At 26.3% G+C, this 49856-nt stretch carries 47 protein-coding genes; 37 read left to right on the top strand and 10 right to left on the bottom strand.

The window, feature by feature from the left end; translation table 11 throughout:
* On the top strand, nucleotides 1-376 hold a 376-nt coding region (locus tag B0175_RS11230), incomplete at its 5' end, for a hypothetical protein (RefSeq protein ID WP_210004233.1).
* Nucleotides 377-417: 41 nt separating this feature from the next.
* On the top strand, nucleotides 418-693 hold the full coding sequence (locus B0175_RS02330; RefSeq protein ID WP_108527107.1) for a hypothetical protein: 276 nt from the start codon (nucleotides 418-420) through the stop codon (nucleotides 691-693).
* Between the two features lie 83 nt (nucleotides 694-776).
* Here B0175_RS02330 and B0175_RS02325 read toward each other — a convergent pair whose 3' ends face one another.
* Nucleotides 777-1214 carry a YchJ family protein gene (locus tag B0175_RS02325; RefSeq protein WP_108527106.1) on the bottom strand — a complete coding sequence of 146 codons (438 nt, stop codon included), beginning with the start codon at nucleotides 1212-1214 and terminating at the stop codon, nucleotides 777-779.
* A gap of 199 nt (nucleotides 1215-1413) precedes the next feature.
* Between B0175_RS02325 and B0175_RS02320 the strand changes: the two genes are divergently transcribed.
* Together B0175_RS02320 and B0175_RS02315 are read left to right on the top strand one after the other, a co-directional pair.
* Entirely contained in the window at nucleotides 1414-1704 is a 291-nt protein-coding gene (locus B0175_RS02320; protein WP_108527105.1) for a hypothetical protein, read from the top strand.
* A complete protein-coding gene (locus B0175_RS02315; RefSeq protein ID WP_108527104.1) occupies nucleotides 1691-4393 on the top strand; it encodes an AAA domain-containing protein in 2703 nt (900 codons plus the stop codon). Before B0175_RS02320 ends, B0175_RS02315 begins: the two co-directional genes overlap by 14 nt.
* A gap of 196 nt (nucleotides 4394-4589) precedes the next feature.
* On the opposite strand, the gene B0175_RS02310 is transcribed toward B0175_RS02315, so the two are convergent.
* Nucleotides 4590-6179 carry a type II toxin-antitoxin system HipA family toxin gene (locus B0175_RS02310; RefSeq protein WP_108527103.1) on the bottom strand — a complete coding sequence of 530 codons (1590 nt, stop codon included), beginning with the start codon at nucleotides 6177-6179 and terminating at the stop codon, nucleotides 4590-4592.
* A gap of 404 nt (nucleotides 6180-6583) precedes the next feature.
* On the opposite strand from B0175_RS02310, the gene hpf reads away from it, so the two are divergent.
* The 18 genes from hpf (at nucleotide 6584) to B0175_RS02220 (ending at nucleotide 26340) form a co-directional block, all read left to right on the top strand.
* A complete protein-coding gene (gene hpf, locus B0175_RS02305) occupies nucleotides 6584-7126 on the top strand; it encodes a ribosome hibernation-promoting factor, HPF/YfiA family (protein ID WP_108527102.1) in 543 nt (180 codons plus the stop codon).
* Nucleotides 7127-7210: 84 nt separating this feature from the next.
* Nucleotides 7211-8668 (top strand): ribosome biogenesis GTPase Der, encoded by a 1458-nt coding sequence (gene der, locus B0175_RS02300; RefSeq protein WP_012012870.1) that lies wholly within the window; start codon nucleotides 7211-7213, stop codon nucleotides 8666-8668.
* 26 nt (nucleotides 8669-8694) lie between these two features.
* On the top strand, nucleotides 8695-10269 hold the full coding sequence (locus tag B0175_RS02295) for a SulP family inorganic anion transporter (RefSeq protein WP_108527101.1): 1575 nt from the start codon (nucleotides 8695-8697) through the stop codon (nucleotides 10267-10269).
* Nucleotides 10266-10895, top strand: coding sequence for a uroporphyrinogen-III synthase (locus B0175_RS02290; protein ID WP_108527100.1), 630 nt, complete (start codon nucleotides 10266-10268; stop codon nucleotides 10893-10895). Before B0175_RS02295 ends, B0175_RS02290 begins: the two co-directional genes overlap by 4 nt.
* Before the next feature lie 239 nt (nucleotides 10896-11134).
* A complete protein-coding gene (gene purD / locus B0175_RS02285) occupies nucleotides 11135-12397 on the top strand; it encodes a phosphoribosylamine--glycine ligase (RefSeq protein ID WP_108527099.1) in 1263 nt (420 codons plus the stop codon).
* A 6-nt stretch (nucleotides 12398-12403) separates the two neighbouring features.
* On the top strand, nucleotides 12404-12841 hold the full coding sequence (locus tag B0175_RS02280; RefSeq protein ID WP_108527098.1) for an RDD family protein: 438 nt from the start codon (nucleotides 12404-12406) through the stop codon (nucleotides 12839-12841).
* The gene (locus B0175_RS02275) at nucleotides 12834-15014 is read left to right on the top strand and encodes an LPS-assembly protein LptD (protein WP_108527097.1); all 2181 of its coding nucleotides are present in this window, start codon (nucleotides 12834-12836) and stop codon (nucleotides 15012-15014) included. The genes B0175_RS02280 and B0175_RS02275 overlap by 8 nt, the downstream gene beginning before the upstream one ends.
* On the top strand, nucleotides 15014-15667 hold the full coding sequence (locus B0175_RS02270; protein ID WP_108527096.1) for a phosphoribosyltransferase: 654 nt from the start codon (nucleotides 15014-15016) through the stop codon (nucleotides 15665-15667). Before B0175_RS02275 ends, B0175_RS02270 begins: the two co-directional genes overlap by 1 nt.
* 6 nt (nucleotides 15668-15673) lie before the next feature.
* The gene (locus B0175_RS02265; RefSeq protein ID WP_108527095.1) at nucleotides 15674-17848 is read left to right on the top strand and encodes a polyribonucleotide nucleotidyltransferase; all 2175 of its coding nucleotides are present in this window, start codon (nucleotides 15674-15676) and stop codon (nucleotides 17846-17848) included.
* Between the two features lie 140 nt (nucleotides 17849-17988).
* Entirely contained in the window at nucleotides 17989-18357 is a 369-nt protein-coding gene (locus tag B0175_RS02260) for a response regulator (RefSeq protein ID WP_108527094.1), read from the top strand.
* Nucleotides 18358-18369: 12 nt separating this feature from the next.
* Complete coding sequence (locus B0175_RS02255) at nucleotides 18370-20430, top strand: chemotaxis protein CheA (protein WP_108527093.1); 2061 nt, start codon at nucleotides 18370-18372, stop codon at nucleotides 20428-20430.
* A gap of 5 nt (nucleotides 20431-20435) precedes the next feature.
* Nucleotides 20436-21278, top strand: a complete 843-nt coding sequence (locus B0175_RS02250) for a CheR family methyltransferase (RefSeq protein ID WP_108527092.1) — start codon at nucleotides 20436-20438, stop codon at nucleotides 21276-21278.
* On the top strand, nucleotides 21275-21964 hold the full coding sequence (locus tag B0175_RS02245; RefSeq protein ID WP_108527091.1) for a chemotaxis protein CheD: 690 nt from the start codon (nucleotides 21275-21277) through the stop codon (nucleotides 21962-21964). Before B0175_RS02250 ends, B0175_RS02245 begins: the two co-directional genes overlap by 4 nt.
* A 30-nt stretch (nucleotides 21965-21994) precedes the next feature.
* Entirely contained in the window at nucleotides 21995-23074 is a 1080-nt protein-coding gene (locus B0175_RS02240) for a protein-glutamate methylesterase/protein-glutamine glutaminase (protein ID WP_108527090.1), read from the top strand.
* A 1-nt stretch (nucleotide 23075) separates the two neighbouring features.
* Entirely contained in the window at nucleotides 23076-23669 is a 594-nt protein-coding gene (locus B0175_RS02235; RefSeq protein ID WP_108527089.1) for a flavodoxin family protein, read from the top strand.
* Nucleotides 23670-23678: 9 nt separating this feature from the next.
* Nucleotides 23679-24833 carry an MFS transporter gene (locus B0175_RS02230; protein WP_108527088.1) on the top strand — a complete coding sequence of 385 codons (1155 nt, stop codon included), beginning with the start codon at nucleotides 23679-23681 and terminating at the stop codon, nucleotides 24831-24833.
* Between the two features lie 108 nt (nucleotides 24834-24941).
* Nucleotides 24942-25994, top strand: a complete 1053-nt coding sequence (locus B0175_RS02225; RefSeq protein WP_108527087.1) for a tyrosine-type recombinase/integrase — start codon at nucleotides 24942-24944, stop codon at nucleotides 25992-25994.
* Between the two features lies 1 nt (nucleotide 25995).
* Nucleotides 25996-26340 (top strand): sirohydrochlorin chelatase, encoded by a 345-nt coding sequence (locus B0175_RS02220; RefSeq protein ID WP_108527086.1) that lies wholly within the window; start codon nucleotides 25996-25998, stop codon nucleotides 26338-26340.
* 5 nt (nucleotides 26341-26345) lie between these two features.
* Here B0175_RS02220 and B0175_RS02215 read toward each other — a convergent pair whose 3' ends face one another.
* From B0175_RS02215 to hemW, 5 genes are read right to left on the bottom strand one after another with little or no spacing between them, the layout of a single operon-like run.
* Complete coding sequence (locus B0175_RS02215; RefSeq protein WP_108527085.1) at nucleotides 26346-26624, bottom strand: hypothetical protein; 279 nt, start codon at nucleotides 26622-26624, stop codon at nucleotides 26346-26348.
* Nucleotides 26625-26640: 16 nt separating this feature from the next.
* Complete coding sequence (locus B0175_RS02210) at nucleotides 26641-27123, bottom strand: hypothetical protein (protein WP_108527084.1); 483 nt, start codon at nucleotides 27121-27123, stop codon at nucleotides 26641-26643.
* A 52-nt stretch (nucleotides 27124-27175) separates the two neighbouring features.
* Entirely contained in the window at nucleotides 27176-29146 is a 1971-nt protein-coding gene (locus B0175_RS02205) for a M3 family metallopeptidase (RefSeq protein ID WP_108527083.1), read from the bottom strand.
* 2 nt (nucleotides 29147-29148) lie between these two features.
* Nucleotides 29149-29982 carry a peptide chain release factor N(5)-glutamine methyltransferase gene (gene prmC / locus B0175_RS02200; RefSeq protein WP_108527082.1) on the bottom strand — a complete coding sequence of 278 codons (834 nt, stop codon included), beginning with the start codon at nucleotides 29980-29982 and terminating at the stop codon, nucleotides 29149-29151.
* 42 nt (nucleotides 29983-30024) lie between these two features.
* Entirely contained in the window at nucleotides 30025-31092 is a 1068-nt protein-coding gene (hemW, locus tag B0175_RS02195; RefSeq protein WP_108527081.1) for a radical SAM family heme chaperone HemW, read from the bottom strand.
* Between the two features lie 55 nt (nucleotides 31093-31147).
* Here hemW and B0175_RS02190 point away from each other — a divergent pair, with 55 nt between their 5' ends.
* Genes B0175_RS02190 through folP form a run of 5 tightly spaced genes read left to right on the top strand, consistent with a single transcriptional unit; the run spans nucleotide 31148 to nucleotide 35211 of the window.
* On the top strand, nucleotides 31148-31645 hold the full coding sequence (locus B0175_RS02190) for an RNA pyrophosphohydrolase (protein ID WP_004509399.1): 498 nt from the start codon (nucleotides 31148-31150) through the stop codon (nucleotides 31643-31645).
* A gap of 17 nt (nucleotides 31646-31662) precedes the next feature.
* On the top strand, nucleotides 31663-32874 hold the full coding sequence (locus tag B0175_RS02185; protein ID WP_108527080.1) for an aspartate kinase: 1212 nt from the start codon (nucleotides 31663-31665) through the stop codon (nucleotides 32872-32874).
* 2 nt (nucleotides 32875-32876) lie between these two features.
* The gene (locus tag B0175_RS02180) at nucleotides 32877-33428 is read left to right on the top strand and encodes a HobA family DNA replication regulator (RefSeq protein WP_108527079.1); all 552 of its coding nucleotides are present in this window, start codon (nucleotides 32877-32879) and stop codon (nucleotides 33426-33428) included.
* 2 nt (nucleotides 33429-33430) lie between these two features.
* Nucleotides 33431-34060 (top strand): DNA polymerase III subunit delta', encoded by a 630-nt coding sequence (locus B0175_RS02175; protein ID WP_014468771.1) that lies wholly within the window; start codon nucleotides 33431-33433, stop codon nucleotides 34058-34060.
* An 11-nt stretch (nucleotides 34061-34071) separates the two neighbouring features.
* On the top strand, nucleotides 34072-35211 hold the full coding sequence (gene folP, locus B0175_RS02170; protein ID WP_108527078.1) for a dihydropteroate synthase: 1140 nt from the start codon (nucleotides 34072-34074) through the stop codon (nucleotides 35209-35211).
* A 17-nt stretch (nucleotides 35212-35228) separates the two neighbouring features.
* Here the strand turns inward: folP and B0175_RS02165 are convergent, their stop codons facing one another.
* Nucleotides 35229-36059: a prephenate dehydrogenase gene (locus B0175_RS02165; RefSeq protein WP_210004230.1), complete on the bottom strand. Its 831-nt coding sequence runs from the start codon at nucleotides 36057-36059 to the stop codon at nucleotides 35229-35231.
* A 77-nt stretch (nucleotides 36060-36136) separates the two neighbouring features.
* Between B0175_RS02165 and bamA the strand changes: the two genes are divergently transcribed.
* From bamA to B0175_RS02135, 6 genes are read left to right on the top strand one after another with little or no spacing between them, the layout of a single operon-like run.
* On the top strand, nucleotides 36137-38413 hold the full coding sequence (gene bamA, locus B0175_RS02160; RefSeq protein ID WP_108527076.1) for an outer membrane protein assembly factor BamA: 2277 nt from the start codon (nucleotides 36137-36139) through the stop codon (nucleotides 38411-38413).
* Entirely contained in the window at nucleotides 38413-39486 is a 1074-nt protein-coding gene (locus B0175_RS02155) for a dehypoxanthine futalosine cyclase (RefSeq protein ID WP_108527075.1), read from the top strand. Before bamA ends, B0175_RS02155 begins: the two co-directional genes overlap by 1 nt.
* Before the next feature lie 57 nt (nucleotides 39487-39543).
* Complete coding sequence (locus B0175_RS02150; RefSeq protein WP_228156049.1) at nucleotides 39544-40782, top strand: M16 family metallopeptidase; 1239 nt, start codon at nucleotides 39544-39546, stop codon at nucleotides 40780-40782.
* A gap of 2 nt (nucleotides 40783-40784) precedes the next feature.
* A complete protein-coding gene (gene gltX, locus B0175_RS02145) occupies nucleotides 40785-42086 on the top strand; it encodes a glutamate--tRNA ligase (protein ID WP_108527073.1) in 1302 nt (433 codons plus the stop codon).
* Entirely contained in the window at nucleotides 42083-42355 is a 273-nt protein-coding gene (locus B0175_RS02140; protein ID WP_004509409.1) for a YggT family protein, read from the top strand. Before gltX ends, B0175_RS02140 begins: the two co-directional genes overlap by 4 nt.
* A gap of 9 nt (nucleotides 42356-42364) precedes the next feature.
* The gene (locus tag B0175_RS02135; RefSeq protein WP_108527072.1) at nucleotides 42365-44023 is read left to right on the top strand and encodes a lytic transglycosylase domain-containing protein; all 1659 of its coding nucleotides are present in this window, start codon (nucleotides 42365-42367) and stop codon (nucleotides 44021-44023) included.
* Here B0175_RS02135 and B0175_RS02130 read toward each other — a convergent pair.
* Nucleotides 43992-44486 (bottom strand): hypothetical protein, encoded by a 495-nt coding sequence (locus B0175_RS02130; protein ID WP_108527071.1) that lies wholly within the window; start codon nucleotides 44484-44486, stop codon nucleotides 43992-43994. The genes B0175_RS02135 and B0175_RS02130 overlap by 32 nt on opposite strands.
* Nucleotides 44487-44687: 201 nt before the next feature.
* Here B0175_RS02130 and B0175_RS02125 point away from each other — a divergent pair, with 201 nt between their 5' ends.
* Genes B0175_RS02125 through B0175_RS02110 form a run of 4 tightly spaced genes read left to right on the top strand, consistent with a single transcriptional unit; the run spans nucleotide 44688 to nucleotide 48694 of the window.
* Entirely contained in the window at nucleotides 44688-45530 is an 843-nt protein-coding gene (locus B0175_RS02125) for a class 1 fructose-bisphosphatase (protein ID WP_108527070.1), read from the top strand.
* On the top strand, nucleotides 45523-45729 hold the full coding sequence (locus B0175_RS02120; protein WP_108527069.1) for a hypothetical protein: 207 nt from the start codon (nucleotides 45523-45525) through the stop codon (nucleotides 45727-45729). Before B0175_RS02125 ends, B0175_RS02120 begins: the two co-directional genes overlap by 8 nt.
* Before the next feature lie 14 nt (nucleotides 45730-45743).
* Nucleotides 45744-47696 carry a methionine--tRNA ligase gene (gene metG, locus B0175_RS02115; protein ID WP_108527068.1) on the top strand — a complete coding sequence of 651 codons (1953 nt, stop codon included), beginning with the start codon at nucleotides 45744-45746 and terminating at the stop codon, nucleotides 47694-47696.
* Nucleotides 47696-48694 (top strand): peptidoglycan synthetase, encoded by a 999-nt coding sequence (locus tag B0175_RS02110; protein WP_108527067.1) that lies wholly within the window; start codon nucleotides 47696-47698, stop codon nucleotides 48692-48694. Before metG ends, B0175_RS02110 begins: the two co-directional genes overlap by 1 nt.
* A gap of 2 nt (nucleotides 48695-48696) precedes the next feature.
* Here the strand turns inward: B0175_RS02110 and B0175_RS02105 are convergent, their stop codons facing one another.
* The gene (locus tag B0175_RS02105; RefSeq protein ID WP_108527066.1) at nucleotides 48697-49353 is read right to left on the bottom strand and encodes a S24 family peptidase; all 657 of its coding nucleotides are present in this window, start codon (nucleotides 49351-49353) and stop codon (nucleotides 48697-48699) included.
* Between the last annotated feature and the right edge of the window lie 503 nt (nucleotides 49354-49856).

Genomic DNA, 49856 nt, shown 5'->3' with positions numbered 1-49856 from the left:
AAAAAATGTAAAAATAAGATATATTGAACCTACAAAGAAATTATTAGTTATAAAAGCTGAAGAATATATCAGTACATATGGTATGGGCTGTGAACCATCTACTATGATTGTATCATTAAAATTATACGATGTAGAAAATATATCTAAGAATTGGAGTAAAAATAATATAAAAGTTTATGCAGAAGATATAAAATCTTTAAATGATAAGATGTTAATTTATTCAAAGGAATTTAGATTAGATAGTAATTTTGATGTATTGAACTCAATGTTTATAAATAATAATAATTATGAATTTAATTTAAGTTCGAATAGAGATGTAAATAATTTTTTTAAAGAAGTTATAAAAGATTTAGAAAAAGTTATGAAATTTCCATAATAAGAGAAATTTAAAATCATTTAAAAAGGTAGGATAAGAAAATGAACGAATTTAGTTTATACATGTTTTTTTTAGGAGTATTTTTAATTTTGCTTCAAATATACGTAAAAATTGACATAGGTTTTGATGATAGATTTTGGGGTAAAAAATCTTCTAAAGAAGTGTTACAAGAGCGTTTAAAAATGAATGAAGAAGGTAAATTAAATTGGTTTTATCAATTTGACTTATATATCAGAATATTTGTAAGTAAGGCATTATTCTTAAAAATAGGTGTAATACTAATTTTTATTGGACTTATTTTAAACATAGCATTTTAGTTTAAGGATAACAAATGGCAACATCAGTATTAGAAACGATAGTAGTTACTTCAAAAGACAAAAATATAAGTATTGAAATTATTCTAATTTAATAATTTTTCATCTTTATCATAAAACTTTCCATCTACATAAAGCCAAATATCACCAAGTTTTTTAAATCTACTTTTTTCTATAAAAGATATATCACTGTTATTTTGAAATAGGGTTGCTTTAAATGTTACAAAAGCTTCAAATTCACTTTCTTCAAAGTTTAAAATCTCTAATTTCTCAAAATTTGTATTTTTAGAAAACATCTCTATTTCCTCTTTCCATACAGATATGTTCGTAGAAAAATCAGGATTATCTTTATGAGTAGTTTTTATAATATATTCACTTTGTTTAAAAGCATAAGCACTAAATCTTGATTTCATAAGTTCTAAAGCATTTGATGGTTTTTTTATATTGTCATGGAAAATTTTACAACATTTTTTGTATTTTTTTAAACTTCCACAGGGACAAAGAGAATTTACACTAATTTTCAATTTTTTCCTTTATATATACTTTGTAATTATCGGATTATAGCTATTTTAAGTTTATTGACATATGAATAATTTACAAAATTTATTGTGTATATTTAACCCCTTTATATGTAAATATAAATAAAAAATAATAAAATGTGACGGAAATGTGACTAGATTTTTATATAATAATTAAATAATAAATTAATAAAGAATTTTAAATATGAAACTATTGCATACATCTGATTGGCATCTTGGTCAAAATTTTATGGGGAAAAGTAGAGCTGATGAGCATGAAGCTTTTCTTTCTTGGCTTTTAGAAATTATAAAAGAAAAACATGTTGAAGTTTTAAATGTTCATGTAATTACAACTGGTGATGAAGATGAAAATGTAATTATTCGTATAAATAAAAATGATGATTTAATATCTATTGTTTGTGCTGTTCCATTTTTAAGAGATAGTGTTATTAGAGAACTTAAGAAAGATAAAGTAAAGTTATATGGATATAAATAAATATTTAATTCTAATTAATGATGAAGATAAAACAGAAGAGATTGAAAGTTTTGATGTTAATAAAAATAAAGTTGATGTAGTTTTTAAAAATAACAATACAAAATACCAATATAGTTTAGATAAAGTTAAGATAATTGAAAATCCTACAGAGGTAAATATAAATAGTTGTATTGTTTTTTCAAATGGGAAACAATTATTTAAGATATCTAAAATTCTTGATTTTAAAAGTCACTTGAAAGTTTTTTTTGAAGATGGCAGTTATAGATTGTATGATAAAAAGCATATTAAAATAGAAAAAAATTCTTTAAACAATAATAGAGTAAATAGTGTATTAGAGTATTTAAAAAATTTAGCAGAAAGATTAAATAATAGTGATGATAAAGAAGAAGTTGGATTTTTAGATAAACAATATAAAAAAATGACTTTCATAAGTGAAGATAGTGTTTTATCTAAATATTTAAGTTCTAGTAGTATTGATACTTTTGAAAATAAATCTACTATAATCTTTCCATTTGGATTCAACCTAAGCCAAGAAAAAGCTGTAAAAAATGCACTAACAAATCAAATAAGTATTATAGAAGGACCTCCAGGTACTGGTAAAACACAAACTATATTAAATATTTTATCAAATATTATAATGCAAGAAAAAACAGTTGCTATTGTGTCAAATAATAATGCAGCAACAAAAAATGTATATGATAAATTAAATAGTTACGATTTGTCTTTTATATCAGCTTTTTTGGGTAATAAAGATAATCAAGAAGAGTTTTTTAATAATCAAGACACTAGTTATCCTAACTTTGTAAATGAAAAAACTGAGGTTGATTTTAAAAAACTATATCAAGAAGTAAGCCTAGATAGTAAATCTATTAAAGAGATGTTATCTACTCAGAATGAATTAGCATTACAAAAACAACTATATGAAGAATTTAAAGTAGAAAAAAAACATTTTTTAGACTACTATGAAAAAAAAGATAAAAATATAGAATATTTTAAAAGTTTCAACAAGTACGATATTGATTCTATACTTTCTTTATTGGCAGAGTTTGAGAATATTCAACTTTTAAATAAAAAAATAACGCTTTTGTTTAAAATAAAGAATCTTATAAAATATAGACTCTTTTCTTTTTCAATTTATAAATACTCGATAAATTCAATAATTGAATATCTTCAAAGTTTATTTTATGAAAATAAAGAAATTGAAATAACTAAACAAATAAATACTTTTGAAAATAAGTTATCAAATTTTGATTTTGAAAATAAAATGAAGTTATATACCCAAAAGTCAATGTTTTTATTAAAAAGATTTATCGCAAATAAATATAAATATGGCACTACAAGAACAAGTTTTAATAGTGATGTTTTATGGAGAGACTTTAGAAGTTTCATTGAAGAATATCCTATTGTTTTAAGTACAACACATTCCTTAAGAAACTCTACTGGGAATAGTTATTTATATGATTATTTGATAATAGATGAATCTTCTCAAGTTGATCTGCTTTCAGGTTCTTTAGCTTTATCTTGTGCAAAAAATGTGGTTATTGTTGGTGACCTAAAACAACTACCTCATGTAATTACAAATGAAACAAAAGATTTAATTCAAATTGTTTACAACCAATACAAAGTTGATGAAGCATATCATTATGACAATAACTTGTTACTATCAATTACTAAAATTTTTAAAGACGTTCCCAAAACACTTTTAAAAGAGCACTATAGATGCAATCCAAAAATCATAGGTTTTTGTAATAAAAAATTTTATAATAACGAGCTAATAGTTCTAACAAAATTCAAAAATGAAAATGAATCACCTTTAGTTTTATTTAATACTGCAGAAGGAAATCATGCAAGAGGAAAATACAATCAACGTCAAATTGACGTAATTACTAACGAGATATTACCTAATTTAAATGATAGTAGCATAGGAATAATCTCTCCATTTAGAAAACAAGTAAATAAAATAAATGAAGAGTATAAAAATAATAAAGAAATAGAAGTTGATACTGTACATAAATATCAAGGTCGTGAAAAAAATATAATCATTTTAAGTACAGTAGTAAATGATGAAGATGAATTCGCTGATGATAAGAACTTGTTAAATGTTGCTATTTCAAGAGCTGTAGATAAACTTTATGTAGTAGTTTCAGATAGAGAAAAGAATCAAAATATGAAAGATTTAGTAGGATATATTAAGTATTATAATTGTGATATTGTAGAAAGTAAAATTTACTCAATATTTGATTTACTTTATAAAAGCTATTCTTCTCATCTAAATAAGTATCAACAAAAATATAAAAATGTATCTGAACATAAATCTGAAAATTTGATGAGCCTTATAATTGATGAAGTACTGAAAGAGGATAACTTTCTTCACTTAGATGTTGTATTACATAGACAATTACGTGTGATAATTAAAGATTTTAGTTTACTAAATGAAGAAGAAACTAAATTTGTAAATAATGAAAATACTCATATAGACTTTTTAATATATAGCAAAATTAATAAACAGATTGTATTGGCAATTGAAGTTGATGGTTATAAGTATCATGAGGATAGTCCAATTCAAAAAAAGCGTGATAAATTAAAAGATGAAATATTAGAGAAATATAATATTCCAATAATAAGATTTGCAACTAATGCTAGTCAAGAAAGTAAAAAATTAAAAGAATGTTTAAAAAAGCTTGTATAACTTATTTCTAGTTTTTAATAATACATCTTTTTGATAAAAATTAGTAGAATAAATGCTAATAAAAAATTATATATTAAAGTAGGATTTTAAATGGAAGATTTTCAAAATGAAGTAATAGGTTTTATAGTTGTTGCGTTAGTTGTAATTATGTTAGCTTATTATGAATCAAAAATTAGAAAAAAAGATTAAATTAGCCTTAGTCAATAATCCAACCATGTTCTTTCAAATGTTCAACTCTTATTTTGTGAAATTTACTTAATACCTCGTGAAACTCGATAGGCTCCTTTGATGCTTTCCAATATACACCTTCTCCTATTTTTGTTTTTTGTACTTTTTTATAAAATGGAATTGATCCTAAAGCTTTAATCTCTTCTATGTAACTTGGTAATTCAGTTTCATATAATTTTGCAATTGAGTGAGCTTCTTCTTTAAATGCTTTAAAATCTACGCCTAATCTTTCACACAATGGTTTAAAATCATTTGGCCTAATATTTGATTGTTTTCCATTTATAGTTAAATGAGAATCGTAACCTTTCGATGTATCATACAAACCCGTACAAGATACATCATATAAAGGTGCAAAAAAAACTAAATTTCTATCATATATTAATGATAAATTTTTTGTATGCATATCTTCATGCTGAATAATTATAGAATAAACATAATGTTTTAAAAGTTCCATTCTTTCACGAGGATTTATTAGTTCTTTTGCGATTCTTTCAAATAATCTTTCACTAGTTGTATCATATTTATTATCACTTCTTAATCCCATAAAAACGGCAAATGTAGATTTAGCATATCTATGTAATCCAAACCTATCAAACCTTTTTACAATATAGTGGTACTCTTCATCACTTGCATTTTTTACAATTGCACTAAATGGAACTCTAAAGCCTAATGTATTTTTAGCAAATGACATAAATAAATGCTCATTTAAAGATATATGAGGAAAATAATTTTCATTGTCTTTATTTGCCTTTGGTTTACTGTATGGTTTTAGTATATATGCATGTATAGAATCATCTAATACTATCTTTTTATTATCCATATCTATATTAACCAATTTTTTATACTGAAATCCAGATATCCCATGAGCTTTTTTTATCTCTAATTTTGAGATATCATAACCATCAGGAAATAATATTTCGTCTTCAATATCAACTACAAAATCTTTTAAAATATTAATTTTTGGATTAGTACCTAATATTTCACTTAAAGAGGATGAATAAGGACGATTAGAGCTTGTATTCTTTACTATTTCTCTTGTTTTTGTAAAAGACAAATCACCTATATTATCTTCTAGCATTGTTAATATTTTAAACTCATCAGCAGTTTTTGAAGTTGTTTCTAGTATTTCTCTATTAATCCCCTCTGGTATATTTTCTTCAAACACTGCAGGGATATTATTAAAATCAAATGGACTTATTTGTAAATCTAAACTAGGAATAGGCTTAGATTTATTTATCAAAAATTCATTATCATAATAAAATCTATATCTATCGTTTAATTTAAATAAAATACCTGCAATTTCATTATCTTTAAGCACATAAATAAATTCAAATCTTTTATAATTTGAGATAATATCATTAATTGCATACTCAGTTGTAGATGCGCTACCTTGAGTTATTACTCTATTACTCTCTACTAACTCTTTTAAATTAGCTTGCAATGTTCTTACACTAGGTTTATATTTATCTAATTTATTAATTAAAAACTTTAAGCTAACGAATTTATTTTCTATATGTAATTCTTCAAGAATAGCTATAAATATTGGTTTCATTCTCATTTTATTCCTTTAAGCTTATTACGAATGTATTTTATATTAATTTAAGATTATATATAAATTTTATAAAAAAATCAACTAAAATATTAATTTATTCTTAATAAGTTACGCAATATGCTTAAATTATTATCTGGAAATTTTGAGTATATTTAAAACTTGTTTTATAATAACTTGTATTCAAATTTTCAAAGAATTTTGTTCAAAATAAAAAAATTGGAGCGAATTTTGGAGCGAATTGATTTTTTAATCAATTTTTACTACAAAAAAATGCTTTGAAAAGTTAAAAATATTTAAAAAAATACAAGGTTTTTTCTCTAATTCTTCACTTCTTAATACCGATATTATAGGCTTATAGCTATTTTACCTTTTTTATGATAGAATAAATAAATTATTTAAAGGAGTATGTTATGAATACAAGCATTGTAGGAAGACACATAAATTTAACGGATGCGATAAAAGATTATGTTAATAGTTCAGTTGAAGTGTTTAAAAAATATAATTTAGATATTATTTCTGTTGCTTCTACTATTTCTGCAGATGAAAAACAAGGTAAAAAAGCATTTTCATTCGAATTTACTTTAAATATTGCAAATATTGATACTGTTGTTGTAAAACAGAAAGATAAAGATTTATATGCAGCAATCGATATTGCTGTTGATAGAGTATCAAAAGTTTTAAGAAGACATCATGATAAAATAGCTTCTCACAAAGCAACAAAACTTAGCGAAGTTGAAGTAAATGAAATTGAAGATAAAATTGCAAAAGAACTTGAAAAATTTGAAGATGAAATAATGCCAGTTAGACTTACTTCATATAAACCAATAGATATTGAAGAAGCACTTGAAGAGTTAAAAAATTCAACTGCTGCATTCAAAGTTTTCTATGATAAAGATAATAATATGAGAGTTTTATATAAAAGTTCAATTCCAGGTAAATTTGGGTTGTATTAAAAAGAGCTCTTATCAAAAAAAGGTATTAGCAAACGCGCTAATACCTTTTTTATTTTATAATGAAAAAATAGGATTAAAAAATAGATGGATAACACACTAAAAAAAATAGCATTGATTGGACAACCTAATGTAGGAAAATCTTCACTATTTAATAGAATTGCAAATAAAAGAATTGCTATTGTTTCGGATATGGCAGGTACTACTAGAGATATCAGAAAACACGAAATAGAGATTTTAGACAGAGTTGGACTTTTGGTTGATACAGGTGGTATTGACGATACAAATGATGCAATATTTTCAAATGTAAAAAGAAAAGCAATAGAAACTGCAAAAGAAGCGGATATTATACTTTTTATGGTTGATGGAAAAAATATACCTGATGATAAAGATAAAGAGTTATTTTATGAACTACAAAGATTAGGAAAAGAGTTAGCTTTAGTTGTAAATAAAATAGATAATGATAAAGAGTTAGAAAGACTTTGGGAATTTTTTGAATTTGGAATAGGAGATGAAAATCTTTTTGGAATTTCAGTTTCTCACAATCGTGGAACAAAACTATTATTTGAATGGATTTACAAACATCTTCCAGTAAACCTTGAAACAGTAGCAAGGGAAGAAGCAGAAGCATTAAAAAAACAAAGAGAAGAAAATTTTGAATTTGATGATGAAGAAGATTTTTCAAGTGAAGGTATAGAATCTCTTGAAGAAGAAACAGTTGAAATAGATGATAGCAAAATAAATGTTGCAATTATTGGAAGAGTAAATGTAGGAAAATCTTCAGTTTTAAATGCTATTGTAGGAGCAGAACGTTCAGTTGTTTCTCCAATTGCAGGAACTACAATTGATCCTGTTGATGAATCTTTTGAATATAAAGAAAAACAAATCACTTTTGTTGATACAGCAGGTTTAAGAAGAAGAGGAAGCATAGAAGGAATAGAAAAATATGCTCTAATGAGAACTAAAGAGATGCTTGAAAAAGCAAATATGGCATTAGTTGTACTTGATGCTTCAAGAGAATTAACTGATTTAGATGAAAAAATTGCTGGATTAGTTGATGAATATGGATTAGGAACAATTATTGTTTTAAATAAATGGGATGAAAATATGGACACATTCCAAAAAATAGAAGAAGAGATAAGAAGAAGATTTAGATTTTTATCTTATGCTCCTATTATTGCAGTTTCAGCAAAAACAGGAAGAAGTATAGAAAGATTAAAAGACAAAATCATAGAAATCTTTGATAACTATACACAAAGAATACCAACTTCACAATTAAATAAAGTTATTGAAGAAGCTGTTATTAGACACTCTCTTCCTAGTCCAAATGGTGCATATTTAAGGATATATTATACAACTCAATTTTCAACTAGACCTCCAAAAATTGCTCTTGTTATGAATAAACCAAATCTTTTACACTATTCATATAAACGATATTTAGTGAATTTTTTAAGAGAAAGATTCAATTTTGAAGGAACACCAATCCATGTTATAGCACGTGGAAAGAATGACAAAATGGGTGATGAAGAGTATTTAGAAAGATAATTAAAAAAAGTTCTGGAGAAAAATTCTTGGGTAAATTAAATATAATAAAAAATGATATTTTATCAGGGATTACTGTTGCTGTTGTAGCACTTCCTTTAGCTTTAGCATTTGGTGTTGTAAGTGGAGCAGGAGCAACAGCAGGACTTTATGGCGCAATAATATTAGGATTCTTTGCAGCACTCTTTGGAGGAGTTCCTGTTCAAGTATCAGGACCAACTGGACCTATGACAGTTGTTTTTGCAGCAATTTTAGCAGCTTTTCCAAATGATTTTTCATCAGCAATGATGGTTGTCTTTTTAGCTGGACTTTTACAAATCTTATTTGGAATAGTTGATTTAGGAAAGTGGGTAAAATATATTCCATATCCAATTATTTCTGGGTTTATGTGTGGAATAGGCGTAATTATTATGATTTTACAGATAAATCCATTTTTTGGAGTAGAATCAAATAGTTCAATAGTATACGTTCTTACTCATATTACTGAAACATTAAAAAATATAAATTATGATGCTTTACTAATTGGTAGTATTACTTTAATAATTATGTTTTTAACTCCAAAAAGAGTATCAAAAATCGTTCCTTCTGCTTTAATTGCTTTATTTGTTGTAACTATAATCTCTATTTATATGAATTTTAATGTTATGACGATTGGAGAAATTCCAAAAGCTTTACCTGAATTTAATTTTCCATTTTCATTTGATATTTTACATCTAAATATAATATTTACATATGCAATAACTTTGGCTCTTTTAGGTTCTATTGATACGCAACTAACATCTGTGTTAGTTGATTCAAGGATGAAAACAAAACATAATTCAAAAAAAGAGCTAATAGGTCAAGGTATAGGAAATACTATATGTTCATTTTTTGGAGCAGTTCCTGGTGCTGGTGCTACTATGAGAACTATTGTTAATATAAATAATGGTGGAACAACAAAATTATCAGGAATAGTTCATTCTATTACATTATTGCTAATCATACTTTTTTTTGCACCACTTGCTTCAAAAATTCCATTAGCTTTACTTGCTGGAATTTTAATAAAAGTTGGTATTGATATATTAGATTATAGATTTTTAAAAATTATTACAAAAGTTTCAAAAGAAGATTTAATTATTATGTTAGTTGTATTTTTCTTAACGGTATTTGTTGACCTAATAATGGCTGTTGGAGTAGGTATCACAATAGCATCAATACTTGCGCTTTATCAAATTTCTATGAAAACTCAAATGAAAATCATACCATCAAAAATATCATTTAATGAACATAATAAAATTTTTGATATAGAAATTATTAGAGTTAAAGGTTCTTTATTTTTTGGAACAGCAACAGCTTTAGATAATACTTTAGAAAAAATCAAAAATGATAAAAATATTATTATTGATTGTAAAAATATTCATTTATTAGACATTTCTGCTATTTTTAAACTTGAAGATATTATTGAAAAATTTAAAGAAAAAGAGTTAGAAATAGTTTTAGTTATGAGACATAGACATAAAAAAAGAATTTTATCGATTGATGATTCTGGTATTTTTAAAAATATTAAGATATATAAAAGTCTTGATGATGCTATAAATTATTTAAAAGAGATAAATTCTAAATGAAAAAAATATATTTATTAAATGAACAAAAACATGAAGGTATCGAAAATTTAGAAGTTTTTCAAATAAAGTATATAAAATCAGATATTGATTTAAAAAAATATGATGCTTTAGTTTTTACATCAAAAAATGGTGTAAAAGCTATAAACTCTTTTAATCAAGATTGGAAAAATATTCCTTCTTATGCGATAGCTCAAAAAACAGCAAATACTATAATAAAATTGGGTGGAGTTGTTGAATTTATAGGAAACTCTGGGCATGGAAATGATTTTGCTTATGAATTAAAAGATGTTTTAAAAGATAAAAAAGTGTTATATGTTAAGGCTTTAAAAACAGTTTCAAATTTGCCAAATATTTTAAAAGAAAATGGTGTTTTTTTAGATGAAATAATCGCTTATAAAACTTCTTGTAAAAAATCAAATATCATTTTAGAAGAAAATTCTATATTTATATTTACCTCTCCTTCAAGTGTTGAATGTTTTTTTAAACAATACTCTTGGAAAGATTCATATAAAGCTATTGTTATTGGAAAAACTACAGCTGAGTTTTTGCCTTCAAATATAAATTATGAAATTAGTTCTCAAACTTCAGTTGAAGAGTGTATAAAATTAGCTAAACAACTCTCTTAACTCTAATTTAATCATTTTTTAAATAAAATATCTGCGTCTAAGTGGTTCGAGATTTCCATTGTTGTGGGTCCGAATAATTAATTTTCGTAGACAATATGTAGTCAGATGGTGTGCAGCGATTCATTGCGTTCTCGCTCCTAAAATTTGCACTTGTCTGCAATTTGTGGCTTATGTGGGCCATTTAATGGTTAACGGCTACTTGGATAAATATTTTTTAATCTGTTTTACAAGGAATTATCGTGAATATATTAATACTAGGAAGTGGTGGTAGAGAATTCTCTATTGGATTATCTATATTCAAAGAAAATGCTCATAATCTATTTTTTATGCCAGGAAATGGTGCTACTGATAAATTAGGGAAAAATATAAATATAAAAGATTATAATGATTTAGCAATTTGGGCAAAAGATAATTCTATTGATTTAACTATTGTAGGACCAGAAGCTCCTTTAGTAGATGGTGTTGTTGATATATTTAAAAAACATAACTTAACAATTTTTGGACCAAGTGCAGCAGCTGCTAGACTTGAAGGTTCTAAAGTTTATATGAAAAATATATTAAAAAAATATAACATACCAACAGCAGCATTTATTGAAACTTCAGATAAAAAAGAAGCTTTTGATTTTATTGAGACTATGAATTTACCAATAGTTGTAAAAGCAGATGGTTTATGTGCAGGAAAAGGTGTAATTATTGCTCAATCAAAAGATGAAGCAAAAACAGCAGTTTCAGATATGCTTTCTGGTGCTTCATTTGGAGATGCTGGAACGAGTGTCGTTGTTGAAGAATACTTAGATGGATATGAATTATCAGTTTTTGCAATTTGTGATGGTGAAAATTATAAAGTTTTACCAGCAGCTCAAGATCATAAAAGAGTAGGGGATGGTGATACTGGACCAAATACTGGAGGAATGGGTGCTTATGCTCCAACTCCACTTGTAAATGACGATATTTACAAAAAAATTGAAGAAAGAGTGATAAAACCAACTTTAAAAGGAATGCAAAATGAAGGTGCACCTTTTGAAGGTGTGTTATTTATTGGAGTAATGGTTGTAAAAGGTGAACCAATTATTTTAGAATATAATGTTAGATTTGGTGATCCTGAGTGTGAAATTTTAATGCCACTTTTAGATACACCTGTTTCAGAACTATTTTATAAAGGTGCAACGAAACAGCTTGATAAACTGGACATTAAAATCAAAGATGAATTTGGTGTGGGTGTAGTAATTGCGAGTGAAAACTATCCTTATAGTTCTAGTAAACCTGTAGAGATAACTGTTGATGAAATTGAAAATGAACTTTTAAATAATTCCCATATCTCTTATGCAGGTGTTGAAAAAATAGATGGAAAATTAATTGCAACAGGTGGAAGAGTTCTTGTTTGTGTAGGTTTTGGAAAAACTATAAAAGAAGCAAGAGACAATGCATATAAATTAACTACTAAAGTTCATTTTTCTGGTAAAAAATGTCGTTCAGATATAGCTTATCAAGCTTTAAAGTAATAATTTATGGAAAATAATAGTTCTAATCTTCAGTTGGCTTCAATGCGTTCACGTGCATTTGCTTATATTATTGATGATTTAATTGTTACAATAATTGTTATGGCTATTTTTTGGGATAATATTATGTCTGTTAGTCATGATACAGATGCAATGATATATTTAATGCAAACAGAGTTAGTAATGCCTTTATTTGTTTTAAAAATTATTTATCAAACTTTTTTTGTTTGGTACTATGGAGCAACTATAGGAAAAATTGTTGCAAAAATTAGAGTAATTGATGCATATCATTGGGGTAGGGTATCTATATTTTCAGCTTTATTAAGAGCCGTTGGAAGAATTTTTTCAGAAATGTTCTTTTATATAGGTTTTTTAATAGGCTTTTTTAACGATGGGAGAAAAACATTCCATGATTTTACTGGTAAAACGTTGGTGGTAAATGCGTAAAATAATTACTTCTTTAATAATTACTTCTGCTTTATTACAAGCACAAGAACTAAATAATGAAAAATTTCAGCTAATTGCTAAAGATATTGACTCTAAAGATAAAGTAATAACAGCAGTTGGCGATGTTGTGATATATTCACCTACATATTATCTAAGTGCAGATAAAATTATTTTTGATCAAGATAATGAAACATTTGAACTTTTTGATAATGTTTTAATTATAAAAGACAACAATATTCAAACACAAAGTAATTATGCTTTTGTTGATTTAAAAAATGATGTTTCAAAACAATATCCTACTTTTTTATATGAAAATAGTAGTAATATCTGGATAAATACAAAAGAATCTAATAAAAATAAAGATTTAGTGGATCTTGAAAATTCGATTATTTCTTCTTGTGATTGTGAAGATCCTGTTTGGAGTATTAGAGCTTCTTCTATGGACTATGATACAGAAAAAATGTGGATAAATACATATAACTCAAGGTTATACGTAAAAAATGTACCAGTATTTTATACACCATATTTTGGATTTCCTACAGATACAACAAGAAGAACAGGATTATTAATTCCAACTTTAGGTTATTCTAGCAGTGAAGGTTTTAGATATTCTCAACCAATCTTTTTTGCTCCAGCAGATAATTATGATTTTGAATTAATTCCCCAAATTAGAACAAATAGAGGAGAAGGTGCTTATGGTATTTATAGATATGCAGATTCTCCTGATTCAATATTAAAAATCAAAGTTGGATATTTTAATGAAAAATCAACTTATATGGAAGAAGAAGGTTTAAATAACAGTGAAGATTACGGTGCTGATTTAGAATATTCAAGAAGAAACCTTTTTGCTACAGAAAAAGAACATCAAGATGGAGTTTATGTTTTAGCGAAATATTTAAATGATGTTGAATATAAAAATCTTGATGATACTTCTACTTATTCTATAAATACAGATAAAAAAATTGAATCAAAATTTAATTACTTTTATAATACTCCAGATTATTATGCAGGAACTTATGCTAGATATTATATAGATACATCAAGAGATGCTACTACAAAAGAGATGATTTCAAATAATGAAACTCTTCAAGAATTACCACAAGTTCATCTTCACTCTTATAATAAGGAATTATTAGATAGTTTAGTCTATTCTATGGATGCAAAATATATGAATTATACTAGACCAAGAGGTTTGACTGCAAATGTTTATGAATTTAATCTTCCTATTAGTTATACAAAATATTTTGCAGATGATTTTTTATATCTTACTTTAGAAAATAAAACTACTCTAAATAAATATGAATATGGTAACTACAAAGAAGGATTTAAATATCTAAATGGTACTAGTAGTTACAAATATGAAGATGGAACTTTAGTTCAAAATAGAAGTTCTATATTACTTGGAAGCGATTTAATTAAACCTTACAATGATTATTTACATACAATAAATTTAAGTGCTGAATATGTTATTCCTAAAAACTTAAAAGAAGATGGTGATTTGTATGGAATAACAGTTGAAAAACAAAATGATGAAGCTAGATATAATGAATTGAGTATTTTTCCTACTTTAAAAGATCAAAAATATGTAAATTTATCATTGAATCAATCTTTATATGATAAAGAAAATTTAAAACAATTTATAAATCATAAAATGACTCAAGCTATTCTATATGATGATATAGGTGATGCAAGACTTGAAGATTATGAAAACTACGTAAAAATAAATCATGATTACGGTTCAATTTCTGGAAGAATAATTTACAATATTGAAGATGGTCAAGTAGTAGAAGATAGTATTAATAATACACTTAAATTTGGTTATCTTTCTTTTGGAGCGGGGTATTACCAATCTAAAAAAACAGACAATATTTTTAATGATAGAGAAGATTTAGAGTCGTATAGATTTAATGTAGCTTATAAATTAGCAAAAGATTATTCTGTGAGATATTATGAAAATTATAATATAAAAGAAAAAACTAGAAATAGACAAGGAATAGGTTTAGCTATAGATGATAATTGTTGGAATTTAGATCTTTTAGTTGAAAAAGAAATATATCCTAGAAGTACAGGAGATTATGATGCTAAAGAACAAACAGTTCTTTATGCAATTTTAACTTTAAAACCAATAGGTGGAATTAGACAAAAATATGAATTGGAAGAGAACAGTAAATAATGAGTTCTGATAAAATATTTTTTAAGAATAGAGAAGTCGCAGCGTATAAACTGCTTGATATATTACCAATAGATAGTATGAGACTTGAAGATTGGACTGTAATAGCAAGTTCATATGGTGGTTTTGAAATTGCTAAAATTGTGGCATCGTCTTTAAATGGAAAATTTGATATTATGTTTTCAAGTAAAATATATGCTCCAAATAATGAAGATTGTGAAATAGCAGTAGTTACAGAACATGAAGAAGTTTTAATACATGATGAACTATTAAAGTCTTTTGATATTAGTTTAGATTATGTATATTCGAAGTCTAAATTAATCTTTGAAGAGTCTATTAAAAATAGAGTTAATAGATTCAGAAAAGGAAAACAAATAGAAGAATTAGAAAATAAAAACGTTTTAATTGTAGATGAAGGAATAAATACAGGGCTTACAATAATGGCTTGTATAAAAACTGCCATTAACTTAAAAGCAAAATCTATTTCAGTCGCAGTTCCAGTATTACCAGTATTAAGTATACCATCTATTGAAGCAATCGCTGATGATTTATATTTTATAAAAAAATTAGAACATTTTGTAGAAATAGATTTTTATTACGATAGTTTAGAAGAGTTGAGTTTTGAAGATATTGAAAAAATAAATAAAGAAGGATAAAAAATTATGTCAAAAGTTTGTGAATTTGAATTAAATGGAAAACAAGAGATTTTTGAATTTGAAAAAGTAGCAAAACAATCAAATGGTGCTGTTCTAGCAAAAATAGGGAATGCTGTTGTTTTAGCAACTGTTGTAAGTGAATTTGATAATCCTGTTAGTGAAGATTTCACACCTTTAACAGTTCAATATATTGAAAAAACTTATGCTGCAGCAAAATTACCAGGAGGATTTATAAAAAGAGAAGGGAAACCTAGTGATTTTGAAACATTAACATCAAGAGTGATAGATAGAAGTTTAAGACCACTTTTCCCTAAAGGTTATGTTTATCCTACAACAATTACAGTTATGGTTTTAAGTGCTGATAAAAATGTTGATTTACAAACTTTATCTTTAAATGCAGCAAATGCAGCTTTATATACTTCAAATTTACCAATTAAAAAATCAGTTTGTGGAGTTAGAGTTGGAAAAATCGAAAATACTCTTGTAATTAATCCAACAAATGAACAATTAGAAAATTCAACTTTAGATTTATATGTAGCTGGTTCTAAAGATGAATTATTGATGATAGAGATGAAAACTATCTCTTCAAGTGAACTTATAGAGATTGATATTGAAGCATTTACTAAAATTCATAATACAAATGAAATGAATGAAGAATCTTTAATAGAGGCAATATCTTTTGCACAAAATGCACTAAAAGAAGCAAATTTAACTTATGAGAAAGCTTTTGAAGAAGTTTCAAAAACTAAAGTTGAAGTTGAATTAATAAAATTTAGTGTAGAAGAAGAAATAATATCTTATGTAAGAGAAAATTTTTCAAATGATATTAAAGAAGCTATTAAAAAACTTGCAAAAAGTGAAAGAGCTACTGAGCTAAAAGAAGTTGCAAAAATGATTTCAAAAAATGATTATTGTACTTCAAATGAAATAGAATTTAATACTATTTATGAAGCAGTTAGTATTGTAAAAAGAGAAATTGTAAGAGCTATGATTGTAAATGAAAAAGTAAGAGCAGATGGAAGAGGACTTAAAAATGTAAGACCTATTTCAATTGAAACAAATATTTTACCATCAACTCATTCTTCTTGTCTTTTTACAAGAGGTGAGACACAAGCACTTGTTATTGGAACAATTGCTGGACCTAAAGATGGACAAATGTATGAAGTTTTAACAGACAAATCAACTTCAATGGAAAACTTTATGGTTCATTATAATTTTCCAGGATTTAGCGTTGGTGAAGCAAAACCAATGTTTGGAGTTGGAAGAAGAGAATTAGGACATGGAAATTTAGCTAAAAAAGCGCTTGAAGCAACTATTGATAAAGATTATAATGAAACTGTAAGATTAGTTTCTGAAATACTTGAATCAAATGGTTCTTCTTCTATGGCAACTGTTTGTGGTGGTTCTTTAGCATTAAAAGCAGCTGGAATTCCAATTTCTGATTTAGTTGCCGGTGTTGCAATGGGAATGGTTGTTGAAAATGATAAATATGCTATTTTAACTGATATTATGGGATTAGAAGATCATGATGGTGATATGGATTTTAAAGTAGCAGGAACATCTAAAGGAATTACAGCTTTACAAATGGATATAAAACTTGGAGGAATTGAATTATCAGTTTTAAAAGAGGCTTTACTTCAAGCAAAAGAAGGAAGAAGTCATATTTTATCTTTAATGGAAGATGCTGCAAAAGACATTGTTCCAAGTGAAGCTTTACCTTTAATCGAGCAATTTGCTATTGATCCAAGTAAAATAATGGTAGTTATAGGAAAAGCAGGAGCTACAATAAAAGAAATTATTGAAAAATTCACAGTATCTATTGATTTAGATAAAGATAGTGGAACAGTAAAAGTAAGTGGTGGAAATAAACAAAATATTCTTGATGCTTGTGAACATATTAAAACTATTTCAAATAATGCTCCTTCAAAAAAAGATGCTTCTAAAAATATAGATTTTGAAAAGTTATATTCTGTTGATGAAGTTGTACTTGGAAAAGTAGAAAGGCTAGCAGATTTTGGTGCATTTATTCTTTTACCAAAAGGTGGAGAAGGTCTTTTACATATTTCAAAAATCTCAAAAGATAGAGTAAATAATATTGCTGATGTTTTAAGTATTGGTCAAGAAATAGAAGTAAAAGTACTTAAAGTAAAAAAAGACAGAATAGAACTATCATCAAACTAATCCTAATTTTAGGATTAGTTTCTCCTCAAAAAAAACTCTTATATTCTTTTTTCAATAAATATTAATAATATAAAATTAATATTTTTTATGCTAGTATGTACTAAAATATTTTTATATGTAGAGATTTTGAAGGAATTTATATGGTTAAGCTTTTAATAGTAGATGATTCTACAATGTTAAGGGATATGCTGAATTACGCATTAAATGAAGGTGGTTATACTAACGTAACTGAAGCAGTTGATGGTGTCGATGGTTTAGCAAAAGCGAAAGCTACAGACTTTGATTTAATAATCACAGACGTAAATATGCCGAATATGGATGGATTAGCTCTTATTGGTGAGTTGAGAAAACTACCACAATATTCAAAAACACCTATTTTGGTTCTTACTACAGAAAGAAGTGATGAAATGAAAGCAAAAGGTAAAATGGCAGGAGCAACAGGATGGATTGTAAAACCTTTTGTTCCAGACCAATTATTAAAAGCAGTGAATATAGTTTTAAGCAGATAAAAAGGAGCTTTTATGTCGTTTGATATTTCTAAATATAGAGAGATGTTTCTAGAAGAAGCAGTTGAACTTTTTGAATCAGCAGATAATGTACTTTTAGAAGCTGAAAATAATGGTTCTTTAACAGATGATGAAATGGGTCAATTGTTCAGAGATGTACATACATTAAAAGGAAGTGGTGCTTCTGTAGAATTGGCTTTTTTTGCTGAATTTACACATGATGTTGAGAACTTAATGGACAAGTTAAGAAGTCATAAAATTGAGTTTGTTCCTGAAATGGCTGGAACTTTAATCGATGGGCTTGATGTTATGAAAGAGATATTGGATCTTGAAGTAGCAGATCAAATGACTAGAGAAAAATTTGTAGAGATGACAAGCTCTTTATTAGAAGATATTAGAGCTTATTCAAATGGTACTGCTGTACAAAAGGTAGAAACTCCAAAAATTGAAGAAAAGAAAAAAGAAATTCCATCAGTAAATTCTTCTGATAAAGAAAATTTTGGATTTTTTGATAATGGATTAAATGAACAAAGAGACAACAAAAACCAACCTTATGGAATTTTTGCTGATGATGACATAAATGAAGAACAAAAAAATTATGGCTTTTTTGATGATAATTTAGAAAAAAAATCAGATAATTTAAATGATGATGATTTTAAATTAGATAATAATAAAGAAGATTTTGGATTCTTTGATGATATGCCAAGTATATCTCCTGATTCAGTTATGAAAACAAATGATATTGAAGAGCAAAAAATAGAAATACCATCTACTATTCAAAAAGAAACAGAAATAGCTACAAAAAAACCAAAACCTACTACTAACAATACAGAAGATGAAGCTAAAAAAGTTGCTTCAAACAATAATAATAGTATTAGAGTAAATCTAGATAAAATTGATTTATTAATGAATAATGTAGGTGATTTAGTTATTACAAATGCTATGCTTACACAATTTTCTTCTACTATAGAAGAGACAAAAACTAGAGGTTCAGTTTTAGAAAGATTAGAATTATTGGAAAGACATATTAGAGATATGCAAGATTCTATCATGAGTATTAGAATGGTTCCTATGGATTCAATATATTCAAAATTCCCAAAAGTTGTAAGGGATATTTCTAAAAAACTTAACAAAAAAGTAGAATTCAAACATTATGGGGATAATGTTGAAATTGATAAAGCTATGATTGAAGGTTTAACAGATCCTTTAATGCACATTATTAGAAACTCTTTAGATCATGGTATTGAAATGCCAGAAGACAGGGTTGCTCTTGGAAAAACAGAAACAGGTTCTATTAGTATTTCAGCTGAGCAAGCGAATGGTCAAATGATTATTACTATACAAGATGATGGAAAAGGTATAGACTCAGAAAGAGTTGCACAAAAAGCTTTAGAAAAAGGTCAAATTGATGAAAATCAATATAATGCTATGACTAATAATGAAAAAGCTCTACTAATTTTTGGAGCAGGAATTTCAACTGCAGATAAAATCACTGATATTTCTGGACGTGGTGTAGGAATGGATGTTGTTAAAACAAATATTCATAAATTAGGTGGAGTTATTAATCTTGATACAGAAATAGGAAAAGGTACAACTATTACGATTATGTTACCACTAACTCTTGCAATATTAGATGGTTTAGATATTAGAGTTGCAAATCAAAAATACATTTTACCATTAAGTTCTATAGTAGAATCACTTCAACCAACTGCAGATATGATTAAAAAAATTGGTGATGGAACACAAGATTTATTAATGTTAAGAGAAGAATTTATACCTGTAGTGAAATTACATCAACTATTTGGTTTAGAAAAAAGCTTTGAAAAACTAGAAGATGGAATGTTAATTGTAGTTAAATCAGGAAATACAAAAGTGGCTTTATCTATAGATGAATTCTTAAATCAACATCAAGTTGTTGTTAAACCACTTGATAAAAACTTTAGAAGTGTTCAAGGAATAGGGGCTGCTACAGTTAAAGGTGATGGAAGTATTGGTCTTATTTTAGATGTTGTAGGAATCATTAATGCACAAATTAAAATAGAAAAAGATATGAATGCTATGAAAAAGGCTTCTTAAATAACATGTCAGAAAAAAATGAAGTTCATGAAAGGATAAAAAAACTTCTTTATTCTTTGACAGGAATTACTCTAACAGAGAATAAAGATATTATGATTTCTAATAGAATTGATAAATTAAAAAGAAATTGTAAATTTTATGGTGATATTGAAGATTTATTGACTTCTATTGAAAAAGGCAATAATGTAACAGAGTTTATTAACTCATTTACAACAAATAAAACTCATTTTTTTAGAGAAGATTTTCATTTTGTTGATTTAAAAAATAGAGTTCTTCCTGAATTTGCAAAAAATGGTCAAAAAATAAATATGTACTGTTCTGCTTCTTCAACAGGGGAAGAGCCATATTCTATGGCAATGACGGTTTTAAAGACAAGCGAAGATTTAGGAAAAACTATAAGTGCTTCAATTATAGCAACAGATATTGATACTAGTGTATTACAATATGCAGCAAATGGTATTTATAGATATTCAAAAGCTTCAAAAGAGTTTCCGGAATGGATAAAACCACAAAAATATTTTAAAAGAAGAGTTCAACAAAATCTTTCTGGAGAAGAAGTATTAATAAAAGTAAATGATGAGTTAAAAAGAATGATTAATTTTCATGTTATGAATTTAAATGACTCTTCATATCCATTCTCTAAAAATCAATTTGATGTAATTTTTTGTAGAAATGTTTTAATATATTTTTCAGTTGAAGATCAAAATACAATACTAAAAAAGTTATTTGCTCACTTAAAAATAGGTGGGACACTATATCTAGGGCATTCTGAAAATCCACAAGATTTAATAAAATATGTAAAAAGAATAGGGCAGAATATTTTTATAAAAGAGAAGGAAATCTTTTGATTATAATAGGACATAAAGATGGAAGTATTGAAAAGTCTTCTTCTGTTAGATTTACTGATAAAACTAAAGGATACAACACTTACACAGTAATTGGTGGAGAATTTGCTGTTGGAAATGATGATGATAATGTTGCCTTTAAGACACTTCTTGGTTCTTGTGTTGCCATTATGTTTTATGATAAAACAAAAAAAATAAAAGCTATGAATCATTTTTTATTGCCAAATACAAATGATAATAGAAATGATATGAAATATGGACTATATTCTGTTGAAGCAATGCTAAATGAAATGTATAAACTTGGATGTAGTAAAACAAATATGGTAGCAAAAATATCTGGTGGTGCTGATATTATGCAATTAGATTTGTCATCTTCTTCTAATAATACTATTGGGAAAAGAAATGTTGAATTTGCTAAAGATTTTTGTAAATCAGAAGGTTTTAAAATAGTTAGTGAACATACAAGAGGTGAAAATGGTAGATTAATCCTTTTAGCTGATGATTTTGAAACTTTTATTAAAGTTACTCAAAAATCTGAAACTAATAATAAAATTCTATCTACAGAAAAATCTTTACAACAAGAAATCAAAAGAGAACCAGTTATCAAAGAATATATTGGTGGTGTTGACTTGTTTGATAATAATAAACATAAAAAAGCTGAACCAGAGATGGAAATCGAGCTTTTCTAAAAAACTTTTAAAAAAGAAATAGGAAAGGGTATGTATACAGTTTTAGTTATAGATGATTCTGCTTCAATGAGAAGTATAATTAAAGATATGATAAATTCTATTGAAGACTTTGAAGTAATAGCAGTAGCAACAGATGCCTATGATGCTAGAGAAAAAATTAAAGAATATGAACCAGATTTAGTAACGATTGATATAAATATGCCTAAAATGGATGGTGTTACATTTTTAAGAAATTTAATGCGTCTTCATCCTATGCCAGCAGTTGTAATCTCTGGAGAAAGTGTTAGAGGAAATGATATTTTTGATGATGGAGCAGTAGGTTTTATTCCTAAACCAAACTCTGGTGAACCTATGTCAAACTTTGAAGCTAGAATAAAAGATACTTTATTGAATTTGACATTCCTTTTGAGTAGATATACTTTAAAAAAGTCTCCTGCTATAAAAAAACCTACAACTTATAAATCAACACATAATGTTGATTATAAAGTACATCCTGACGAAGTTATACCTCTTAGAGCAGCAAAATTTCCAGGAGCAAAAGTAATAGCAATTGGTTCATCAACAGGTGGAGTTGAATCACTATTAAGAGTTTTTAAAAAACTTCCTAGTGGATTACCCCCAATTGTTTTAACACAACATATTCCTTATGGTTTTTCGAACTCTTTGGCTCATAGATTAAATGATAATTCTGAAGTTGAAGTTTGTGAGGCAAAAGATGGAATGATTTTAGAAAAAGGTCACGCTTATTTAGCCCCAGGAAATATGCATTTAACTATTGAAAAATATGGAAATGATTTTAAAACAAAATTGCTTGATACAAAAAAAGTAAGCCAACATAAACCAAGCGTCGATGTTCTTTTTAGATCAGTTAATAATACAGTTGGTGGTGGAGCAATGGCTGTTATGATGACAGGTATGGGAGATGATGGAACAATAGCTATGAAAGAATTATTTGATAATGGTGCATATACAGTTGCTCAAAATGAAGCAAGTTGTGTAGTATTTGGTATGCCTATGAAAGCGATACAAGCAGGAGCTGTAAAAGATATAGTACATTTAGATGAAATTGCTGATTATATTATTAATTTCTCAAAAGGAAAACTCAAATAATATGTTTATTAAAATAATAGATTGTACAGAGAGTTATAATCAAGATATAGAAGGAATTGTAACTTTTTTTACAAATTATTTTAATGCTTTGAATGTAAAAAATGAAAGAATTAAATTTAAAGATTATAGGATAGTAACTTGTACGCAATGTAGATGTTGCACACAAATAAAAGGTGAAGAACCAGTAAAATGTGTTATAAAAGATGATATGAATCCTTTACTTGACAAAATAGAAGAGGGTGATGCTTATGTCATTTTAGAAGATAGAAATGATTTATTTAATAAAAATAAAGTTCATGAAAAAGTAGAAAGTAGGTTAATAGCATATAGATATTGGCCTTATGGACAAGCTGATTCGATATTAAGAAATCCTTTCTTGAAAAAAACATCTATTTTGATAAATTACAATACAACTAAATACTTTATGAATCATAGCTTTTATACAACTAAAATTTCGATGGAAGATGTTTCAGTTTCTATTGGAGCTCAAGTTTTAGATTGGCAAGTAATCATTCCTACAAATGATTTAATTAAAGATTATGCAAAAAGACTAAAAGAATTAGCGGATTTATTGATAAATTCATTAAAAAAGTAAAAAGATAAAGTGGAAAATAAAAATACAAAAGCTAAGATTTTAGGACTGGTTAGTTTCGGTCATTTTACAAATGATACTATGCAATCACTTATGATTGCAGTTTATCCTATGTTAAAAAACGATTTTTCTCTTACTTTTGCTCAAATTGGTTTAATTACATTAGTTTATCAACTTTCAGCATCGATTTTACAGCCATTAGTAGGGCTTTTTACAGATAGATATCATAAACCATATTCTATTGCTTTTTCTATGTTTTGTACTTTTATAGGATTAACTTCTTTAGCTTTTGCAACAAATTATTATCTTATATTAGTTTCAGCAATTTTAATTGGAATTGGTTCATCTATATTTCATCCAGAAGCTTCAAGAATCGCAAGAATGGCAGCTTTTGGTGAGAAATATGGATTAGCACAATCAGTTTTTCAAATAGGTGGAAATTTAGGAAGTGCTATTGGTCCATTAATAGCAGTTTGGCTGGTATTACCAAATGGTCAATCTAGTATTTTTTATATCTCAATTATTGCACTTTTATCTATTCCTATTTTGATTTATGTTGGTTCTTGGCATAAAAATTATCATGCAAGTATTAAAAATAAAACTATATTAATAAAACAAACTCTTTCTAAACAAAAAATAAGTTTTGCTTTGATGATTTTACTTATTTTAATGTTCTCTAAATTTTTATATATGTCAGGTATTAGCAACTATTTAATGTTTTATTTAATTCAACAATATAATATTAGTGATGAAATGGCGCAATATCATTTGTTCTATTTTTTATTTTCAGTAGCTTTAGGAACTATATTTGGAGGTCCTTTAGGTGATAAATTTGGTAGAAAAGCTATCATTTTCGCATCAATTTTTGGAATAGTGCCTTTTACATTAGCTTTACCTTATGTAGATATTTATCTTTCTACGATATTTTTATCAATAATAGGATTTATGTTAGCTTCTGCTTTTCCAGCTATTGTAGTTTATGCACAAGAACTTATTCCAGGAAAAGTAGGGACAATTTCAGGATTGTTCTTTGGAATAGCTTTTGGATTAGCTGGAATTGGTGCAGCAATTTTGGGATATTTTATAGATATATATGGAGTAGTTTTAATTTATAAAATCTGTTCATTTTTACCATTACTTGGTTTATTTGCTGTTTTGTTACCTTAAATATGAAAGTATCAATAGATATTGTATTTTATTTGAAAATTATAGTTTTCAATACTAATTAATATTTGTTTTGCTAGAATACTTCAAAATTAGTTAATTGGATAATACATGAGATATGAGTTAGATTTTAAAAACAATTTTAATGATACATTGCTTTTCTGGCTTGAAAGATTTATTCGTAATAAACTTACAACTCTTTCAAATAGACAAGTATTACAAAAAGAGAAATTAGCTTCAATAATTCAACAATTAGTAAAAGGAACAAAGTCTATTAATGAATTAGCTTTTATAGCAAAAGAAGCTAGAAATATAGGTTTAGCTGGAGTAAACACATATTTTAACCCCCTATTTAAACTATACAATTTCTTAATTAACTTAGGTCTTGCTTCTATGAAAGAGATAGATGAAGAGTTGTTAAGTGATTTTTTAGCTAGTGAAACTAGTTCATTATCAGATGCTTCTAAAAAAAATCATCGAATTGCCCTACTATCTTTCTTTTCTTATATAGATAAACAAAATCAAAATGAAGATGGAAGTTCATATCTATTTAAAATTGAACTAAAGAATTGGGGAGGTTTGAGTGGAAAAAGTGGAACTAAACTACCCTCTTTTATGAATAAAGATGAAATTGATAGATTTTTAAAAGCAATTGATGATTTTGAATTTACAGATAATACAGGTTTTAGAAATAGACTTATAATTAAAATTATCATTTATACTGGTATTAGGGTTAGTGAGATTTTAAATTTAAGAATAAAAGATATTTTCAAAGAAGAGAATGTTTATATGCTTCAAATAAAAGGGAAAGGAAATAAACCTAGAGTTGTTATGATAAAAAGTTCTATTATTGAAAAAGAGCTACAAAATTGGTTAGATATGAGAGTTTGCAATAGTGATTTATTAGTTTGCAACCAAAAAGGTGAAAGATTAACTCAAGCTTATATTAGCAGAGTTGTTGAAAATATTTTAATCAGTGCAGGAATAAGAAAAGAGAAAAATGGAGCTCATATGTTAAGGCACTCATTTGCAACACTTTTATACCAAAAACACCATGATTTGATACTTGTTCAAGAAGCTTTAGGACATGCTGATATTAATACAAGTAGAATTTATACTCACTTTGATAAAGAAAGACTCAAAAAAACTACGGAGATATTTTAAAATGGAAGCTTTAATAATTGTAGCACATGGTAGTAAAATAAAAAGTTCAAATGATGAAATCATAGAAATTTCAAACAAAATAAAAAACAAAAATGAAAATACATTTTATGCTTTTTTAGAATTAAGCGAACCATCATTCTACGATGTTTTAAAAGAACTTGTTGAAAAAGAATATAAAAAAATCAAAATATTCCCTTATTTCTTAGCTGCAGGAAAACATGTTTTAGTAGATATTCCAAATATTATAAAAGAATTTAAAACTAACCACAAAGATATAGAATTTATTGTTTTACCACATTTTGGTTTATGCAATGGTGTAGAGGATTTAATTCTTTCAAACTCTTAATTCTTTTACCAAAAAGATTGAGTCATCTCATCAATATCTGATTCTATTAGTTCTAAATACAAATTTTCACTATAGTCTAAATATAAAGTATAGTCTCCAGCTAAAAAGGATTTTTCAACATCTCTTTTATTAAAATAAATTGTATCACTATTATCTTCACAAAAGCTTGATAAATGATATTCTACAAGAGAAGGTGCCATATTATCAATAATTGTCTCTAAAGAAGAAAAATTATTAGCTCCAAAAAGGTTAAATACATAATTCTTATCAATAGACACAATCATATAATTCTCTTTTTAATTAATGATTAAAACCATTTAATAAAGAAGACATTCTACTTAAATCAAGTTTATTTGACTCTTCTTTCTTTTCATCTTTTTGTTGTAAAACATTTGCAAAAGAATTAGTATCCAAATTTAAAATATTTTGTTCTTCTTCTTTCTTCTCTTCTACTTGTTCTTCTTTTATTTCATCTTCTTTGGAATCAAAATCAAAAGAACTTGTTGGCACATTAGTTGAAGTTGTTTCCACTTTTCTATTTAAAATATTTTCAATTTTCCCTAATATTGAAGATAAATTAGATTTATCTTCTTCTGTATGACCTTTTAATTGATTTATATCTTTTTCTAAATCCTCATTTGACAACTCTAATTCTAAAACTTTTTCTTCTAATTCAGATATTTTCCCTTTTAATCCACTATTTTCTTCTTGAAGTTCTTCATAAGCCTTAATTAGAGTAGTTAAAGCATTATTTAGTTTTGTTATTGTTTCTGCATTTGTCATAGTTATTAAATCCTTATTAGTTATATATATTAAAATCGTATTATTGCAAAATTTAGCTAATAATTCCCTCAATTTTCAATAAAGAATCTATACTTGGTTCTCTTTTTGCAAAATCAAAAAATAGTTTATCCATATCGTATGAACCACCTTGACTTAAAATAGTATCTCTATACTTAATTCCTAACTCTTTATTGAATATATTTCCAGAGTCAATAAACATATAAAAAGCATCTGCACTTAGTACTTCTGCCCATTTATATGAGTAATATCCTGCACTATATCCACCAGAAAATATATGAGAAAAACCATTTTGAAATTTATTATATTTTGGTGGAATAATTGCAGCAAATTCTTCTCTAATTGTATCAAGTAAAGATTGTATTTCATCTTCCGTTTTGTATAACTTTTGATATAGTTTAAAGTCAAACAATGCAAATTCAACTTGCCTAACAGTTGCAAGTGATGATTGGAAGTTTTTGGCTTTAATTATTCTATCTATCGCTTCATCGTCTAAAACTTCACCTGTTTGATAATGTTTTGCAAATAGTTTTAAAACATCTTTGTCATATGAGAAATATTCTAAAAATTGTGATGGAAATTCAACTGTATCCCATGCAACACCAGAAATTCCACTAACAAATGGTTCTTCTATTTTACTCAATAAATGATGAAGCGCATGTCCCATTTCATGAAAAAGTGTTACAACATCAGAGTGTCTTAAAAGTGAAGCTATCTCTTTTGTAGATTGAGGGAAATTCCCTACAATATAAGCTGTTGGAAGATTTATCTCTCCATTTGAATTTCTAAAATGTGAATGCCAGTTATTCATCCAAGCACCACCTCTTTTATCTTTTCTAGCTTCTAAATCTATATAAATTCTTGCAATAGTTTTTCCATCTTCGCTTAAATCATAAACTTTTACCTTTTCATCCCAAGCTTTAGTTTGAGTTTTTGTAAATTTAATATTAAACATTTGATGTAAAAAATCAAAAAAACCATTTAAAACTGATTGTTGCTCAAAATATGGTCTATAATACTCTTCATCTAAGTCATATTGAGCTTTTTTCAATTTTTCTGAATAATATGCCATATCACTTGATCTAAAATCAGTTATTCCATCTTTTAAAGCTATTTCTTTTATCTCTTCAAGCTCTTCTTTTGCTTTTTTCTTAGCTTTATTTCCTAACTCTTCTAAAAATGAGATTACATCATCTTCTGTTTTTGCCATTTTAGTTGCAAGAGAATATTGTGCATAATTTTCAAATCCAAGTATTTTTACTTTTTCATCTTTTAAAGCTAAAATTTGTTCTATAATTTTTCCATTTTCTGGTGCTTTTGTACAATAAGCTTTATAAATTTCCTCTCTTCTTTTTCTGTTAGTTCCATAAGTTATATAAGCTAAATAAGAAGGCATTTGAAGTGTAAACTTATATTTTGTAATTCCATCTTCTTCAAATTTTGCTAACTCTAAATCTGATTGAGGTATCTCTTTTACATCTTCAAAATCAGTAATTATCATTTCAAAAGCATTTGTTGCATTTAAAAGGTTTTGAGAAAATTTATGAGAAAGTTCACTAAGCTTCAAATTTATCTCTTCAAGTCTTTTCTTTTTATTATTTTCTAGATTACAACCTGATAATTCAAAGTCTCTTGTTTCATTTTCCAATACTTTATTTTGTATATTATTTAATATACTTTTTTCATTAGACTGTATATCTTTTAAAGATAAATAAATATTTTCATTTTGAGAAATCTCAGTTTCATATTTTGAGATAATTGGAAGGCATTCTTCATACACTTTTGTAGTTATTTCTGAGTTCTTAACAGAATCAATATGAAAGATTGGAGTCAAAAATTCATTTATGCTCTCCCCTATTTCTTGAAATGGTAAAACAAAATTTTTGTAAGTTTTATTTTCTAAATTTAATAACTCATTTATTAATACTCTTTTTTCATCTAAAAGTTTTTCTAAAATTTCTTTACTATTTTCTAAATTATCTAAATTAAAATCTTTGAATGACATTTTTATTCCTTATTTTTAAATTTTAGAGTAAATCCTCTATCAAAATTTTCGTAATCTTTATAAAAATTATAAAATTCAACATTAAATTGTTTAAAATACTCTTCTAAACTTTTTTTCTGGTCATATCCCATTTCACAAAGTAAATATGGGATTTTTTTATCATTTGTTTGTTTTATGATATCTTTTAAAAGTTCATCACCTAAACTTCCACCAAAAAGTGCATTTGATGGTTCAAACTTTACATTTAAAGGTAGTTTATAATCATTTGCAATATATGGTGGATTTGAAATTGTTAGATTTATATCGTCTTCATTTACATTTTCATATAAATTACTAAGTCTAAAATCTATTTTTTCTAAAACATTATGTTTTATAGCATTCTCTTTTGCAAGTTCTATTGCTTTTGGATTTATATCAACTGCAATAATTTTTATATTTTCAATTAACATAGCAAGCATTACAGATATTATTCCACTTCCAGTTCCAATTTCTAAAACCTTTATAGGCTCTTTTTTATCTTTTAAGATTTCAACTGCATTTTCAACTAAAATCTCTGTTTCAGGTCTTGGTATTAAAACACCTTCTTTTACTAAAAACTGCTCTCCGTAAAAAGAAGCTTTACCAATAATATATTCTAAAGGATAATTAGTAGCTCTTTTTTTTACTAAATTTTCAAGCTCTTTTATTTTTGAAAATTCACTATTATAGTTTAAGTGAAGCCAAATAACATTTTTATCCAATAAATACATTATTAATATTTCAACTTCTTTTGAAGGAATATGAGTTACAAGTTTTAGTTCATTTGAATATTTTCTTACTGCATCTTTTATTATCATCTAAATTTTTTACCTTTTAAAAGTTTGGATTATATTATAAAATTAATCTAAAATATATAAAGCTAATTCATCAGCTAATAAAAAGTTTTTATTAAAAACCTTATTATTCTCTATGTAAACTTTTTCGTAACTAATTAGTTCATCTATTTTTTTTAGTTCTTTTTCATCAAAAAGTTCTAATTCTACACCATTTAAACATCGAAATCCTAATAAAACTTTTTCTACTTTTATATCATCTTCATCTATTTCTTCAATCTCAACAAATAAAGGATTTTTTATGTACTCTTCAAGATTTTTTAAAGGATATTCTCTTCTTTTATTTATATATCCAACTGCACCAGCTCCAACGCCTAAATACTCTTTATGTTGCCAATATCCATAGTTATGTTTTGATTGAGAATTTTTATTTTTTGAAAAATTTGATATTTCATATTGAGTAAATCCGTTTTTTGAAAAATAATCAAATATTTCATAAGATAAATCCTCATCATCAATTTTTACACTATTTTTATCAAGTTTAAAAAATTTTGTTCCTTCTTCAATTGTCAATGAATATGCACTTATATGCGTAATTGGAAGTGAAAAAGCAATATCCAAATCTTCTTTTATACTATTTAATGTATCATTCTTAACACCATAAATAATATCACAATTTATCTCTTTAAAACCAATCTTCGAAGCATTTTGTATAGCTTTAATAGCACTATTACTATTATGACTTCTTCCTAAAAATTTTAATTTTTCATTTTGAAAACTTTGAACTCCAAAGCTCACACGGCTTACACCAAGGCTTTTCATAGTTTCTAACCATTCAAATGAAGCAGAATTTGGATTTGCTTCCGTTGTTATTTCAACTTTTTCTTCTAAATATGGATTTATTATTTCAAAAATCTCTTTGTATTCAGAAGCTTTTATAGTAGAAGGTGTTCCCCCTCCTATAAAAACAGTTTCTATTTTTTTATTTTTTGCATATTTTTCTATGTTGTTTTTTAATTGTATTTTTAAAGCTTTCATATAATCGTTTTTTAAACTAAATTTATCTGTATATGAGTTAAACGCACAATAAAAACATTTACTATCGCAAAATGGAATATGTATATATAAAAGCAATTTTTAATCCTAATTATCTTAAAATATCTGGCTAATTATAAGGGAAAATATATTTATGACTGATAAAAAAGAAAAGAAAACAATTAACGAGAAAAAAAACTTTAGACCTAATGTTGCAGCTATCGTACTATCAGCAAAATATCCTCATAAGTGTGAAATTTTTATTGCTTCAAGAACTGACGTTGAAAATGCTTGGCAGTTTCCTCAAGGTGGAATTGATGATGGAGAATCATCAAAAGAGGCTTTATTTAGAGAATTAGAAGAAGAAATTGGTACAAGAGATGTTGAGATCATTGCAGAATATCCTACTTGGGTATCTTACGAATTTCCTCCTGCTATTGCTAAAAAAATGTATCCTTATGACGGGCAAAGACAAAAGTATTATTTAGTTAAATTAAAAAAAGGCGCTACAATTAACATAGATACTGAGATTCCTGAATTTAGCGAGTATAAATTTGTGCCTACTGAAAATATTTATGAATATATAACTTTTTTTAAAAGAACTGTTTATAAACAAGTTATAAAATATTTTAAAAATGAAGGTTATATTTAAAAAGGATAAAAAATTAGATGTTAAAAGTACTTAAGTTTGGTGGAACAAGTGTTGGTACACTTGATAGAATACAAAATGTTGCAAATATCATAAAAAAAATAAAAGACGAAGGTCATGACGTAATAGCTATCGTTTCAGCTATGAGTGGAGAGACTAATAAGCTATTAGATTATGCTGGTTATTATTCAAAAACTCCAAAATTAGATGAAATTGATATGCTTTTAAGTTCAGGAGAAAGAGTAACTTCTGCACTTTTATCAATTGCTTTAAATGAAATGGGATATAAAGCTATGTCAATGAGTGGAAGACAAGCAGGAATTGTTACAGATAATGCTCATACAAAAGCAAGAATCGAATCTATTGATACAACTGAAATGAAAAAATCAATAAAAGATGGGAATATCATCATTGTTGCAGGTTTTCAAGGAATTGCACAAGATACTTTAAGAGTTTCAACTCTTGGTCGAGGAGGAAGTGATTTAACTGCTGTTGCAATTGCAGGAGCAATTGAAGCTGATGTTTGTGAAATATATACTGATGTTGATGGTATTTATACAACAGACCCTAGAATTGAACCAAAAGCTAAAAAGTTAGACAAAATCTCATATGATGAGATGCTTGAACTTGCTAGTTTAGGTGCAAAAGTATTACAAAATAGATCAGTAGAAATGGCGAAAAAATTAAATGTAAATTTAGTATCAAGAAGTAGCTTTACGCCAGAAGTTGAAGGTACATTAATCACAAAGGAAGAGAATATAATGGAAAAACCAGTTGTAAGTGGAATTGCTTTAGATAAAAATCAAATTAGAGTTGGAATGTATGGGGTTACAGATAGACCTGGTATTGCTTCAGCTATTTTTACTGCACTTGCAGATGCAAATATAAATGTTGATATGATTGTTCAAACAAGAGGATTAGATGGAACAACTGATTTAGATTTTACAATTCCTACAACTGATTTTGAGATTTGTAAAAAAGTTATGGAACAATTTAAAGCTCAAGCTAAAAATATAGATTATAATGAATCTATTTGCAAAGTATCTATTGTTGGTGTTGGGATGAAATCTCATACTGGAGTTGCTTCAAAAGCATTTACAGCAATGGCTAATGAAAATATTAATATAAGAATTATTTCAACTAGTGAAATTAAAATTTCTATGATTGTTGATGAAAAATATGCAGAGCTTGCTGTTCGAGCTTTACATGAAGCTTATCATTTGGATAAATAGTAGTGCAAGAATTTTTAAATTGGACAGTTGATACAATAAGGAAAGATAAATATATTTCTCCTTGGCTAGAAGAAAAAAAATATGAATGGACGCCTTTAGTATCTAAAAATATCAATAATCTTTTAGAAAGAAATTTTTCTGTTATTGTTATTACAGACAAAGATAGAGAGTGGTTTTTAGAGTATGCTTTAACAAATATTAACTCTACAAAATTAAATAGGCCATTTTTGCCATATTATGATTTTAAATCTTTTTACAAATATATCGATAATGTAAAATCAGATGAAGATATTTCATATATAAAAGATATGTTAAGTATTTCATTCCCAAATGGTTATTGTTTTTGGTATATTGGAAAAGGACAAGATATAAGAGCAACTATTCCAAAAGTCTTAAAAAATTCATTTTTATGGCTTTTTGATGAAGAAAAACAAGATGCTTTTAACTTAAAATCAAATGATGAAGCGTTAGATATGAAACTTTTACAAATGTTTAGATTGTATAATAAAACATTGAGTGCTTCATTATTTGCTGAAATAAATGTGGAAAATTAATCTTGTTAGATTTTATTGAAAACTCTTCTATTTTAATAGTAAATAATATTGAAGAAACTTTAAATTTAATGCTTCCAAAATATCCTTTACACTCTGTAAGAGTTATTAAAAATGAAGAAAAAGAAGAATTTTTAATAGCTCAAGCAAATGAAACTATTAAAGAAGCTTTTATTGCAACAAGTGAAAAAAAATATCTATTTTTATGTGGTTCAACTTTTAGAAAAGAGGCACAAAATGCTCTTTTAAAAATTTTGGAAGAACCACCTAGAAATATAGTTTTTATACTTATAACAAATTCAAAAACATCTCTTTTACCAACTATTTATTCGAGATTACCATATAAATATCTAAAAAAATCTGAACAAAAAATAGAGTCATCTTTAGATTTAAATAGACTTGATTTAAAAGATATTTATACTTTTTTACAAGAAAATCAAAAAATTTCTAAACAAGAAGCAAAAGATATAGTTGAATCACTTTTATTAAAAGCTAATAATCAAAAAATCAAACTTTCACAAAAGAAACTTGATTTCTTTTCTAAAGCAATAAAATTATTGGAACTAAATTCAAAACCAATAAATGTTCTTACAACTCTACTTTTATATTTATCAAATCAAAAAAATCAAAACTGAAAGGTTTTTATATGAAAACATATAAAATATCACTAAATAATTCAAAAAAGTTTTTTGAAAATCTTGGTTGTGATAGTGGCGGTATTTCGATTTTATCAAAAAAATCAAAACTTCATACTTTATATATAAAAGATTTACATGTTGGTGCTGCAAATATTTTAAAACAAGATGCTTTATCTATTGGAGCAGATTTAGCTGTACCAAATGGAGTTATAATTGCCAAAGATAAATATGTAAATGCCTTACTTATAGGAACTACAAAACATTTTGAGAATTTAGCAAAAAAAGAGTTAGCACAACCTTTTGGATTAAAAGAGTTAGCAAAATCTTTAAAAGATTATGTAAAAGAGCAAAACTATCCTATAAAAATAATGGGTGTTTTAAATGCAAATGAGGATTCATTTTTTAAAAATAGTAGATTTGATAACTCTGAAGCTTGTTTAAAAATAGAAAAAATGATAGAAGATGGTGCAAATATAATAGATATTGGTGCTGTTTCAAGTCGTCCTGGAAGTTTACCTGTTAGTGAAAATATAGAACTTGATAGATTAAAAGATATAGTTCAAACTATTTATCAAAATAAATATTATGAAAAAGTTGATTTTTCCATAGATTCTTTTTCTCCAAAAGTTATAGAATATGTTTTAAATCATGGCTTTAAAATAGTAAATGATATAACAGGTTTAGAAAATGATGAAGTTTGTAAACTTGTATCAAAATATAACGCTCAAGCAGTTATTATGCATATGCAAAATAATCAAACAAATATGCAAGAAGCTCCTTTTTATGAAGATGTTATAGTTGAAATTGATGATTTTTTTAACAACCGATTAGAAAAAGTAAAAAGTTTTGGAGTAAAAGATATAGTTTTAGATGTGGGTATTGGTTTTGGGAAAACTTTGGAACATAACCTACTTTTACTTAAAAATTTAGAACATTTTAAACACTTTGGATATGAGTTACTAATTGGGGCAAGTAGAAAATCTATGATAGATAAAATAACACCAACTGAAATTTTAGATAGACTTCCAGGAACTTTGGCAATTCATTTAGAATCTATTAGAAATGGTGCTTCAATTATTAGATGCCATGATGTAAAAGAGCACTTTCAAGCAATAAAAGTTTTTGAAGCGATAGAAAATATAAATTAAAAAGAGATACTTATCTTTTATAGTATCTCATGCAAGCTATTTGCTTTTTTCATCCACTCTTCTAAATTTTCATAATTTTCATTTTTTATCATCTCTTTTGCATCATCTAATTGATTTTCAAACGACTCAATAGCTTTTAAAAGGTTTTCTCTATTTTGTTTGAAAATATCACTCCACATTCGTGGACTTGATTTTGCAATTCTACTCATATCCTTAAATCCACCAGCAGCAAGTGCAATAATAGATTTTGGATCTTCATGACTCATAACAGTATTTGCCAAAGAAAAAGATATTATATGAGGTAAATGAGAGATATAACAAGCATGAATATCGTGTTTATCGCTATCCATAACTACTATTCTCATACCTATTTCTTGAAATATTTTAAAGGCTCTATTTACATGAATATTTGCATTTTGTTCTAAATCACAAAAAACAACAGTTTTCCCTTCATATAAATCATCAATAGCAGCTTTTGGTCCTGATTTTTCAGTTCCTGTCATAGGATGTGCTGCAATAAAGTTTTTTCTTATTTTAGGTGGAATACTTTTTACAATATACTCTTTAGTTGAACCCATATCTATAATAGTTGTATTTTCATCTATATCTAAAAAGTTTGGAAACATCGAGATAATAGCATCTACAGGTATTGCTAAAATAATAACATCAGAAACTTTTTTAAGTGTTTCTAAATCTACTAATTCATCTACCAAATTCAAATCTAAAATATCTTTTTTATTTTTTTCACTATTTGTAAAACCATAAACTTTTGAAGCAATACCATATCTTTTTACAGCTTTTGCTAAAGAACCCCCCATAAGTCCTAAACCTATAATTCCAATATTCAAAGTAATAACCTTTTTGTAAAATTCGTTTGTGATTATACATTACTTTATATTTATATAAACTATATTTAGATATATTAATGCCCTACAATGTAAATTTAAGGATTATTGTGAAAAATAAAATCATATTATTATCTTTAGCTTGTGCCACAATACTAAGTGCAGAAACTATAAAATCAATAGAGTTTAAAAACGTAAGTAAAATTTCACCACAAATTTTAGACGAAATTTTAGATATGAAAGTTGGCGATACAATCGATGAAAATAGATTGAATGAAGCTTTGGTAAAGTTTTATAAACAAGGATATTTTGAAGATATTCAAGTTTTAAATGAAAATGGAAATTTAAAATTAGTTTTTAAAGAAAAACCTTCTATTGCAAATGTTGATATAAAAGGTTATAAAACTAGAACTGAAGATATTGAAACTCTTAAAACAGCAATCAAATTAAAAAAAGGTTCAATGTATAGTGAAAAAAGAGTAAAAGAAGCTAAAGAAAAGCTTCTTAGTATGCTTGAGAGTGAAGGATATATAAATTCTGTTGTTGAAACAGAAGTTGAAAAATTAAATGAAGACTCTTTAAAAATCACTTTCAATGTAAATAAAGGTGATGAAATCATCATTAAAAAAGCAAACTATCATGGTGCTGATAATTTAGAACAAAATGATTTCGATCATGTTACTGCAAATAAAGAAGTTGAATTTGCTTCTTGGTGGTTTGGACAAAATGATGGTGAAGTAAAAATTGACCAATTAAAATATGATGCAAGAAGAATAAATGACCTTTATTATGAAAAAGGTTATTTAGATGCTCAAGTAAAAGAACCATTTTTGGATATTGATTTTGCTTCAAATCAAGCAAAATTAGACTTTTTTATCACAGAAGGTGAACAATACACAACAAATAATATAAAAATCTATTTAGATTCTTCTATTGTTGATCCTGAAACAATTTATCCTGAATTAAAACTTATTGTAGGAAGAACTTTTAATATTAAAAAATTAAGAGAAGACCAAGATTACATAAAAACACAAGTTGCAGACCAAGGTTATGCATATGCTGAAGTAAAATTTGATTTAAAGAAAAATGAAGAAACAAAATTAGTTGATGTTATTTTTAGTGTAGTTCCAGGTAAAAAAGTTTATATAAATGATGTAAAAATTTCAGGAAATACAAGAACATTAGATAGAGTTGTAAGAAGAAATGTTTATTTAGCGCCTGGTGATTTATATAACCTTACAGATTTTAAAGACTCTACAAATAAACTTAAACGTTCAAGATTCTTTGATGATGTAAAAATTGAAGAAAAAAGAATTAGTGATGATAAAATGGATATCATCGTAAAAGTAACTGAAGCTGCTACTGGTTCATTGATGCTTGGAGGAGGATATGGTTCTTATGACAAGTTTATGGTTAGTGGTTCTGTAAGTGATGTAAATATTTTTGGTTCAGGTTTAGCTTTAGGATTGAGTACAGATATGTCTGCTCATAGTAATAGATTTGAACTTAGCCTAAAAAATCCAGCAATAAGAGATAGTGATTATAATGGAGAAGTTGAAATTCACTCAACTGATTATGAAATTGATAGATCAAAATATGATTCTGACGTAGCAACAAAAGGTTTTTCAGTTGCAATAGGAAAAGAAATAGTTAGAAATCTTTATGCAGGAACTAGATATAAACTTGATTTTGTTAGTGAAAATTATGATTATGCTAGTGATAGTACTATTGCAGAAAATAAAAGATTTCAAGATACTGATTATGTAAATAGTTCTGTGACTCCTTATCTTAACTATGATAATACTGATGATTACTACTTCCCTAGAGAAGGATTTAGAGCAAATACATCTTTAGAATATGCAGGAGTTGGTGGAGATTCAAAATATGTAAAATCAACTTCTAGCTTAAAATACTTTTATTCATTAGAAGATTTAGCCGAGTTAGACTGGGTTTTAAGACTTAAAACTCAAGTTAGAATGTTATTTGATAATGGACAAATCAATCAAGGAGACTCTTTATATTTAGGAGGTCCTAAAACATTAAGAGGTTATAAATCTTATGCTTTCCCTAAAAATGAAACAGGAGAGAAAACAGATCCATATAAAAATATGTGGGCAAACTCTGCTGAAATGAGTTTTCCATTAGTTCCTAGTGCAAAAATGAGATGGGGAGTTTTCTATGATTATGGTATGATTGGTCAAGATTCATTTGATGAAATAGAGAGATCAGGAGCCGGATTATTGTTAGAATGGGTTTCTCCGATGGGTCCATTACAACTAATTTTTGCTAGAGCACTTGATGATGAGCCAGGTGATGATACATCTTCATTTGAGTTCTCTTTTGGAGCTAGTTTCTAATGGTTAAAAAAATTGAAGTCGATTTAAAAAAAAGACTTACAAATGAAGAAACTTTAGATTTAATAAAAAATGCCTCACTTTTAGAGTTAGGTGAAATGGCAACTAAAAAAAAATCTGAACTTCACCCTGAAAAAATAACAACATTTATAGTTGATAGAAATATTAACTATACAAATGTTTGTTGGGTTGATTGTAAATTTTGTGCTTTTTTTAGACACGGAAAAGATGAAGATTCATATGTTTTAAAATTTGATGAAATTGATCAAAAAATTGAAGAACTTCTAGAAATTGGTGGAACTCAAATACTTTTTCAAGGTGGAGTTCATCCAAAACTAAAAATTGATTATTATGAAGAATTAGTAGGACATATAAATACAAAATATCCACAAATTACTATTCATGGATTTTCAGCTATTGAAATTGATTTTATTGCAAGAATTTCAAAAATATCTAAACTTGAAGTTCTAAAAAGATTACAAGCAAAAGGTTTAAGTTCAATTCCTGGAGCTGGAGCTGAAATTTTAAGCGATAGAGTAAGAGATATAATTGCTCCAAAAAAAATGGATACAAAAGAATGGTTAGAAGTTCATAGACTTGCTCACTCGATTGGTATGAAAACAACAGCGACTATGATGTTTGGAACAGTTGAAACTGATGAAGAAATAATTGAACATTGGGAACATTTACGAAAACTTCAAGATGAAACGGGTGGTTTCAGAGCATTTATTATGTGGTCATTTCAAGGTCAAAATACAAAACTGATAGAAGAACATCCAGAAATCAAACCTCAATCATCAAATAGATATTTAAGATTACTTGCAGTTGCAAGATTATATTTAGATAATTTTCAAAATATGCAAAGCTCTTGGGTAACACAAGGAAGCTATATAGGACAACTTGCCCTTAAATTTGGTGCAAATGACTTAGGAAGCACTATGATGGAAGAAAATGTAGTAAAAGCAGCAGGTGCTGCAAATAGAATGAATCAAGATGAAATGATAAGACTTATAAAAGATATCGGTGAATATCCTGCAAAAAGAAATACTGCTTACGAAATTTTAGAAAGATTTTAAGATATGAAAATAAAATACTGTTTTTTATTTATAATAGCGATTTTACAAGGAAATTTAATGAGTGCTACAATAAAGCATATTAATATAAAAGGTACAGAAGTACCAATAATTTTTGAAGAACAAAAAGATTTACCAATTTTAAATTTACAATTAGTTTTTCAAAATTCTGGTTATATTCAAGATAAAGATAAAAGTGGTTTAGTAAATTTATCTTCAAGTATTTTAAATGAAGGAACAAAAGAGTTAGGTAGCTCAAATTTTGCTCAAATACTTGATGAAAATGCAATAACAATCCATAGTTCAAATGGATTTGAAACATTTGTTATTGAAATTTCAAGTTTAAAAGAACAATCAAAAAAAGCAGTTAGTTTATTAAATGATTTACTAAAATCTCCAAACTTTACACAAAGTTCTTTGGATAAAATAAAAACTATTCAAACTGGATATTTAAAAAGAAAAGAAAATGATTTTGACTTTATTGCACAAAATCAGTTAAAAGCCCTACTTTTTAAAGATACAGCTTTAGAAAATCCATCAAGTGGAACAATAGAATCTATTTCAAAAATAGAGTTAAAAGATATAGAAAACTTTTTATCAAAAACTATATCTTTAAATAACTTGATTATTGTTGCAGGTGGTAATTTTACACAAAAAGAGATAGAAACTCTAATAAAACCTATTTTGGAAAATTTAAAAATAGGCGAAAAATCTGAAGTAAAAAAAATAGACTTTAAATCACAAAAAAGTGAAAAAACTCTTCAAAGAGATACAGAACAAGCTTATATTTATTTTGGAAGTTCATTTAATATAGATTCAAAAGATGAAAAGAATTATAAAGCAAAAGTTGCTTCATTTATTTTAGGTGGTTCTGGTTTTGGTTCAAGATTGATGGAAGAAATTAGAGTAAAAAGAGGTTTAGCTTATAGTGCTTATGGAAATATCTCTATAAATAAAACTCATACATATTTTAGTGGTTATTTACAAACAAAAAATGAAACGGCAAAAGAAGCTCAAGAATTAGTTTCAAAATTAGTAGATGAGTTTGTAGAAAATGGTGTTACTCAAGAAGAATTAACAGCTGCTAAGAATTTTTTATTAGGAAGTGAACCTCTTAGAAATGAAACTTTAGCACAAAGATTAAATAAAGCATTTACACTATATTATCGAGGATTAGACCAAGATTATTCTAAAAAAGAATTAGAAAAAATTCAAAATCTAAAACTTGAAGATTTAAATAACTATATAAAATCTCACAAAGAGATAAATAATTTAACATTCTCAATAGTAAGGAGATAATTTTGTTAAGATTTGCCCCAAGTCCAACAGGAGACATGCATATTGGAAATTTGCGAGTTGCTATTTTCAATTATATCGTATCTAAACAACTAAAAGAAGATTTGATAATAAGAATTGAAGATACAGATAAAGAAAGAAATATAGAAGGAAAAGATAAAGAGATTTTAGAGATTTTAAATCTTTTTTCAATAGAGTATAAAACAGTATTTTATCAAAGTGACAACTTAAAATATCACCAAAAAATGGCATTACAATTAATGACTCAAAAAAAAGCTTTTGCTTGTTTTTGTAGTGATGAAAAACTTGAAGAATTAAGAGAAGAATCTATAAAAAAAGGAATTCCTTTTAGATATGATGGATTTTGTGAAAATTTATCTGATGAAGCAGTTCTAAATGTAAACGCACCTTTTACTGTTAGATTAAAAAAACCAGATCATAATATAAAATTTACTGATTTACTAAAAGGTGATTTTGACTATGCACCTTTTGATATTGATAGTTTTATAATTTTAAGACAAGATAAAACTCCAACTTATAATTATGCTTGTTCTGTTGATGATATGTTAATGGATATTTCAATAGTTATTCGTGGAGAAGACCATGTTTCAAATACACCAAAACAAATACACATTAGAGATTCATTAGGATATACAAAAGAGATAAAATATGTTCATTTACCAATTATTTTAAATGCACAAACTGGTAAAAAAATGAGTAAAAGAGATGATGCAAGTAGTGTAAAATGGCTAATTGAACAAGGATTTCTTCCAAGTGCTATTGCAAATTATCTTGTGTTGATGGGAAATAAAACTCCATCTGAAATTTTTACTTTAGAAGAAGCCATAGAGTGGTTTAAAATAGAAAATATTTCAAAAAGTTCAGCAAAATTTGATATAGATAAATTAAGATTCATAAATAGAAAACATATTGAAAATCTTGATGATATGAGATTATCAAAAATTTTAGGTTTTGCAGATAGTGATATAGGAAAATTAGGAAAACTATTTTTAGAAGAAGCAAGTACTATAAAAGAGATAAAAGAAAAGATTGAACCAATCTTTGCTACAAAAACAACTCTTGAAGGTTTTGAAAATGAATTTAAAGTAATTAAAGAGTGTTTACAAAAAGCTCCTTATTTCGATAATTATGAAGATTTAAAAAATTATATTGTAGATGAAACTTCTTTAAAAGGGAAAAATCTATTTAAACCATTAAGATATATCTTAACAGGTGTTGAAAATGGTCCAAATTTATCAGATATTTACCCTTTAATTAAAAACTATTTAGGAGACATTATAAAATGATAGATGCACTATTAACTTCAATTTTTACACTAATTTTTAGTATTATTTTTTTATATAAGTGGGTTGTTATTATTTCAGCACTTTTAACTTGGGTAAAACCTGATCCTTATAATCCAATAGTTCAAATTCTTTATAGATTAACTGAACCAGTTTATGCTTTTATAAGAAGATATATACCAACAGTATTTGGTGGAATGGATTTGGCTCCACTAATTTTAATTTTTGGATTAATTTTCATAGAGACACTTCTAAAAAACTTATTCTTCTAAAGCTTTGATATGAAAAAAATTTTGATATTTTTGCTTTTTGCAATATCTTTAAATGCGGATATTGCAACAGCAACTACCGATTTTATGCAAAAAGACTTTAAAATAACTCTATCTTGGCTTCAAGAAAAACCTAAATCTCCTGCAAAAGATTTTTTTATTATTCAATATCTAAATCAAGAGGAAAATTTATCTTTTGAAGAGGCTAAAACTGTCTATGATATGAGATATGGTAAAAATGCTTCTTTAGATAAACTTTTCAATCAAAGATATAAAAAAAATATCCCAGAAGAAGATTTAAAATGTTATAGAGCTTCAATTGAAGAGTTAAAAAATAGCGATGTAAGATGTATTGCATTAGGATTATCTTTAAAAGAGGCTTCTTTATTGTCGAAAAAAGATTTAGAATTTTTTATTAACAAATTAGATTCTTACCCTACTTTAAAAAATAACTTAAAACTTATTTCATCAACTGATCCTTTTAACTCTTTTATAAATAGTGGTACAAAAAAGTTTCTACAACTATTTTTTGAACTTGAAGATAGTTATACTATAAGATATTTAAATAAAGAATTACCTTTGGAATTTTTAACAAAACTTACACAAGAAGCTGATTTTAATAGGTTCTTACGAACTATTATTTTTAGTAAAGATTTTCCAAATATTCAAAAATCTTTGTTTGCTCTAAATAGTATTAAAACATTTACACCTGATATTGATTTTATTCTTGGGATTAATGCAATAAATAATAATAATCCAACAATTGCAAAAAGCTTTTTTCTTACATCTTTTAATAAAACAAACCAAAGAGACATGAAAGATAAGGCTGCTTTTTGGTTATATTTAGTAACAAAAGAAAATTACTATTTAGAAGAACTAGCTAAAAGTTGGGATAATAGTTTATATGTTTTATATGCAAAAGAGTTGTTAAATATAAAACCAGATAATATTATTTACAATCTTGAAGTAAAAAATCAAAAAAGCTCTTATGATATTTATAATGCTTTTGATTGGTTAAATGTTGTTGAAGATACGAAAACAAACCTTGATGATATAAAACTACAAAAGTACTCAAATATTTTTACAGATGAAAATACAATGCCACATTTAGCTTTTGTTTTAGAAAGATATAATAAATCTAAAATTCAATATTTTATAACTCCATATAAAGATATAATTGGAAAATATGATATATATAAACAAATTTTACTCTATTCTCTTGCTAGACAAGAAAGTAGATTTATCCCCTCTTCTATTTCTGTATCTTCAGCTTTAGGTGTTATGCAAATAATGCCTTTTTTATCTTTGGATATTTCACAAAAATTAAATGAAGATTATAATATTTATGAACAATTTGTTCCAAAAAAGAATATTGAATATGCAAGTTTTCATTTAGATACATTAATGAATCAATTTGATAATAATCCTTTATTTATAGCTTACGCTTATAATGGCGGTGGAGGATACACTAAAGGTCAATTAAAAAAAGGATTATTTAAAGAAAAAGGTAAATTTGAACCATTTTTAAGTATGGAGTTAATATCTTCTGGCGAAACAAGAGAATATGGGAAAAAAGTTTTAGCAAACTTTTATATCTATAATAATTATTTAAATAGTGAAAATAAAATTTCACTATCTACTATTTTACAAAACCTAGTGTCACCTTATTAGACTCTTGGTCTTGTAAAACTAAATTTAAAACAAAATCTTTTTTATTATCATCTATTTCTATATTATTGAATTTTACTAAATAATAGTTTCCCCAATAATTTTTAAGCATTAAACTTTTATATTTTTCATTATCTTTTTCAATTTTTTCAATATATACTGGTTCATTTTCATTTAAAAAGAAAAGATATCCATTATCTTCTATATTTTGAGAATCTAAATTAGAAAAATATGTAAACACTAAAAAATCTTCTGTTTTTGTATCTGAAAGTTCATCTATTTGGTTTAAATAAGTTGCTATAAAAATAGTATTAACCTCTTTATCTTTTACTATATCAGCCTTTTTCGTAGCTTTTATACCTTTTGTTTCCAATCCATCTTTTTCAAAATACCTAAATGCGCTATTTTTTGATGAGCATGAAACTAAAAACATTGAAATAAATAGAAAAATTAAAATTTTATACATAAATCCCCTTTTTTTAATGGCCTGTATTTTACATTACAAAGGCTTTAAAAAATATTTCTAAATTTAATTTAACGTTTCTTTAGATAAAATCCTCTCTACAAATAAGAAAAGATTAATATTCAAATCTTGTATATGATGAAAATAGCTTAGAATATTGATTAGTCTAAAATTTTGTTAATAAAATACAAAAAGAGTATAAATATGCAAGAAATAATTAAAGCAATTGAAGAATCTGCAATAAAAATCAAACATTTAATTGAAACAGGTGACACAGGGAAAAGTGAATCTGAGAATTCAACTGGAGATACACAACTAAAACTTGATATTGCAAGTGATGAAATCATTGAAAATATTTTCAAAAAAATTCCAAGTATAAAAGCAATTGTTAGTGAAGAGCAAGAAGCAATTGTAAACTTACATGAAAATGGTAAATATTTAATAGCTTATGATCCACTTGATGGTTCATCTCTAGTCGATGTAAACCTATCTGTTGGTTCAATTTTTGGTATTTATGAAAATGAATTTAATGCACAAAATATAGTTGCTTCAGTTTATGTAGTTTTTGGTCCAAGAGTTGAAATGGTAGTAACTACAACTGATGTAAAAATGTATAGATTATTAGATGCTAAATTTACTTTTATTCAAAATATTAAACTTAATGAAAAAGGTAAATTAAATGCTCCTGGTTCTACACAAAATTGTTGGGCACCTTTTCATAAACAGTTAATTGATGACATTTTTAATGATGGTTATAGATTAAGATATAGTGGAGGAATGGTTCCAGATTTACACCAAATTTTATTAAAAGGTGGTGGACTTTTTTCATATCCAGGAACAAGTGATAAACCAAAAGGAAAATTAAGACAGTTATTTGAAGTTTTCCCTTTTGCATTAGCTTATGAAAAAGCTGGTGGTCAAGCTGTTGATGGATTTAAAAGAGTTTTAGAAGTGCAAACTACACATATTCACGATACAACTCCTTGCTTTTTTGGTTCAAATAGTGAAATAAACAGAGTTTTAGAAGTTTATAAAAATAATGGCTGAACACGAAGAAATTGTACTTGATGAATGGGAATTAAAACTAGAAAAAATGCTAGTTGAATTAAAAAATTGTCAAGAATCAAATAGTTTAAAATCTTGCACTCCTTGTAGTGCTTTTTTTGAATGTGAATTAAGAAGAAAATACGTAATTTCTGTCTATGAATCTATGAATAAAGGTTCTACTGGTGGATTTGAATTTTAAGAAAAGAGGTAAAAATGCAAGAATCTTGTAAAAATGTTTATATCACAACTCCAATATATTATGTAAATGATGTAGCTCATATCGGTCATGCTTATACTACAATTATTGCAGATATGTTAGCAAGATATTCAAGATTGACAGGTTCAAATACATTCCTTTTAACAGGAACTGATGAACATGGACAAAAAATAGCACAAAGTGCTGAAATTAGAAACAAAACACCAAAAGAGTATGCTGATGAAATTTCAGGAAAATTTAGAACTTTATGGGATGATTTTGATATTACTTATGATAAATTTATCAGAACTACTGATGAAGAGCATAAAATTGGAGTACAAAAAGCTTTTGAAACAATGTATAAAAAAGGTGATATTTATAAAGGTGAATATGAAGGTTTTTATTGTGTACCTTGCGAAACTTTTTTTCCTGAATCTCAACTTGTAGATGAACAATTTTGTCCAGAATGTGGAAGAGCAACAACTTTAGTAAAAGAAGAAAGTTATTTTTTTGAATTATCTAAATATGAAGAAAAATTACTTAAATGGTATGAAGAAAATGAAGATTGTATTTTACCAAGAAGCAAAAAGAATGAAATTGTAAACTTTGTAAAAGGTGGTTTAAAAGATTTATCAATCTCAAGAACATCATTTTCTTGGGGAGTAAAATTTCCAGAATCAATGAATGAACCAAAACATGTTATGTATGTTTGGCTTGATGCTCTTTTAAACTATATTACAGCACTTGGATATGGAACTGATGATAAAAATATGGATTTTTGGCCAGCAAATATTCATCTTGTTGGAAAAGATATATTAAGATTTCACTCTATTTATTGGCCAGCATTTTTAATGTCTTTAGATTTACCTTTACCAAAACATATTGCAGCGCACGGTTGGTGGACAAGAGATGGTGAAAAAATGTCTAAATCAAAAGGAAATGTTGTAAATCCAAAAGAAGTTGCAGATGCTTATGGACTTGACGCATTTAGATATTTCATGTTAAGAGAAGTTCCTTTTGGTCAAGATGGAGATTTTTCACAAAAAGCTTTAATAGATAGAATAAACTCTGATTTAGGAAATGATTTAGGAAATTTACTAAATAGAATTTCGGGAATGAGTGGAAAATATTTTGATTATAAAGTAAGTTCAGTTGATGTTGAAAAATTCCATAAAAAAGAGTTAGATGAAGTAAATGAAATTTTAGATGGTGTTGAAAAATATATTTATAATATGCAAATAAACAGATATCTTGAAGAGATATGGAAAGTTTTAACTATTGCAAATAAAGCAATCAATGATTATGAACCTTGGAATTTAATGAAAGATGGAAAAAATGCTGAGGCTATGGCGTTAGTTGCTTTAATTACAAATATTATGGCTAAAGTTGCCCTACTTTTAGATTCAGTAATGCCTGAAAAAATTAAACTAATTGCTCAATCTTTAGGTATGAATATAAATACTGAAACTTTTAATAAATTGATAAAAAATAAAGAGTTATTAGCTGATACAGTTATAACAAAAGTTGAACAACTTTTCCCAAGAATAGAAGAGATTTTATTAGAACAACCTGCAACAGCTGATGAAACAAAAGCTGAATGTGAAATAAAAAAAGAACAAGAAACTACAAAAGTAGAAGATGACAATTTAATCACTATTGATAAATTTTTTGAAACAACTTTAAAAATTGGAACAATTGTAGAAGCAGTTGAAGTTCCAAAATCTGCAAAACTTCTAAAACTACAAGTTGATTTAGGAGAAGGAAGAAATAGACAAATTTTAGCAGGAATTAAAGAGTATTATTCAGCTGAAGAATTAGTTGGTACTCAAGCTTGTGTAGTTGCAAACTTAAAACCTGCAAAACTTATGGGAATGCTAAGTGAAGGTATGTTGATGGCAGCACGTGATGAGAATGGTTTATCACTTTTAAGACCAGAAGCACCTAAAAAATCTGGAACGAAAATAAGCTAGTGCAAATCTCATCTATTTTAGATATTGTTGATGGAAAGCTTTTAAACTCTCCATCAATCTCTTTTATATATTCAATCAAAACAAACGTTTCAAAAGTAAAAGAAGGCGATTTATTTATAGTTAAAGATCCAAATGAGATTGAAATAGCTCTAAAAAATGGTGCATTTGCAATCCTTATCGAAGAAAATCATCTGATACTTGATAATGAAATAGCTTGGATAAAAGTTGAAAATATTGATTTAGCCATAATAAAATTAATTCGTTTTAACTTATCTACTAAAAATTTAAAAGCTTATTTTTGTGAAAAAGAGACTTATGATTTACTAAAAATATATTCAAATAACTTCGAAAAAGCTATAAAACTAATTCCAAATAGATTGGAAAACTTTTTTAAACAATTAGAAAATATAGAAAATGATGATATTCTTATCTGTTCAGATAAAACAATTCTAGATAAACTTTACCCAAACAATAGTGATTTCAATGATATAGTTTTAGTTGAAAATATAGAAAATTTAACGGAACACTCTTTGTTTGAAACATCTTTTTCATATAAAGAAAGATATTTTTCAAGATTGAAGATTTCAAGTTTATATCTTACAAATTTTATAAAAGTTTATAATTTTCTAAATCAAAATATAGATTTCTCAAAATTAAAAGCTTTTCATAACTTAAAAGCTCTTTTTTTAGATAAAAATTTCAATCTTATAGAATTTGGTAAAAGTGATAAATTTATAATTTGTCAAAACAATGAAGATTTATATAAAAAAGAGATTTTATATATAAAAGAAAAATATAAATATGCAAAAGCTATTTTTATTTCAAATTTTTATGTCGATTTTCTGGATAAAGATGAACAAATTATCATAAAAGATTTAGAAGAGTTAAAACCAATTTTAAAAAGCTTAAAATTCAATGCTGTTTATATTATGGGATTTAATTATAAATGTGTAATAAACTATTTTTTAAAATCACAAAAATTCCCAACACTCTTTTAAGATTAGTAAACTAATCCAAAAGAGCTTATCACTTTTCCTAAAATTTCTAAATCATTTTTATTTAAAACTTGTGATGGATAATCTTTGTTATCAGAAATAATATCTAGTTTCCCATCAACTCGTCTTTGTATTCTTTTTACAAATAAACCATGAATTGTAGTAAAAGCATAAATTCCATCTCTTGATACATCATTTTTTGTTTTATCAATAAATATTATATTGTCACTATTTAATGTTGGTTCCATAGAATCTCCAATTACATTTATAGCATCAATATTTTTTAAATTTTCATTTCCACCCAACATACTAACAAAATATGTTGGTAACTCTAAAGATTCATAGTTATCTTCACTTTCATAAGCTCCACCACCAGCACTAACGGAAACAGAAGGATAATATTTTATCCAATATTTATCTGTTGCATCAACTAATGAATCTGGATTTTGATTGTATAAAAGCCAATTTATAGATATCTTTTTTTTAGCACAAAAGTTTAAAATATTTGTAAAAGGAATTTTTCCTCTATTTTTCATAGTAGCAAAATTTGCTTGACTTAATTCTAAAGATTTAGCTACATCTTTATCGAATACTTTTCCATTTTTTCCATCTGCACTTATAATATCTTTTAGTTTTTCTATAATCTCATCAACAATAAACATTTTAGCTCCTTTTTTTATTTCTCAAAATTATATTACAATTTGAAATATTTTTCAAGTAAATTATTAATTTTTTATATAATTTGAAATATTTTATTTAAAGGATAATATTATGTCAAGAAAAATAGTAGAAACTAAAGATAGTGTTATAAATTTCTTTAGAAGAGTTGACAATTTTATTTATGAATTTGGTGAAAAAATTCTATAAATTGTAAAAACTATTAAATTTTAAAATTTTTCAAAAAACAATAAAAATATAAATATTACTAAAGCAACTTTTATATATGATTACACTCATATTTACAAATGGTAACCACGGAGAGAAATATGGAAGGGCTAAGTACGATACTAGAATTAGTAACAAGCTTTCTAATAGTAATGGGGATAGTATCAACAGTATTATTAATATTAGGTTTTTTGCTAAAAGCAAAAGGAGTAACATTTGTAGAGTTTTTTCCAAAAAAACAAGAGAATGTTAGTCAAACACCAAATATAATCTATAACAC

The organism is Arcobacter lacus, assembly GCF_003063295.1.
Classification (GTDB): domain Bacteria; phylum Campylobacterota; class Campylobacteria; order Campylobacterales; family Arcobacteraceae; genus Aliarcobacter; species Aliarcobacter lacus.
Note: the sequence above shows the minus strand (reverse complement) of the source record. Positions and strands in the feature narration are given on the sequence as shown.

Bases quoted from the DNA above. Each gene is read 5' to 3' on its own strand.
- B0175_RS02330 (WP_108527107.1), top strand. From the start codon at position 418: ATGAACGAATTTAGTTTATACATGTTTTTTTTAGGAGTATTTTTAATT.
- B0175_RS02320 (WP_108527105.1), top strand. From the start codon at position 1,414: ATGAAACTATTGCATACATCTGATTGGCATCTTGGTCAAAATTTTATG.
- B0175_RS02315 (WP_108527104.1), top strand. From the start codon at position 1,691: ATGGATATAAATAAATATTTAATTCTAATTAATGATGAAGATAAAACA.
- B0175_RS02310 (WP_108527103.1), bottom strand. From the start codon at position 6,179: ATGAGAATGAAACCAATATTTATAGCTATTCTTGAAGAATTACATATA.
- hpf (WP_108527102.1), top strand. From the start codon at position 6,584: ATGAATACAAGCATTGTAGGAAGACACATAAATTTAACGGATGCGATA.
- der (WP_012012870.1), top strand. From the start codon at position 7,211: ATGGATAACACACTAAAAAAAATAGCATTGATTGGACAACCTAATGTA.
- B0175_RS02290 (WP_108527100.1), top strand. From the start codon at position 10,266: ATGAAAAAAATATATTTATTAAATGAACAAAAACATGAAGGTATCGAA.
- B0175_RS02280 (WP_108527098.1), top strand. From the start codon at position 12,404: ATGGAAAATAATAGTTCTAATCTTCAGTTGGCTTCAATGCGTTCACGT.
- B0175_RS02275 (WP_108527097.1), top strand. From the start codon at position 12,834: ATGCGTAAAATAATTACTTCTTTAATAATTACTTCTGCTTTATTACAA.
- B0175_RS02270 (WP_108527096.1), top strand. From the start codon at position 15,014: ATGAGTTCTGATAAAATATTTTTTAAGAATAGAGAAGTCGCAGCGTAT.
- B0175_RS02265 (WP_108527095.1), top strand. From the start codon at position 15,674: ATGTCAAAAGTTTGTGAATTTGAATTAAATGGAAAACAAGAGATTTTT.
- B0175_RS02260 (WP_108527094.1), top strand. From the start codon at position 17,989: ATGGTTAAGCTTTTAATAGTAGATGATTCTACAATGTTAAGGGATATG.
- B0175_RS02255 (WP_108527093.1), top strand. From the start codon at position 18,370: ATGTCGTTTGATATTTCTAAATATAGAGAGATGTTTCTAGAAGAAGCA.
- B0175_RS02250 (WP_108527092.1), top strand. From the start codon at position 20,436: ATGTCAGAAAAAAATGAAGTTCATGAAAGGATAAAAAAACTTCTTTAT.
- B0175_RS02240 (WP_108527090.1), top strand. From the start codon at position 21,995: ATGTATACAGTTTTAGTTATAGATGATTCTGCTTCAATGAGAAGTATA.
- B0175_RS02235 (WP_108527089.1), top strand. From the start codon at position 23,076: ATGTTTATTAAAATAATAGATTGTACAGAGAGTTATAATCAAGATATA.
- B0175_RS02225 (WP_108527087.1), top strand. From the start codon at position 24,942: ATGAGATATGAGTTAGATTTTAAAAACAATTTTAATGATACATTGCTT.
- B0175_RS02220 (WP_108527086.1), top strand. From the start codon at position 25,996: ATGGAAGCTTTAATAATTGTAGCACATGGTAGTAAAATAAAAAGTTCA.
- B0175_RS02215 (WP_108527085.1), bottom strand. From the start codon at position 26,624: ATGATTGTGTCTATTGATAAGAATTATGTATTTAACCTTTTTGGAGCT.
- B0175_RS02210 (WP_108527084.1), bottom strand. From the start codon at position 27,123: ATGACAAATGCAGAAACAATAACAAAACTAAATAATGCTTTAACTACT.
- B0175_RS02205 (WP_108527083.1), bottom strand. From the start codon at position 29,146: ATGTCATTCAAAGATTTTAATTTAGATAATTTAGAAAATAGTAAAGAA.
- prmC (WP_108527082.1), bottom strand. From the start codon at position 29,982: ATGATAATAAAAGATGCAGTAAGAAAATATTCAAATGAACTAAAACTT.
- B0175_RS02190 (WP_004509399.1), top strand. From the start codon at position 31,148: ATGACTGATAAAAAAGAAAAGAAAACAATTAACGAGAAAAAAAACTTT.
- B0175_RS02185 (WP_108527080.1), top strand. From the start codon at position 31,663: ATGTTAAAAGTACTTAAGTTTGGTGGAACAAGTGTTGGTACACTTGAT.
- folP (WP_108527078.1), top strand. From the start codon at position 34,072: ATGAAAACATATAAAATATCACTAAATAATTCAAAAAAGTTTTTTGAA.
- bamA (WP_108527076.1), top strand. From the start codon at position 36,137: ATGCCCTACAATGTAAATTTAAGGATTATTGTGAAAAATAAAATCATA.
- B0175_RS02155 (WP_108527075.1), top strand. From the start codon at position 38,413: ATGGTTAAAAAAATTGAAGTCGATTTAAAAAAAAGACTTACAAATGAA.
- B0175_RS02150 (WP_228156049.1), top strand. From the start codon at position 39,544: ATGAGTGCTACAATAAAGCATATTAATATAAAAGGTACAGAAGTACCA.
- B0175_RS02140 (WP_004509409.1), top strand. From the start codon at position 42,083: ATGATAGATGCACTATTAACTTCAATTTTTACACTAATTTTTAGTATT.
- B0175_RS02135 (WP_108527072.1), top strand. From the start codon at position 42,365: ATGAAAAAAATTTTGATATTTTTGCTTTTTGCAATATCTTTAAATGCG.
- B0175_RS02130 (WP_108527071.1), bottom strand. From the start codon at position 44,486: ATGTATAAAATTTTAATTTTTCTATTTATTTCAATGTTTTTAGTTTCA.
- B0175_RS02125 (WP_108527070.1), top strand. From the start codon at position 44,688: ATGCAAGAAATAATTAAAGCAATTGAAGAATCTGCAATAAAAATCAAA.
- B0175_RS02120 (WP_108527069.1), top strand. From the start codon at position 45,523: ATGGCTGAACACGAAGAAATTGTACTTGATGAATGGGAATTAAAACTA.
- metG (WP_108527068.1), top strand. From the start codon at position 45,744: ATGCAAGAATCTTGTAAAAATGTTTATATCACAACTCCAATATATTAT.
- B0175_RS02105 (WP_108527066.1), bottom strand. From the start codon at position 49,353: ATGTTTATTGTTGATGAGATTATAGAAAAACTAAAAGATATTATAAGT.